We start from the raw sequence: 57,671 nt of genomic DNA on the forward strand, positions 1-57,671 counted from the left end.
CCTTCGAGGACACGATACCGCATCTGGTCACGGTCCGCATTGCCGGCAAGCTGCTCGACATCGTCGCTGACCGGGGTCATGTCGGGGAGGCCGACTTCAAGGTCTGGGTCAAGCTGGAGCGATGGTACGATTATCTCAACATGCTGTGCGAGCTTGATGAGCTTTTCGAGGAAGGCTCCATCCGCCTGGAGGGAGAGCGGAGCCAGCTCGACGCCTATCTCGCCTGCTTCCCCTTCTAGGGTCGATCGAGATTCAGCTTAAAAATATAAGCGACGTCATGCTGAACTTGTTTAACTTCGCTGGCCTTCGGCTCAGCATCCATTGTGCCTCTATCCACCTACGGCTCATGGGGAGAAATGGATGCTGAGCCATAGGCCAGCGAAGCTAATCAAGTTCAGCATGACGATTTGGAATGAAAGGGGCGCCAATCGTACGAAATAGCTGAATGTCGATCTAGCCTAACAAGCATTGCGATGCTGCCTTAAACAGCGGTAGGGGAACGATCGCGCTTCGATGGCGGCAATGGGAGGTTCAATGGCGGAAACCAAGCGCGACAAGGCCCTGGACGAAAGCGCCGTCGGAAAACAGCCCGGCCAGCGGCGGAAGACCAACAGGCGGGAACAGCAGCGGTCCGTCGAGACGCGCCAGGCCATATTGGAAGCCGCGCTCAACGAATTTGCCGAGCGCGGGTTCGACGGCAGCAGCGTGCGGCGCATCGGTGAGCGGGCGGGCCTTGAATATACGCTGATCACCTATCACTACCGCACCAAGGAGGCGCTCTGGAAGGCGGTGGCCGAATATGCCTTCGAACAGATCGAGGCGATGTGGGACGAAGCGATACCGCCCGACTCGCAAATGTCCGCGTCCGAACGGGTGCGGGCCGAGTTCCGGACCTTCCTGCGCTTCACGGTCGAGCATACCGCGTTCCACCATTTCATGCTGCGCGAGAATCAGGGATCGAGTCCGAGAATCGGCTGGCTCGTCGAAAAGATCCTCAGCAAGACCCGCGAGCGCATTCTGCCCCAGATCAGGGCGGCGCAGGCCGAGGGGCAGCTCCTGCAAGGGGACCCCGATCATGTCTATTATATGCTGATCGGCATGACCTCCACATTATCGTCGCTCAACCGGGAAATGACGGAAACCATTGGCTTTTCCATCAAGGATGAGGAGGCGGTCGAGCGATACTGGAACCTGGTGGAGCGGGCCATCTTCAAATAAACTCCACGAGTGTAGAGTTTTTATGGACTCCGGGTGCGGGGCGTGATAGCCCTGCTCTCCAGACGGCAATTGACCGTGATGGAGAAGATGCCCCGTGGATGTTCCAGTCATCGTAGCGGGTGGGGGGCCGGTCGGCCTTACCACCGCATTTGAGTTTCAAAGCCGCGGCGTTCGCACGCTGTTGCTCGAACGCAATCCCTCGACCACGCGCCATCCCAAGATGGACGTGACCAATGGCCGCAGCATGGAGCTGTTCCGCCGGATGGGCATTGCGGAGAAGATACGCGACGTCGCCGTGCCGCGCGGCAATCCGATGGACGTTTCCTGGGTGACGCGGTTGAACGAGTGGGAACTGGCCCGCTTCCGCTATCCCGATGTCGAAAGCTGGCGGGAAGAAATTCGCGCGAACAATGACGGGTCGCAACCGCTGGAACCCTATATGCGGTTGAGCCAGGTCGTGCTCGAACCCTTGCTTCGCGGGTTGCTGGAAGAATCCCCACTGGTCGAGATGCGGTTCGGCTGGGCGGTCGAGGGCTTCAAAGACGATGGCGAAGGCGTGACGGTCGACCTGCGCGAAGTCGCGACGGGCCGCACCGAGCGGCAGCGCTGCGCCCTGCTCGCGGGCTGCGACGGCGGCGGCAGCATCATCCGCGAGAAGCTGGGCTATGCCTGGGATGGGCAATATAATGTCGCCCGCTTCTTCATGGTGCATTTCCGCTCGCCGGCGCGTGATCTGCTCCAGCGGTTCGGCATCGCCTGGCATTATCAGTCGCCCGCCGGCAGCACGCTGATCGCGCAGGACGATGGGGAAATCTGGACGCTCCACTGCATGCTGCCCGAAGGAACGGATGCAGCGACCGTCGACCCCAGGCAACTCGCGTTCGAGGCGCTGGGCCGGGAATTCCCGATCGAGGTGATCCAGGCGAACCCCTGGTCGCCGCATCTGGTGCTGGCGAACGGATATGGGCGCGGGCGGGTCTGGATGGCGGGCGATGCCGTGCATCAGGTGATCCCGACCGGCGGTTACGGCATGAACACGGGGATAGGCGACGCCGTTGACCTCGCCTGGAAATATGCCGCCATCCTGCAAGGCTGGGGCGGCCCCGCCCTGCTCGACAGCATAGAGGCGGAGCGCCGGCCGGTGGGCCGCGCCATCGTCGACGCGTCGCGCCTGCATATGGGCGTGCGCCTGAAGATCGCGGAAGCCTATGCCCCGATCATCCATGACGACACGCCAGCGGGGGCCGCCGCGCGCGACGCCTATGGCGCGCTGATCGCGGAACTCGGCAATGCGGAGAATGAATCGCGGGGCATCGAGCTGGATCATCGCTACCGCCAGTCGCCCATCATCTGCCATGAATGCGACGAACCGGAATGGCGGCTGCGCGATTATGTGCCCAGCACCTGGCCGGGCATGCGGGCGCCGCATCTGTTCCTGGAGGATGGCAGCGCCATCTTCGACCGGCTGGGGCCCTGGTTCACCCTGGTCCGCTTCACCGACGCTCCGGCCCAGCCGCTGCTCGACGCCGCGCGCGAGCGGGGCGTGCCGGTCGCCCTGCTCGACATTCGCGATGCGCATGCCCGGCGGATCTATGAGCGCGATTTCGTGCTGATCCGCCCCGACCAGCATGTCGCCTGGCGCGGCGACGCCATGCCGGAAGACCCGATGGCGGTGATAGACCGGATCAGGGGGGCAAGGTCATGAAGCATCGGGTCGATCCCATCATCCGGGCGAACGCTGTGGTCCATGTGAGCTTCGAACGGCGCGACATCGACGCCATGGCCCGCTTCCTGGAGGATTTCGGTTTCGTGCCGGTCGTGGGCGGCAGCAGCGGATCGCGCCACTTCCGGGGCTATGGACCGCAACCCTATTGCGTCGAGCTGATCGCATCGGAGCGGGACGCCTTCGTCGGCTTCGGCCTTGCCGCCAGGGACCGCGCCGATCTCGATCGGTTGGCGACCGCCACCCAGGCATTGGTCGAAGCGACGGATGCGCCGGGCGGCGGCGAGCGGGTGCGCCTCTTCGATCCGGAGGGCGTGCGCGTCGACCTGCTCTGGGGCGCGGCATCGCTGGAACCGCTGCCGGTGCGGGAGCCGCTGACCGAGGTCAACTCGCCTGTGGCCAGCCGTCGGATCGACAAGCCGGTCCGGACGCCGACCGCGCCCGCGCCGGTGTTCCGCATCGGCCATGTCGTGCTCCAGACGCCGGACTTCGAACGGACCGCCGGCTGGTACCGGCGCCATTTCGGCTATCTTCCGACTGACGTCGCGACCGTGGGCGACGATGCGCCGGTGCTCGGCTTCTTCCGCTTCGACCGGGGCGCGGAGCCCGCCGACCATCACAGCCTCGCGCTGCTCGCCGGGCCGGAATCGCGCCTTCTGCACATCTCGACCGAGACGATCGACGTCGATGCGGTGGGACAGGGCCAGCAATATCTGCGCGGCAGGGGCTGGAACCATTATTGGGGCATCGGCCGCCATGTGCTCGGCAGCCAGGTCTTCGATTATTGGAAGGACTCCGCCGGGGACGAGTGGGAACATTATGCGGACGGCGACCTGATGACCGCCGACTATCCGACCGGCTTCCATCCGCTGTCCCGCGGCGACCTCTGGTCCTGGGGCGACGATCTTCCCGATTCCATGCGTCCGCCCGCCCCCGCCCCGGCCGACGCGCCCCCGCTTGTCCGCGAGATCGTCGACGCCTTGCTGGCGCCGCCGCGCCCCTGGCTTCGCTGACGCCCATAATTGCATGCAGGAGTAGAATGATGGCATTGATGATCGTCCGCTATGATGAAGGCGCGGGCCCGCGCTGGGCCGTGCTGACCGGCGACGCCCCGGCGGGACCGGCGGATCGGGTCGAGGGACGCGGCATCGCGAGCGACGCGAAGACGCTGGGGGAACTGATCAGTGCGATCGAAGCTTCGCCGGAGCTGACCTCTACGGGCGAGGCCGTGCATTTTGCCGCGAGCGCCCTGTTGAGCCCCGTCACCGCCGATGCGACGCTGGTCTGCCAAGGGCTCAACTATAGCGACCATGCAGCGGAAGCCGGGCATCATGCGCGGAAGGAGAATCTGCTCTTCGTCAAGGCCAGCTCATCGCTCTGCGGCGCCTATGCCGACATCGTCAGGCCCGAAGGCGTCGAGCTTCTGGATTATGAGGTGGAGGTCGGCATCGTCCTGCGCCGTCCACTGGAAGCGGGAACGACCGTGACGGCCGACAATCTGGGTTCCTATCTTGCCGGCGTGGTCCTGTGCAACGACGTGTCGGCGCGCGACACCATGTTCGGCGCGTCCTTCATGCAGTGGTTCCAGGGCAAGAGCTATCGCACCTTCTGCCCGACCGGGCCGGTCTTCTATCTGCTCGAACCGGAAGAGGTCGCGGCGACGGTCGACAATCTGGAACTGTCTCTATCCTATGAGGGCAAGGTCCGGCAGTCCGCCAATACGGCGCAGCTCATCTACAAACCCGCCGAAACCTTGAGCCAGATCGCCGCGATCATGGACCTGAAGCCCGGCGACATGGTGCTGACCGGAACGCCCGGCGGCGTCATCGCGCAGGGCACGCCGGGGCTGATCGAACTGCTGAAGACCAACCTGCTGAACGACGCGGCGCGGCGCGAGGGCATGCGTGTTGAAATGAAGACGCTCGGACGCTTCCTGCAACCGGGCGACGAGCTGAGCCTGACGCTGCGCGACGCGGCCAGCGGGACGTCGCTGGGCGGGCAGCGGAGCCGGATAACCGGCGCCTGAGGCGGAGATTGAGAAATACTCCACATACGTAGAGTTTTATGTTGACTCCGTCCGCCAGCATGGCATTCTATCGTGACGGGAACCTGAAAAAGAGAAGCTGAGCGGACAAAGCGAACCGGCGGCGCCGGGAATTTCCAGAACATCCAGGCGCCGCATCGCAAGACCGCCGCCCGCTCTGCCTTCCCCTGTCACGCGGGCGGCGCGGTTGCCGCGCGCCATGCCCGCAAAGAGATCGACCGACAGCCGCGGGCAATCTTCGGATCGGCGTCCCGCAGAGGAATGAACAAGCAACCCGGCCGTCCCAGGAAAAACAGGCGGTCAGGGATTGAACAAGGGAGAGGAAGAAATGAAAAATCCTATTTGCGCCCTGCTCGCGACAAGCGCGCTGGTCGTCCCGCTCTGCGCCCATGCGCAGTCTCCGGCCGAACGGCCAGAAGCCGCGCCGCAGCGCGACCTGGCCATGGGCGAAATCATCGTCACGGCGCAAAAGCGCGAGGAACGGCTGAACGACGTGCCGGTCTCCATCACCGCCGCTTCGGCTGGCCAGCTCGCCAATGCGGGCGTGACCCAGCCGTCGGACCTGGTGAAGATCGTCCCCGGCTTCACCTATCAGCCGAGCGCCTATGGCACGCCGGTCTTCACGATGCGCGGCATCGGCTTCTATGACGTCGCCGTCGCCGTGGCCCCGGCGGTCAGCGTCTATGTCGACCAGGTGCCCCTGCCCAATCTCGCCATGACCCAGGGGGCGTCGCTCGACGTGGAGCGCGTCGAGGCGCTGAAAGGGCCGCAGGGCACGTTGTTCGGCCAGAATTCGACCGGCGGCGCGATCAACTATATCGCGGCCAAGCCGACCGACCACCTCGCCGCCGGCATCGACCTCAGCTATGGCCGGTTCGACCAGGTGGATGCGCAGGGCTTCGTCAGCGGCCCGATCGCGAACAATCTGAAGGCGCGGCTCGCGGTGCGCCACGAATATCGCGACGGCTGGCAGATCAGCCAGACCCGCCCGTCCGACCGCCTTGGCCGCCGGGATTATTCCACCGCCCGTCTGCTGCTCGATTGGCAACCCACCGACACGCTGCGCTTCGAATTCAACGCCAATGGCTGGATCGACAGGAGTGAGACGCAGGCGGCGCAGTTCGTCAAATATGCGCCGACCGTGGCTCCGGCGGCGGGCGGCTATACCGACATCACCGCCGAGCTGGAAGCCGCCGTCCCGGCCCCCAACCGCAGCCGCATCGCGGACTGGGATCCCGGCACCGACCTTCGCCGCGACGACAGCTTCTATCAATTCTCGCTGCGCGGCGACCTGGACGTCAGCGATGCCGTGACCCTGACCTCGATCAGCGCCTATTCGCGGTTCAAGCAGCGCTCGCCCAGCGACACTGACGGCGTGCCGCAGAATAATTTCCTGCTGACGATCAACGCCGACATAGAGACGGTGTCGCAGGAATTGCGGCTCGCGGGCACGACGGGTCCGGTCCGCTGGATGCTGGGCGGCAATTACAGCCACGACACCACCGGGGACGACCAGCGCGGCGATTATGTCGCCAGCAACAGCGGCGTGGGGCCATTCCGCTACACCTCGTTCATCAACAGCAACCATCAGAAGATCACGACCAAGGCGGTGTTCGGCAGCATCGACTATGAGCTGACGGACACGGTGACGGCGCAAGTTTCGGCGCGCTACAGCGATCAGCGCAACCGGTTCAGCGGCTGCCTGCTGGACGTGGGGGATGGCCTGATCTCCAACGCGTTCAGCTTCCTGTCGAACCTGTCGCGCAATTTCGATCCGCCGACGGTGGCGCTCGCGCCGGGCGCCTGCGCGACCCTGGGCGAAGTCGGATATGGCACGCCCTTCATCCCGGTGCCGATCGTCGAAAAGTCGCTGAAGGAGGATAATCTGTCCTGGCGCGCCAGCCTCAACTGGAAGCCGAACCCCGACAGCCTCCTCTATGCCAACGTCACGCGCGGATATAAGGCGGGCAGCTTCCCGACGGTGCCCGGCCTGTTCCCCAGCCAGTTCGAACCGGTGAAGCAGGAATCGGTGCTCGCCTATGAGGCCGGCTTCAAGCTTTCGCTGCTCGACCGGCGGCTGCAACTGACGGGCGCGGGCTTCTATTACAAATATGACGACAAGCAGATCATCGGCTACATCACCACCGCCTTCGGCAATCTGCCGGGGCTGGTGCAAGTTCCCAAGTCGAGCGTCCGCGGCGCTGAGCTGAGCGTCAACTGGCGGCCGGTCGACGGGCTGACCTTCAATGGCGGCGCGACCTATGTCGACTCCCGCGTCGACCGGAGCTTCCTCGCCAACGATCCCTATGCCGCCGTTGTCGACATCAAGGGCGAACCCTTTCCGAGCACGCCCAAATGGCAGCTCAACGGCGATCTCGACTATCGTTTCGCGCTGACCGGCAAGCTCGACCTGTCCCTGGGCGGCAATGTCCGCTACCGCTCGCGCAGCGTGGCGGCGTTCGGGGGAGCGCCCGAATTCGCCCTGCCCGGCTATGCCGTGCTCGACCTGCGGGTCGGCATCGAAAGCCCGGACAGCGGATGGAAGTTCCAGCTCTGGGGGCGCAACGTCACCAATAAATTCTACGTCACCACCGTCACCCATGTGGTCGATACGGTGGCGCGCACCACCGGCATGCCCGCCACTTATGGCGCGACGCTCAGCTACAGCTATTGATGCGATGAACCAGGCCGTCATCCTTGCGCGCCGTCCGCAGGCCATTCCCCAGAGCGAGCATTTCGCGCTGGAGGAACGCCCTTTGCCCGTTCCCGCCGAAGGACAGATATTGGTGCGCAACCATTATCTGTCCGTCGAGCCCGCCATGCGGGGCTGGCTGAGCGATGCGAGCAACTATTCCGACCCCATCCACGTCGGGGACGTCATGCGCGCCTTCGCCGTCGGAGAGGTGGTGGAGTCCCGGCACGGCGATTTCGCGCCGGGCGACAGGGTGATGGGCCTGTTCGGCTGGCAGGAGCATGCGGCGGTCGACCGGTCCGCCATATTGCTGCGCATTGCCGACACGGACCTGCCGCTGTCGCTCTATCTGGGCATATTGGGGCTGAACGGCGTCACCGCCTATTTCGGGCTGCTTGACGTCTGCGCCCCTCGTCCCGGCGAGACGGTGCTCGTCTCGACGGCGGCGGGTTCGGTGGGGTCGTGCGTGGGCCAGATCGCCGCCATATCGGGCTGCCGCACCGTCGGCCTGGCGGGCGGGCCGGAAAAGCGGCGCCAGTGCCTGGACGAGTTCGGCTATGACGCCGCGATCGACTATCGCGGCGAGCCCGATCTGGATGCCGCCATCGCCCGCGCCTGTCCCGACGGGGTCGACATTTATTTCGACAATATAGCCGGGCCGATCAGCGACGCGGTGCTGCGCCATTTGCGCCTGCATGCGCGGATCGCCGTCTGCGGCACCGCCTCGATCGCGAGCTGGGACCCCTGGCCGCAGGGCGCCCGGCCCGAGCGTCACCTGCTGGTGAAGCGCGCAACGATGCGCGGATTCCTCACGTTCGATTATGCCGATCGCTTCGACGAGGCCGTCGCCCAATTGTCGGCCTGGCTGCGCGAGGGACGGCTGCATTACCGCGAGGACATATTGGAGGGGCTTGGCGAGGCCCCCGGCGCGATAGCGCGCCTCTATTCCGGGCAAAATCAGGGGAAGCTTCTGATCCGGCTTCCCGCAGCGAAGGATTGAACAGCGTGTCGAAGGTCATCATCAGTTGCGCCCTGACCGGCGCCGTCCATACCCCCACCATGTCCCCCTATCTGCCGGTGACGCCCGACGAGATCGTGCAGCAGGCGATCGAGGCGGCCGAGGCGGGCGCTTCCGTCCTCCACCTTCATGCGCGGGACCCGGAGACAGGCAAGCCGACGCCCGATCCCGATGTGTTCATGCAGTTCCTGCCGCGCATCAAGCAAGCGACCGACGCCGTGGTCAACATCACCACCGGCGGCGGCCAGGGCATGTCGCTCGACGAGCGGCTCGCGGCGCCGCTGCGCGCATCGCCGGAGCTTTGCTCGCTCAACATGGGGTCGATGAATTTCGGCATGTATCCCATGCTGGAGCGTTACAAGAGCTTCCAACATGACTGGGAAGCGGCGCATCTGGAGGCGTCCCGCGACTGGATCTTCAAGAACACCTTCAAGGATATAGAGCTTATTCTGGAGCGGCTGGGCAAGGGTCATGGCACCAAGTTCGAGTTCGAATGCTACGACACCGCCCATCTCTATACGCTCGCCCATTTCCTGGACCGCAAGCTGGTGACGCCGCCGCTGTTCGTGCAATCCATCTTCGGCCTACTTGGCGGCACCGGCGCGGACACGGAGAATCTGCTGCACGCCAAGCGCATAGCGGACAAGCTGTTCGGGGACGATTATCGCTGGTCGGTCATGGCGGCGGGCAAGCATCAGATCCCCTTCGTCGCCATGGGCGCGATCAACGGCGCGAACGTCCGCGTCGGGCTGGAGGATTCGCTCTATGCGGGCAAGGGACGGCTTGCCCGGTCCAATGCCGAACAGGTGCGCCTGATCCGGTCGATCCTGGAGCCTTTGTCGCTGGAGGTGGCGACACCGGCGGAGACGCGTGAGATATTGGCGCTGAAGGGCGGCGACAATGTCACATTTTAGAGCCGATATGGAGGGAGAGCCCATGGCCGAGCAGCAGGACCATTCGCCCCGGATCATGGCGGTGATCGACTATTTCCGGCGGGGCGACGCGGGTCGGCCCGACATGCTCGACGGGTTCACGGAGGATTTCGAATTTTTCTTTCCCAAATTCGGCATCGGCCGGGGCCGCGAGGACTTCATGGCGTTCGCCGCCGGCCTTGTGGGTTCGTTCAAGGCGTTCGGGCACGATATTGACGGGCTGCGCTTCATCGAGAGCGGCGACAGCGTGGTGGTCGAAGGCACCACGCGCGGCGAAGACAGGGAAGGCGCGACATGGGAAGGCGGCACGACGCCGGGCGGGCGCTTTTGCAGCGTCTTCGAATTTCGCGGCGCGCTGATCGCCCGCATGCACATCTATCTCGACCCCGATTACACCAGCCGGGACGAGGCGCGGTTCCTGTGGGGCAAGGACCGGCGCTGGTGATCGCCATGAAGGAGGAGAGGTTCGCATGAGCAGGCTGCAAGGCAAGGTCGCCGTGATCACGGGCGCGGCAAGCGGCCAGGGCGCGGCGGAGGCGCGGCTGTTCGCGGCGGAAGGCGCCAGGGTCGTCGTCACCGATCTGAGCGAGGCCGGAGCGGCGGTCGCCGCCGAGCTAGGGGCCAATGGTCATTTCGCGCGCCATGACGTGGCGGAGCAGGCCGATTGGGCTCGGGTCGTGCGCGAGACGGAGGAGCGCTTCGGGAAGATCGACATTCTGGTCAACAATGCGGGCGTCTACAAGCCTGCGCCCCTGCTGGAGACGGACGCCGCGCTGTGGGACCTGCATTATCGCGTCAACCAGCTCAGCGTCTTCCTGGGGATGCGCGCCGCCGCGGAAGCGATGGCGAAGACCGGCGGCGGCGCCATCGTCAACATCTCATCGGGCGCGGGCCTGGGCAATGTTCCCGGCATCTTCGCCTATGCCACCAGCAAATGGGCCGTGCGCGGCATGAGCAAGCTGGCGGCGTCGGAACTGGCGCCGCTCGGCATTCGCGTCAACTCGATCCATCCCGGCATCATCGACACGCCGATGCTGGGCGAGAACACGCCCGAACGGCTTAAATTCTACGAAGACATGATCCCCATGAAGCGCATCGGAACCACCGACGAGGTGGCCCGGCTGGTGCTGTTCCTCGCCTCCGACGAGGCGAGCTACGTCACGGGCGCGGAAATCACCGTCGACGGCGGGATCGGCTGAAGGATCGAAAGGACATATTATGGGACGGTTGCAGGGCAAGGTTGCCATCATCACCGGCGGGGGGCGCGGCATCGGCCGCGCCACCGCGGAACTCTTCGCCCGCGAGGGCGCGCATGTCCATGTCACCGACGTCAACGCGCCCGACGCGCCCTATGACGATCCGGCGATCCGCTTTTCCATCATGGACGTGGCAAGCGAAGGGCAATGGGCGGAACTGGTGGACGGCATCGTGGCGCGTCACGGCGCCGTCGACATCCTCGTCAACAATGCGGGCATCGGCGGATCGCAACTGCCGCTTGCCGACGAGAATCTGGCCGACTGGGACCGGGTGATTGCGGTCAACCAGACCGGCGTCTTCCTGGGCATGCGCGCCGTGCTGCCGGGGATGCGCGCCAAAAGGACGGGGTCGATCGTCAATTTCTCGTCGATCTGGGGGATCGCGGCGGTCCCCGGCGCGGCCGCCTATCATGCGTCCAAGGCGGCCGTCCGGCACCTGACCAAACATGCCGCCGTCACCTATGCGCCCGACAATGTGCGGGTGAACTCCATCCATCCCGGCATCATCGCCACCCCCATGGTGCTGGAGGACCAGGCGGAGGAAACCAGCGCCGGGGTGGTGGCGGCGACGCCGCTGGGACGCATGGGCCAGCCGATCGAACTGGCCAATGGCGTGCTGTTCCTCGCCAGCGACGAATCCAGCTTCATGACCGGCGCCGAGTTGGTGATCGATGGCGGCTATCTTGCGCAGTGACGCGGCTTCCGCATCCATGACGCGGGATAGCCTGGACGAACTGATTGCGCGGACGGACGCGTTCGTCCGCGATGTGGTGATCCCCTTCGAGACCGATCCCCGGATCGGCGGTCACGGTCCTTCGGACGCGCTAGTCGAGGAGTTGCGGGCGCGGGCGCGCTCTGCTGGCCTCATCGCCCCTCATCTGCCGGTGGAACTGGGGGGACAGGGGCTGGACCATGCCGCGACGGCACGGCTGTTCCGGTCGGCGGGCTATTCGCCGCTCGGCCCGCTGGCGATGAACCTGGCGGCCCCGGACGAGGGGAATATGCACCTGCTCGCCCACGTGGGCACCCCGGCGCAGATCGACCGCTTCCTCCGGCCGCTCGCCGCTGGGACGACGCGCTCCGCCTTCCTGATGACAGAGCCGGCGGACGAGGATGGGGCGGGTTCCGACCCCTCGATGCTCAAGACCATGGCGCGTCCCGATGGCGACCATTGGATCATCGACGGCCGCAAGAGCTTCGCGACGGGTGCCCAGGGCGCGGCTTTCGCGATCGTCATGGCGCGTACCGGCGAGTCGGCCACCATGTTCCTGGTCGAGATGGATAGCCCCGGCATCACCGTCGAACGGCTGCTCGACACGATCGATGCGACCATGCCGGGCGGGCATGCCGTCGTGCGGCTCGAAAGCGTGCGGGTGCCCGCCGGGCAGATACTTGGGAAGATCGACCAGGGGTTCCGCTATGCGCAGGTGCGTCTGGCGCCGGCGCGCCTGACCCATTGCATGCGCTGGTGGGGCGGCGCGAAGCGCGCCCATGACATCGCCTGCGGCTATGCGATCAAGCGGCAGGCGTTCGGCAAGGCGCTGATCGACCATGAGGGCGTCGGCTTCATGCTGGCGGACAATCTCATCGAGCTGAAGCAAGCGGAATTGATGATCGACTGGTGCGCGGACGTGCTCGACTCCGGGGCGCCCGCCATCGTCGAAAGCTCGATGACGAAGGTGGCGGTCTCCGAAGCCCTGTGGCGGATCGCGGACCGCTGCGTGCAGATCATGGGCGGAACCGGGGTGAGCAGCGACACCGTGGTCGAGCAGATATTCCGCGAAATCCGCGCTTTCCGCATCTATGACGGGCCGACCGAGGTGCATAAATGGTCGCTCGCCAAGGCCATCAAACGCGCCCATCCGGGGGAACCGGGATAAGCAGGGGTTGAGCCTTCTTTCTTGTCGCCTCCACGCAACATCCCTTAAGTGGAGCCGTTGGAAGGAGTGAAGCGCCCGTTCGACTTTTGGGGAACGCGGCACTCCATGGCGAGCGATTTGCGAAGGAAAGCTCATGGATTATGTCAAGCTGGGCACAACCGGACTGGAAATCTCCCGCCTTTGCCTGGGGTGCATGACCTTTGGCGATCCCCGGCGCGGAAGCCACGAATGGACTCTGGGCGAGGAGGAAAGTCGGCCGTTGCTGAGGCAGGCGGTCGAGGCCGGAATTAATTTCTTCGACACCGCGAACGTCTATTCCGACGGCACGTCCGAGGAAATCGTGGGGCGCGCGCTGAAGGAATTCACCAGACGCGAAGAGGTGGTGATCGCCACCAAGGTGCACGGGCGCATGCGGCCGGGCCCGAACGGCGCGGGGCTCAGCCGCAAGGCGATCCTGCAGGAGATCGACGCCAGCCTCGTCAGGCTCGGCACCGATTATGTCGATCTATATCAGATTCACCGCTTCGATGAGGGAACGCCGATCGAGGAGACGCTGGAGGCGCTGCACGATGTCGTGAAGGCAGGAAAGGCCCGCTATATCGGCGCATCCTCCATGTACGCATGGCAGTTTGCGACGATGCTGCATACCGCCGATGCGAACGGCTGGACCCGCTTCGTCACGATGCAGAATCATGTGAATCTTCTCTACCGGGAGGAGGAGCGGGAGATGCTGCCGCTGTGCAAGGCGGAGGGAATCGGCGTCATCCCCTGGAGCCCGCTCGCGCGCGGGCGGCTGACCAGGGACTGGGAGGAAATCACGAACAGGTCGCAGTCCGATGTTTTCGGGCAAGCGCTTTATCGGCAGACCATGGAGGCGGACCGCAAAGTGGTTGAAGCGGTCGCCGCCGTGGCCGCCGAACGGGGGGTTCCGCGAGCGCAGATCGCTCTGGCCTGGGTGCTTGCCAAGCCAGCCATCTCCGCGCCCATCATCGGCGCCTCCAAGCCCGGCCACCTGACCGATGCGATCGCGGCCCTCGACATCGTGCTTTCGCAGGAAGAGATCCAGAGGCTGGAGGCGCCCTATATCCCCCACGCGGTCGCCGGAATCCAATGAGGCGAGCGGAACCGGCGTCCAGGACATATGGGACGAGAGCGCGATAGCCGTTCAAATTCGAACTTTCCAAATTATACATTTTGTACAATCTTGTTTCGGCCGATGCCATAATCGGAGATGGTTGCGGGTGGACGGTAGCTGTGCGACAGGGATGAAGCGCAAAAGGAGAGCCATGGATGGGACGGGGGCCGAAGCCCGGCGAGGCGTCGGAAGATGAAGATTTTCGCGTACGCTCCGCGGCGAGAAAGCGCGAGCGGATGCGGGCGAAGCTGCTCGAGGCGACCATGGCGGTGTGCGCCGAACGTGGACCGCAGGCGGCGATCATCGAGGATGTGCTCAACACGGCCGGCGTGTCGCGCGGAACCTTTTATGCGCATTTCGATTCCCTGCACCAGGCGATCGCGACGCTTGGCCATGAACTGGCCGACGAAGCGGTCCATGTGTTCAGGACCATGTACGAACATATTTCCGACCCGGTTCTGCACACGGCAGTCGGCCCGCAACTCGTACTCTCGCGCGCGATGATGGAGCCGAGCTGGGGCCGGATCATCGCGCAGAGCGAGGATTTCTCCAGGAGATCCGACTTTGTCGGCGCGATCCGGGGCCATCTGGTCGAAGGCAGGAAGCGGGGAGATTTCCGCCTGGTCGACGTGAACGCCGCGGTTGACCTCCACATCGGCGCGCTCGTGCGCGGGGCCGAACAGCTTCAGGGCAAGAAGCGCGGCCGCGCCACCTATATCCGGGAAGTGTCCCGCATGCTGCTGGTGGCGGCGGGACTGCCGGAAGAACGCGCGCTGGAGGCGGTGCGCTGGGCCGAACAGGATCTTAAGAAGCGGGCGCCAGGGCTCCTCCCCTGGTGGAAGGCCGATCAGAAAAAGGCCGCCGATCCGGCCTTTGGAAAATAAGGCCGGATCGGTCGTCGTCCTTTACGTTCATGCCCCCCGCGATACGGGATATTTGCCCATCATCAGATAGGCGATGCCGGCAAGCGTCAAACTGGCGGCGGACACCATCAAGGCGACATCATAATTGCCGAAAACGTCATAGGCATGGCCGATGAGAGAAGCCGCCGCCGCGATCCCCACCGTGACGGAAAGCGCGGCCAGACCGGCGATGGTGGCAAAGTCCTGAACGCCGAAATAGCGCGCGACCATATAGCTGAGGACATCGCTTTCCCCGCCCATGCCGATGCCGATCAATATCACCGCGAGATAGAATAGGGGCATTGAAATGCCGTTGCCGAGCAGTGCGAGCATGATGCAGCCGCCCGCCGGGACGACGCAACAGAGCAGGAAGGCGACGGCGGGCGCCCATATCCGATCGACGAACAGGCCCGCAACGACGGCGCCAATGATCGCGGCCACCCCCAGCGCCGACAAGGCGGCGGCCGCGGCTGCGGGATTGAGGCCCAGGGAAACTCCAAGCGGCTTCAACTGGGTCATGATGGCCATGACCGGCGCGGTATGGAGCATCGCGGCCGTGGCGATGATCAGGATCTTCGGCTGACGGGCCAGAAGCTGCCAGCGGGTCGGGGCTTCCTGCGTGGCCGTACCGGCGACTTGCGGAGAGGCAGCGGTCTTGCCCGGAACGCACAGCAGCACGACCGGCAAGGTCAGCAGGCCGTTGATGGCGGCGAACATCAGAAATCCGCCCGCCGAACCGAAACGGGCGATCACTGGAAAGAGCAGCAACGGCATGATCGCATGGGCAAGCGCGACGCCCACCCGCAACATGGCGAGGGATGTTCCGCGCGTCTTCGTGAAAGTGCCGACGATGATCCGGGCGTAGGTGATGCCCGTGGTCGCCATGCCGGCAATGGTCAGCAAGAAATAAGCGGCATAATAGAAGGTCAGGGAGCCGTTCAGCATCGACAAGGCGAGATAGCAGAACGTACTGATCGCCAAGCCCAGGACGACAACCGGCTTGGCGCCGACCCGGTCCACGACGCGCCCCAGCAGCGGCGCGGCGAACCCCGTGATGATGCCGGCCGAATTGGCGAATGCAATATCTCCCCGCGACCAGCCAAATTCCTTCTGCAGCGGTTCGACGAAGAAACTGGAGAGCACGATCCACAAAGTGTAGCCCAACGCGCAGCCCATGATCGCGGCAACGCCCGGCCGCCATCCTTGCCGCCACTCCTCCCAAAACAGGCGCGCCATATTTTCATTCGGCGCGCGCGAGGATGCTTCGATGGTTCCGGCGGACGACGCGCTCATGGTTGCACCAGAGCGGAATGGGGGCGACGAACCGCTGGGGCAACGGGGATTGCAGCTACCATATCGAAGGGCTCCTCACTGATGCCGGCTTGGTTCGAACGCGCTCATTGTTGATATTCGACGGCTTGCAGAAACATGCCGACAAGGGCGGGTTCCAGCGGGCGATAGGTCATGCCCAGGGACGTCTTGGACTTGCTGTTATCAAGCCGCATATGGCGGCACTGCGGGTTCCAGGGGGTCTCGGGCGGCAGGCTGTATTTCTCTTCGCCCAGTGCCTTCCTGATGATCCGCACCTTGTCGTTGAGGCTCAGAATCTCGTGGAAGACGATGTAGCGGCCTTCGGCTTCCGGCATGAAAGCGGCGCGCATATGCGCCTCCGCTACGTCGCGCACATCGACCGTGCCGGTATCGAAGCTGGGTACGCCGTCCTTGTAGGAGCCGTCGACGAATGCGCGGAAATAATCGAAGGACGCAGAGGTCTGCGAGGCCGAAACGCCGGGGCCGACGACGAAACCGGGGTTGATGACGATCAGCTTCCAGCGATCCTGCTCGCCGGCGATCTGCCACGCTTCGCGTTCGGCCAACACCTTGGAGAGCGCATAGGCGCCGGTTTCCAGCTTCGCGGATTCGTTCCAGTCCGCTTCCGTGCGCACATCCTCCCGCGTCGACAGCGGATCGGCTATCGCTATGATCGATCCGGTCACGACGATGCGTTCGACGCTTTCCACGCGATTTGCGGTCTCCAATATGTCCCGCGTGCCCTTCAGCGCGGGATCGACGACGTCGCGCTGCGGATCGGAGATTTTCGACGGAGCCAGAAAAGGCGAGGCGGTGTGCATCACGATGCGGCAATCGCGCATGGCCTCTTCATGACTGCCCGGATCGAGCAGATCGGCCTTGAAAAGCTTGAGCGTCCCTGGAGATGCGTCCGCCATTTCGAGCAGATGGCCGACCTTCACCTTGTTGTCCGGATCGCGCACGACGGCATGGACGGTGATACCGGCATCGAGCAGCATCTTCACCACCCACCCCGCCACATAACCCGTCGCGCCGGTAACGAGCACGGGGCCATTCGAAGATCCGCAACTATAATGAATGCCCATCGACGATCCTTTGCTCGATTCCCTGTTTCAGATGTGCCGCCCCTTTTTCCGGTCGTTCCTTCAGGCGTCGGCCAACTGCGATGTCGCGGTGCGCTTCTGTACGAAGCGGTTAAGGGGTTTTGGGAGACCGAGATTGTCGCGCAGGGATTTGCCGCGATAATCGGTGTGAAACAACCCCCGCCGCTGCAACTCTGGCACCACCTCTTCGACGAAGATCGGCAGGCAGTCGGCATCGTTGGCGAAGGTGAAGTTGATGCCGTCCCCCGCCCCTGCCTCCATCCATGCCTCGATCATGTCGGCTATGTCGCTCGCGGAACCCGGTACCGCCGACAGCCGCGCCACCACCTGCATCAACTGACGGATGGTCAGATTATCCCGCTTGGCGAAGTCCAGAAAATATTTCTGCGCCGTCTTCGACCCGCTCTGGTCCTCCGCCACCTCGGGCACCGGCCCGTCGAGCGGATAGCCCGACAGGTCCGCCTTGATCGCCTCCTTGAGCAGTTCCATGCCGAACACCGGATCGACCAGTTGGTCGAAGGCGGCAAGCTTCTCCTCCGCATGCGCCCGGCTGCGGCCGACCGAGAGAACCATCGCCGGAATGATCTTCACATGGTCGGGATTACGCCCGAACGCGGCCGCCTGCGCCTTTACATCGTCGTAAAAGGCCTTGGCCGTCCCGATCTCGGCATGCATGGTGTAGATGACGTCGGCCACCCGCGCGGCGAACGCCCGGCCCGTGGTCGAGGAACCCGCCTGGGCGATCACCGGGCGGCCCTGCGGCGGACGCGCGATGTTGAGCGGGCCTGCGACCGAGAAATGCTTGCCGCGATGGCCAAGCGCATGCAGCTTGGCGGGATCGAAATAGCGCCCCGACGCCTTGTCGCGGATGAATGCATCGTCTTCCCAACTGTCCCACAGTCCTTCGACGACATCGACATATTCCTCGCTGCGCGCATAGCGTTCGGCATGGCCCATCAGCGTCTCGAACCCGAAATTGCGGCCCGCCCTGGGATGGGCGGTGGTCACCACATTCCATCCCGCCCGACCGCCCGAAATATGATCGAGCGAGGCGAACATGCGGGCGATATTATAGGGTTCGGAGAAAGTGGTGCTGACCGTGCCGAGCAGGCCGATATGCGTCGTGCAGGCGGCCAGCGCCGACAGCATCGTCATCGGCTCCCAATTGGAGCCTCGCGGCGTGCGGCTCAGCGCCTCGGTGCTCACGTCAGCCGCCGCCACCCCCAGCGCCAGCCCATCCGCGAAGAAGACCCCGTGCAACTTGCCGCGCTCCGCAAGCTCCACCTGGCGACGGATCTCCGCAAAATCCATCTCCGCAGGCCGAACCCCCTCCTCCCGCCGCCACGCCATCGGGTGAAAACCCCGATAGGTCGGCATCCACAAAAGTACCGCTTCTTTCTTCCCGACCACCAGACGCCTCCTTCCAGGATATGCGCAGCGCAACAACCACCGGATTGCCTTACAGGCATTGAACCGACGGGACGCAACCGCCTTGCCCGTGGATTGTCAGCCATCATTCAATAAATGACTATATGAACAATTATATAATCCAAGAGAGAAGTTCAAGCGGTTATATGTTCTGATCCCGCAACTGGTTTCACGGAATATGTGACCAATCGTCACACATGGCCGCAAACGGATCAGTCCTTATTGGATGATGCCAGCGACGAATCGGCGGGGGTCGGTTGCCGGGCGACAGCGGGCAGATCGCCAAGAGACACCCAGGGCTGGGCGGAATCGCACCACACCTGGAGCAAGGGCTTCAACACGGAAACATCGTCGAGCGTCCCGGCCTTCACCGCGATCCTCTCAGGCCGGACCGGGTTGCGGGAGACGATCGGGGAACCGCATGTTCCGCAAAATTCCCGATAGATGTCGGTGCCCCTGTCGGATTTGTCCCTGAACCGTCGCAACGTTCCCGTCATCGTGAAATCGTCGGAGTTCACCAGCAGCGAGATCGAAAAGCTCGAACCGCTCTGCTTCTGGCAATTGCGGCAATGGCAGACCGCAGACGGCGTGGCGTCGTTGCTGATCGTATAACGTACGGCGCCGCAGAGGCACCCGCCTTCCATCGGCATAACTGCTTCCTTTCCTCAAATTTGCATTGCACACTGAATTCAGCAGCAGATCGGCTAGCGCCTTTCCGCCATCAGATGTTGCGCGCGCCACTCGCCGGGCGACATTCCTTCCCAGTCCTTGAAGGCGCGATAAAAAGATGCGGCATCCTGATAGCCGAGCATCGACGTGATTTTCTGGGTATCTAGATCGGGGTTAGCGACCAGTTGCAAGCCGAGTTCCCGCCGGGCTTCGATCAGCAGGGCGCGATAATTGGTGCCTGCATCGGTGATGCGCCTCTGCAAAGTCCGCACGCCCATGCCGAGTTCGCTGGCAACATGCCCGATCTCAGGCCGGCCGCTCATCATTTCATGCTTCATGACGGATTTGACGTGATCGCTGAAACTGCCGTGCGCCTTCTGCTCCTCGACCGACGCCGCAAGGCTGTGGGTGATGAGTTCCAGAAATTCGGGGCTATGGCCCGGGAAAGGAATATCGAGATCGGCGCTCTCGAACGTGATGGCATTGTGAGGCGCGCCGAACCGGATGGGGCATCCATAGAAGCGCTCCAGTTCCTCGCAGCGCGTAAAGTCACGCATATATTGGACCTTGACGGGCTTGATCGGCCTGCCGCTTCCCCGCCGGCCCAGTTCCACGATGAGCGTGAAGGTGAGGTCGATGGACAGAGCCGGTTCGGCTTCCGCCGTAAAGAGCCATTCTCGCCCCAATGTCCACAAACCATGATCTTCGCATGTCCACAATTTCTCCGAAGAGATCAGGCGATAGCGAAGCAGGCGGTTGAGCGCGTCGCGGAAACTGGCGGCATAGAGGCCGGCAATAAAGCCAGGCTGATGTCCGGTGCGATTTCCCTTTTCTACGATCCGCAGCGCGAAACCGCTATCGTCGACCAGGGCTTCGATCGCCTTCCAGATCGAGAAATATTGCGCGACGGACAGCGGTGTCCTGGGGTCCAGATACAGGCTGGCGGGCAGGCCCGCCTTGCGCAATACGGCCGCCGGTTCGATACCCGCAGCCTGGATCGCCCGCCACACCGTCGACGGAAAGCGCATGATATCCGTGCTCAGCCTGGTCACCACCTCTCGCTTTCGAGCCCCGCTGCTTCTATCCTGAGACAAGGGACTCCATGGTAGCATCACCCTTTTGCCTTGCCCATGCCGCGCGCGCAAAGCCACCGGCGATGGAGGCCTTGACGATGCCGGGCCATGGCTCGGAGAGTCAGGCGATCTGCTGCCAAGGACAGACATCGGCTATGACGAGGGTATCAGGGATTCGACAAGGCCCATCGTTTCGGCATTGGCGCGGTCGGCCGCTTCGCGATTGAACGTCGCGCCGCCGACGCGGGCGAATGCATGTCCCGCCCCTGGATAGACCGAGACGGACGCCCGTCCACCCGCCTTTGCCGCCGCCTGCGCGATCGCCCGCTGAGCCTGCGGCGGGCAGAGATGATCTTCCTCCGCGATGTGGAGAAGAAGCCTGCCCTTGAGCGCATCCATCTCCGGCAGAATGTCCTGCAAACCCGTGCCATAATAGGAGATGCCGGCGTCCACCACGCCCCGCGCCGCCATCAGATAAGCAACACCGCCACCGAAGCAATATCCGACCGCAGCCGATCGCGTCAGATCGGGACACTGCTCGCGCAGAACATCCAGAACCGCCGCTCCATCGGCAACAGCCTGATCGCGGTTCAAGCCTTGCATCAGGCCCATGGCCTGTTCGCGCCCCTGTTCGCTCGCCGGATCGAGCTGAATGCCGGGCGCCTGCCTCCAATAAAGGTCGGGCGCGGCGGCGGCATAGCCGGCGGCGGCATAGCCATCCACTATCCCGCGAATATTGGCGTTCACGCCGAAGATTTCCTGAAGAACGATCACCGCCACGCCATTCCGCTGCTCCGGCAGCGCGACATAGGCGAGGAAGCGGCCGTCGGCGCTCTCAATCTCCATATCACCGGATCGAACCGTCATGCCTTCCGCTCCTCATGCTGCAAACCGGCACGGCCAGCTTGGTGCGTCATGTTTAACGTTGGAAATTGGCAACCTAAAAATACAAAATTTTGCATTTGGTGATACTGTCCTGGTATAAGCGTTTGGAGGATCGTTTCGGCCTTTCCTCGGGCGGCATGGGCGAAGCTTCCCGCTGCATGTGCGGGCTATGACTAGAATTCGTTCAGATGATGCCGCAGCGTCGTGCCGCTATAATCGCGACGCATCAGTCCCCGACGCTGCGCTTCGGGCACGACCTTATCGACGAACTCGACGAAGGCGGCATAGTCGTTGATGGCATATTCAAGGAAAAAGCCATCGAGATCCCCATCCCGCGCGGTTTCCTCCATGATGTCGAGGACATGTTCAGGCGTTCCGACCGGGGTCAGAAGATATTTGCCCATGATATCCCGCGCAATTTCACCGAGCGTCGGGTTCTTGCCGTCCTGATAATAATGCCTGAAGACATGCGGCATGGCGTTGCTAACCTCGAACGTCTCGGGCGGGATCGGTTGGTTGACGTCGAAGGTGGACAGGTCGAAACCCAGCCCGTCGGACATGCTGGCGAGCACGGATTCCACTTTGATGCCCTCCAGGAAAGCCTGATAGCGCTCCTTCGCGATCGAGTCCGTTTCGCCAATAAACGGTTGGATGACGTTGAATATCTTGCACGATCGGGGGTCGCGCCCCGCAGCCTCCGCCTGCGCCCGAACCTCGCTGGTGAAGGCCTTTATCTCCGGCACGGTTCGTTTGGCGAAGATGGTCACCTCCGATTGCTTGCCGGCGAAACGGATGGCGCGCGGGGATTGTCCGGCAGAGGCGATCACGGGATGCCCCTGCGGCGACGAGGAGATGTTGAGCGGACCCCGGCTGCTGAAATGGTCGCCCTTGAAATTGACGGCATGGATTTTGGAAGGGTCGGCCATCATGCCGCTGACGCGATCCATGACCAGCGCATCGGGTTCCCAACTGTCCCACAGCCTGCGGCAGAGATCGAGATATTCCTCCGCAATGTCATAGCGCGTGTCGTGCGGCGGCAGATCGTCGAGGCCCAGATTCTGCGCCGCATTCTTCTGCACCGACGTCACGATATTCCAGCCCATCCGCCCGCGGCTCAGATGGTCGAGCGTCGCCAGAACGCGCGCGGCCATGAACGGCGGGTAGAATGACGTCGATAACGTCGAGACCATGCCGATCCGCGTGGTCGCCGCCGCGATGACGCCCATGATCGGGATGGGATCGTGGACGGGCATCATGATGCCTGCGCGGGCATAATGATCGTAGCCATTGCCATAGACCATCGGCGCGGCGATCGCGTCGGCATAGAAAATCATGTCGAACTTCGCCCGCTCCGCTGCGCGGGCGATGTCCTGGTGCAGTTCAGGATAGCGCCAGTCGTAACCGCTGGTCGTCTTCGTCCAGCTTCCCGCCCGGTTGCCGTTTCCATTCCCGGCCTGGGAAAAATAGGCCATATGCAACATCTTGGTCATGCCGACGACCTTTCAGTAGGGATTTGAGAAGGAAGCGACCTCGCTTCCACGATGGCGCGACGCATCGGCCTTATAAAGGTCGATTTGGCCCGCCCGGCTGGACAAGCTCCCAGAATTCGATCGCGGAATGCAGCTTGTGGCCGTCGACAAGCTCCTGCGGCGTCTTCGGCGGAAAGATGCAGCAGAGCCGCATGGCGACGCCGTTTTCCAGCGGCTTATATTGATGGGCGACGAAGAGGTCGATGCGGGTTTCGTCGCTCGCAAGGGTCGTGTAGCCGGTCACGAGCGTCGGAAATTCCGGATCGGGATCGAAGGGAATCGCGATGGTGGGATCGATGGTGAGGTAAACCTCCGCCGGTCCACCATACATGCCGAAGATCTCCATGCTGTGAATGCCATTATCCCGAAGATTGAGAAAGCAATGGTCGGGATTGATCTCAGGATACCGCCGCTGAAAATTTTCGAGCGCGATGATGTCCTGAAATTGTTCGAAGGACATTCCCGTGACCGTCATGTCGGTGAAGCCATATTTCGGCGGAGCGCCATCGGGAGAAGAATTAATCTCCTTCCACATTCGATCGGATGCGCGAAGTTGCGCCTCGAAAAGCTTTCTGAGGCCGTCTGCGCCCAACGATCTTCGGGTGGCGATCGACAGGGCGCGCGCCCCGTCCCTGCCGAGCAGATTGATGGCATCGTGCGAAAGAGGGCTGCCCTCATGGGCGATATTCGCGCCCAAGCGCTTCATTTCGTGAAGCCAGTGCAGGTCGCGGCGATATTGGACGTCCGCGATCTGCTCATAGGAATAGCTTTGTCCATCGATCAAACATTGGACTTCGGTTCCTGACATGATGCCGCTTCTCCCCTAACATTCTGTGGTGCATTGATTGGCCTTCGCCCGCGATTGGCGGTGGGCGTCGCAGCGCGATGGAAACGCATCTCCTGCTAAACCGACGCGCCGCGGGGCAGGTAATGCAGTCCTATTAAAAGACTGGCCCCGGCAAGCAGGCTGCTGGGCAATGAAATAAGCGCCAGCGCTTGCCCGATCATCGCCGGCCCGCCCAAGGCCGCCGACAGCAAACTGATGAGGACCGGCGCCAAGGCGACTCCCACGATGGCGGCGGAGGCAGACAGCAGCGAGAGGCACAATCCGCGCAATTCATTGGGAATGACGATGGTGAAGGCCGTGATGGTCATGCTCAGCCCGCCGCTGAGACCGGTCATGAAAAACCCCAGAATGACGGCGGCCGAAAAGGCGGTCGGCGCCAGGCCGAAAAGGCAGCCGGGGGCGCTCAGGCCCATGAGGAGCGCGATGGCAAGGATCGCCCTGCGCGGTCCGCCGGCCCGCTGGCTGGCATCGCTGAGAAAACCGCACAGCACTGGACCCGCAATCCCACTGACGAGCAGCACGCTGCCCATGATGGACCCGACTTCGCCCGGACCCAGCGAGAAGCTGCGCGTCAATATGGGCGCCGCCCAAATCGCTGTCGCGACGATTGGGATTTCGATCAGCACCGCGCCCAGCACGAGAGGCAGAATCAAGGCCCGATAGTCGCGCAGTTCGATGAACATCCGCCTGAGCGGGGGGCTGGCCTTGCCTTCCCCTGCCCTTGCCGGCTCGCGCAAGGTCAGCAGCAGGATCATTCCCAGCAGCAGCGGAGTCGACATCCAGGTCAGGGCCCAGCTCCAGCCGTGCCGCGCATCATGCGCCGTCGCGAGCAGCATGCCTCCAGCCAGGAAAGCGACCGAACCGCCAATCTGGCCGGCCACATCGGCGGCGGATTTCGCGCGGCCCCGCTGAGCCGGAGGGAAGAGATCAGCGATCATGGAAAATACGATCACGGTAGTGGCGCTGCTCGAAAGTCCGACGAACGCTCGCCCCAGGAGCAATGCTGGCAATCGGCTTCCCCAGGCGGTGAGCAGACTTCCGACAATGCCGCACAGAATGGCGGCGACAAGAAGCCGGACCCGCACAAGCCGGTCGACCGCCATGCCCAGAGGCACGGAAAGAATGACGAACGGCATGATGAAGGCGGGGCCTTGGAGGAGAGCGACATAGTTATCGCTCAACCCCTCCGCCGCCGCCATCGCCTTCTGCAGCGGATACAAGGCCGTCTGATTGAAGCGGGCGAGGAAGAAGGCCATGATCAGCAAAGCGAGCGAATAGAATCGCGACAAATGGAGCTGTCCATCGAACTGGTCCGATATGGCCGCCTGCGGCTTGTCCGGACCCATTGCCACCTTTTTGGAAGAGTTCACTATTCCCGCCACCTTCCCGCCAGGCGCCCAGCCATGAGTCCGTCGTCTCCTGGGCCGTCGTTTATGTACGTTAAGTCACTTATGTCGAGATGACAATCCTGCGCTTTCAAATCTTCTTTGAATTTGCTGTTTTTACGGGCTTTCCAAGCATGGTTGATGCTTGTTGATTCCTCAAAAGATATTCGAACGGTCATATCTCACCCATCAAATCGATGATTCGCAGCCTCCGTTGAAGACTTTGACGACGGAGATGCCGCCTTGCGCGAAACGGCATGCGCCAAAACATCGATGTTGACGTGACCATCTCATTAAACTATATACCATGTTCATTCTGTTTCTCCATCCGATCATCGGGACGGCAGGCCGGGCGCAAGGTCTTCGATATGAACATCGAATTTCGACATGATGGGCAAGCTGGCGGCCAAGGGCCGGGGCATGACTGCGAATGGCGCCGACACGGATCGGAGCGCCCATCGCGAAGGCTCGGGAAGGGTCTGCGCTCCGCAAATATTTTTGGATGGGCAAGATTGCAGGACATTCGGCGGGTAAAATAACGATACCCCGGCCCGATGAGCCGGACATGCGATATAAATAAATGATTATAAACGGATGAGGATAATGCCAGTCACAGCACCCCTTTATAGGAGACCTTCATTGGGGCCGCCTGCCCCATCAACGGAGGGAAACGCGTCCAGCGGATGTAATCCGATCGCCAGACCCGGCATTTTCAGCTTCAGAAAGATGCGGAGCAATTCAAATTATACGCGATATATATTTTGTTTGCGTGAAATAACCGTGTGCACGGGCTCAACCGTCGCTCCAGACAAGTTCAAAAGCAAAATTTGAGGAGGGGATTTCAAATGTCCATGAAGGCAATTCTGTATACGGGATGTTGCGCATTATCGATCGCTCATATGAGCAGCGCCGCGCTGGCCCAAAGTGCCAGTGAGGGCGCAAACAACAGCGGTCAGCTCCAGGACATCATCGTCACGGCGCAGAAATATCAGCAGAGCGTCAATTCGGTACCGATGACGATCACCGTCGCTACCGGGGAACAGTTGCAGTTGGCAGGCATAAAGGCGGTGGAGGATCTGCCCAGGATCACGCCGGGACTCAACGTCGTCCAGACGCCGACCGGCGTGAGCGTCTACACGTTGCGCGGTGTCGGTTTCAATGACTCCTCCCTCAGCACTCGTCCGGCGGTTACGGTTTACGTGGACGAAGCGCCGATACCGTTCGCGGCCATGACGCGGGGCGCGGGTCTGGACGCCGACCATGTCGAAGTCCTCAAGGGCCCCCAGGGCACGCTCTTCGGCGCGAACTCGACCGGCGGCGCGATCAACTATGTCGCAGCCAAGCCGACCGACAGGTTCGAGGCTGGCGCGACGGCGACTTATGGTCGTTTCGACCAGTTCGACGCCAGCGGCTATATCAGTGGGCCGATCACCGATACGCTGAGCGTGCGATTAGCGCTGGAACATCAGGGAAGCGGCGACTGGCAGAAAAGCATCTCCCGCCCGAACGACACGGCGGGCCAGCAGAATTTCAACAATGGCCGCCTCAGCCTGCTCTGGAAACCCACCGACCGGCTGCGCGTGTTGCTGACCGCTCAACGCTGGATCGATCGTTCCGACGCCGCGGTGGCGCAAGCCTATATGTTCAAGCCGCAGGAGGCTTCGCTCGCCGCGCTTACGGGAATTGCCGACTATCCCTATGCCCATCGCGGCAATCGGTGGGCGGACTGGGATCCGGGTCGGGATCTCGCCAAGAATAATCGCATGACCATGCTGACGAGCCGCATCGACTTCGACGTGACCGACGCGGTCACGCTGACGTCGGTCACCAGCTACAGCGATTTCAAGACCCACGTCGCCAGCGAGGCGGACGGCGTTCCCACCGAGAATACGGCCTTCATCACCAATTCGAAGGACAGAACCTTCACGCAGGAATTGCGGGCGGTGGCGCAACTTGAAAGGCTGCGGCTGACCGTCGGCGCCAATTACCAGCATGACAAGCCATCCGAATCCACGATCGAGGAGCTTCCAACCGCCTCACCGATCATCGGCCTTTCCCTCGGCTTTGGCGACGGCACGGACTTGCGCGAGCTGGAGGTCAAGGCCCTGTCGAAGGCGAAGAGCTATGCCGCATTCGGCAATGTGGAATTTGAACTGACGCCGCAATTCACGGTGCAGGGCGGCTTGCGCTACACGCGGTCCAAGATCGCCTATAGAGGTTGCCTGGCCGTGTCAGCGGACGGCAGCGCCGGTCCGGCCTATACGAATTTGGACAATTATCTCCGGTCGCTGTTCGGCTATGATCCGCTGACACAGCCTCTTGGCGCCGGCGATTGCACGACATTGGACGCCAGCACGAGCCCGCCGACGCTGCTGCCGGGCTATGTCACGACGCCCTATGACGAAGACAATCTGTCCTGGCGGGCTGGCGTGCAGTTCAAGCCGAGCGACGACGCCATGCTCTATGCCAGCATTTCGAAGGGATATAAGATGGGGGGGCATCCCTTCGTCAACGCGGCATTTAGCGGCGCCCTTACCCCGGCGCGCCAGGAATCGGTGCTCGCTTATGAGGCGGGCTTCAAGGCCGGTTTGCTGGATCGCAAGGTCCAGTTGAACGGCGCGGTCTTCTATGGTGACTATAAGGACAAGCAGGAAGTCGGCACGATCATCGATCCCGTGCTCGGACCGCTTGGGGGGTTGACCAACATACCGAAGGCGCGGGTCTACGGTGCGGAGCTGCAGATTCAAGCCGCCCCGTTCCGTGGTCTGACGATCGACGCCGCCGCCGGCTATACGCGGACCGACGTGCTCGGCCATTATACCGATACCAACGACCTTGGTAACGTCGTCGATTTCCACAAGACCGACCTTGCCAACGCGCCTCGCTGGCAGTTGAACGGCACCGCGCGCTATCAGTGGGCGCTGAACGAGCGAATCGACATGTTCGTGAGCGGAAGCCTTACCTACCGGAGCAGTTCGCAAACCGTGCTCGGTGAAATTTCCGCAACGGAAGTGCAGGCGGCCTATCCGGGTTTCCTTGGCGAAATCTCGGGCGAGAAGGTCGATGGATATACGCTGGTCGATCTTTCGGCGGGCGTGGAATCTCCAAATGGGAAATGGCGCGCCTATATTTGGGGACGGAATGTCTTCAACACAACCTATCAGCTCACCAATCGGTTCGGTATCGACACCGCCATGGATTATATGGGCAAGCCGGCGACCTACGGCGTGACGGTTGGTTTCAAATATTAAATCCTTGATCATGAACTCCCACGCGTGGCCCGATCACGCGTGGGAGTATTTTTATTGCATGGCGCCAATATTGCGTGTGCGGGATTCATATTCTATCGCATCGGCGGTTCTCCATCCGTGCAAGGGGAGGCGAATGGCGATGCGTCGACCGGAAATCGGCTGCCGTCATTCATCATGGCCGCCGCGATGCCAAGGCCAGCGATGAAAAAGGATATGATCCTCCTGTGGATGCCGGAATATCTGGGCTCACACTCAGGGGCCTGGCGGCGCGAAGGACCGCCCCACCGCCAGGAGATGGATTTCGATCTGGTTCGCCAGCAATTGCAGACCGCCGAACGGGGCAAGTTGCATGGCGCATTCTTCACCGACACGTTGGCGGTCGGATATTACAATATTCCCGTCACGATGGAGGCGCTCAGCGTGACGGCCAAAGGTTCGCGCTGGGAACCGGTCACGCTTATGGCTGCCCTGGCCGCCTGCACGCGGCATATCGGGCTGCTCGGCACGGTGAGCAGCGTTTATTCCGAACCCTATAATGTTGCGCGCATGTTCGCCTCGCTCGATCATATTTCGGGCGGCCGGGCGGGCTGGCACGCGGATAGCGCCTCTCATGCGAGAGCCAGCCTGAACTTTGGGGATTCGACGAACGGCTGGGGCCGCGACGCCGACGAGCGCGGCCTGGAATTTCTAGATGTCGTGACGGATCTTTGGGATAGCTGGGAAGATGATGCCTTCGTCCGTGATCGGGTGGCTGGGCGTTATTTCGACCCCGGCAAGCTGCACGGCCTGAACCATCGCGGGAAGCATCTGTCGGTCGCAGGGCCGCTCAACATCGCGCGGCCGCCGCAGGGACATCCGGTGATCGTGCGGACAGGTGCGTCGATGGACGACGGCACCGTACGAAAGGCGGACCTGATTTGCCCCTGGCATGCGGGAATAGCGCCCGCAAAGGCATTTTATGACGAGATCAAAGGGAAAGCCGTAGACAATGGACGCGATCCCGAGCATCTCAAGATCTTGCCCGCCATGGTCCTTTCCCTCGGCCGGAGCCGTGCGCATGCGGAGGAGAAGCTGGCCCGCCTGGACGATTTGATCAATCCGGTTTTGGGAATGGAGCTTCTTCAAGGCGCCCTGCAAGCAGACCTGTCCTGCTATCCGATCGATGGCCCCGTCCCGGAAATCGAGGACCAAAGCCCGCCAACGGCCGCGCAGCGCTATTATCTCGACATTGCCAGGCGGGACAAGCTGACCATCCGTCAGTTGATGCAGAACGTCGCGCGCGTGTCCGTCACCCCCGGATCGGCGGACGACATCGCAGACATGTTGCAGGAGTGGATGGAGGCGGGGGCCGCCGACGGCTTCGGCATCACATTTGCCGACGATGCGGATTCCCTCAATATATTCGTCGATGAAGTGGTTCCGGAATTGCAGCGACGGGGCCTTTTCCAGACCGATTATCGCGGCGGAAACTTGCGGGAGAATTTAGGTCTCCCACGCCCATCTAACCGGTATTTGACCGGAACATAGCCCGGACCTGCCACCAAGCGCTGACTTATCAGCCTTTCGTGGATTTCACGCTCTCCTGGAAATGCTGTCTCAGAACGGCATCCGCCTCCTGCGCCGCAATCATATCGGCTTCCTGTATGGGCAAGCCCAGCCCACGAAGCAGGAGCGCAGCCAGTTGTTGCCCGCGAGCAATCGTACCGAAGGCGTCAGGCTCATCGACCGAATAAGCATAGGCCGCGCCACTCAATCCATGGACGAGCAGAACGCCAGCCTCGGTCGTTGCGAGCTGGAATCGGCCGGACGCGATCCCCTCCGCAATATAGCTGACGATTCCAGTGTCGGCGGGATCATGGAGAGGCCGAACGGAAAAGCGGCTGTGCATCAGGAACAGCACCTGCTCCACATGGTCGAGCTGATAACGCAAGCCGACGCAGAAGCTTCTCGCCACTTTCCGGGCGGGATCGGGAAGCGCCTTGGTTTCCGCCACGATCCGCGAGTGCACCTGATCGCGCACGGAATCGACGATGGCGTTGAACAGTTCGTCCTTATCGACGAAATGATTGTAGAAGGTACCCTTCGCGACGTTCGCTTCCGCAACGATTTCGTCGATCGACACGGCGCTGAGCGACGTCTTGGCGATCAGGTGCTGGCCCGCGTCGATCAAGGCCTGACGCGTGCGATCGCGCCGGCCGCCACGGGCCTTCGTTTCCTGATCGGATACTGGACTGATGTTCGATACGATTTGAGAGACTGCCATGTTCGCCTGTCTATCCGTCTGTCGCGGCGCTGGCAACCTCACCGGCAATGGAAGCGACCCAGGAAATGAGCGCCGGCAATAGTCATCGCCATTCAGCCGACCAACTTGCCCTGTGCGGCGACAGAGACATCGGCCCAGCTTTTCCAGTTTTCGATCCGCTCTTCATAAGCATTTTTGATGATGGGGAGCAGCGCGCCCAGCAACAGCCGAAGCGGCGGCTCCTCGGCATCCACCACTCGCAGGATTGCATCGACGGTCGCCGCCGGATCGCCAACCGGAACGCTTTTCCGCAAGGCCATGATCGCCGCCCGCACCTCATCATATTCCGCCATCGCCGGCGCGACCTTTATCGAGGAAGAGAATTGCGTGGCATAGGGTCCGGGCTCGATGATCGTCACCTTGATCCCGAAGCCCGCCACCTCTCGGGACAGGGTTTCCGACAAGGCTTCCACCGCGAACTTGGTGGCTCCGTAAATTCCGCCCATACCGGCGCTGATGATGCCGCCGATGCTCGACAAGGTCAGGATATGACCACCGCCCTGCGCCCGGAGCAGAGGCAGCGCCGCCTGAATGACGGCGATCGTCCCGAAGACGTTGGTTTCGAAATTCGTCCGGACGTCATCGGCGGCGACTTCCTCGATCGCGCCGATATATCCATAACCGGCATTGGACAGCATCACGTCGAGACGGCCGAAATGCTCATGCCCTGCATTGACCGCCCGAAACACCGCCTGCCGATCGGTCACGTCGAGCGCCAGCGGCAAAACCGCGTCGCCATAATCCCGCACAAGATTGCCGAGGGTTTCGGGATCACGCGCCGTTGCGACGACCTTGTCGCCGCGCTTCAGCGCCGCTTCGGTCCAGAGGCGGCCGAAACCGCGGGAAGCGCCTGTCACGAACCAGACCTTATGTTGGGACATGTTCTGCAATCCGATCCTAATAGACGTTCGCACCGGAGGGTTCGATAATGGGCGGTTCCGGCTTGAAAGCGCGGGCCAGCGCTTCGGCGCCCCGCGCAAGCACGGTGATGTCCGTACCAACCGCGATGAAGGTCACCCCCATTGCGATGTAGCGGCGGGCCAGTTGCTGATCCGCCATCAATATGCCCGCCGCCTTGCCCGCAGCGCGGATCACCGCAATGGCAGCCTCGATCGCGGATTGCACATCCGGGTGTCCGGGGTTGCCGAGATGGCCAAGCGACGCCGCCAGATCGGACGGGCCGAGGAACACCCCGTCCACGCCCGGCGTAGCGGCAATATCCGCGAGCGCATCCAATCCTTGACGGGATTCCACCTGAAGAAGCAAACATAACTCATCCGCCGCTTTTTCGAGATAGGATGGCGTGCGGTTCCAATGGCTCGCCCGTCCGATGGCGGACCCCACGCCGCGAATGCCGTGCGGAGGGTATCGCGTCGCCCGAACCAGCGCTTCAGCCTGCCCGCCGCTCTCGACCATGGGAACGAGCAGCGTGCGCGCGCCAATGTCGAGCAACTGTTTGATGACAACGGCATCCCCCACGGCAGGACGGACGACCGGCTCGACCGGATAGGCTGCGACCGCCTGCAATTGCGAGAGAATGAGCGGCACATCATTGGGCGCATGCTCGCCGTCGATCAATAGCCAGTCGAATCCGGCGCCTGCGCTGATCTCCGCCGAATAGGGGGACGCGAGCGCCTGCCAGAAGCCGATTTGCGTTTGGCCTGACGCGATAGCCGCTTTGAACCTGTTCATGTCGTTCACCCGCCAAAGACGCATTCGACCCTGCCGAATGCACCGAAATCTCCCACGATCCTGCTTCCGGGGACCGCCTCCACCGGCCTGATGAAAGAGCCGGAAAGCACGATCTGTCCGGCTTCGATCCGCCCTCCATAAGCGGCGAGACGTGCCGCGAGCCAAGAGACCGAGAGAAGCGGATCGTCAAGGACACCGGCGCCGAGCCCGGTTTCCTCAACCTCTCCGTTGCGCGACACGATCGCGCCAATCCAGCGCAGGTCCAGATCACGGAATCCCCGAACGGGATCGCCCAACACTATGCCGCCATTGGCGGCATTGTCCGACACCGTATCGAAGATGCGGCGCGACTGCTCCGTCCTGGGGTCCTTCCGCGTGATCCGGGTGTCGAGTATCTCCAGCGCGGGCACGATATAGTCGGTCGCGGCGAGGATATCTTCGGCCGAAACCTCGCCGCCGATCAAAGGCGCCTTCATCACGAACGCAATCTCCGCCTCGATCCGCGGCTGAATGAAACGCGCCCTGGGAATGATTGCGCCATTTTCGAAGACCATGGATTGCAGGAGAACGCCCGAATCCGGAATGTCGATGGAAAGCGCGGACTGCATCGCCTTGGACGTAAGCCCGATCTTCCAGCCGACAATCCCGTCGCCAGCCGCCTGCTTGTGGCGGACCCATTCGGCCTGGATCGCATAGGCATCATCCAGCGTCATGCCCGGATGGTCCTCACTGAGCAGCGGGATCTGGACATGGCTCCGTTCAGCGCCCTCCAGCGCGAGCGCGGCGCGGCGCACGGCATCGCTATCGAGCGTGATGCCGCGCGCGAGGCCCGTGGCCAGGATAGAAGGCTTGTTCATCTTTTCAGGACGCGGCCAAGGCACGGTTGGTTTCGAAGCCCTCTTCCGCGCCGAGCAGCGCGGGCGGCTCCTTCAAGCTCTCCTGCCAAAGCAGGGATTCCATGGCGATGTTGAGCGGCTGGTCCTGAATCGTCAGCTCATAGACCGGCTCGTCGAAGGAGGCATGGTTGTGCACCGACCAGCCGGGGGCGGACAGCATCAGATCGCCCGCCTTCCACTCATAGACCTTGCCTTCGACGGTGGAACGGCCCGAACCCGAGAAATAATAGTTCACGGCAGCCGACGAGTGCCGATGGGGCCGGTCGACAATTTTCGGCGGCCGCACCGTCATCGTCGCGAAGAAGTTGGGCGTGGTGCCATTAGTTCTTCCTGTCATCGGATTGTAAAGCAAATAGAGCCGACGGCCGATATACTCCTTGCCCAGGGCTTCGAGCTTGTCGAGATGCTCCTTGACCTGCTCCCACGGCCAGTAAAGAGCCGGGCTCTGCACCGAGGGCGGATTGATCAGCCGCTCATAGGGCATCATCCATGCGCCTTCGTCGTTCAGCGGGAATGTGCCATAGGGGCTGTTCCTGCGGCTGTCTTCCTCCCCGGCTGCCTTGTCGTCGTGCACCGGGCGCAGGATCGGCTGAGGATTTTCCTCAACGACATGGATGTTCATCATCTCGAGCAGCGCGCCGTTCGAATAGGTCAACCGCGCATAGATTTCCTCGCCGCTGTTGCGATGACGATAGACCCGCATCGAGGGCGTATTCCAGACATCGTGCAGCGCGGTGGGCCGCCGCTTGCCGCCGATCTCGGTCTCGCCCGCGCCCCGGATGACAAAGTTCACCTGGGTCGAGTTCTGCCGGAAGGTCGCGGTTTCCTCGCCCGGCAACAACACGTCGAGGGCAACCTCGATACCCGGCGCCAGGCCCAGCGACTTCTTGTTTCGCGGATGAACGAAATAGGACCGGCGACGGCCGTTTTCTGGGCGCGGCATGGCGGCCAGCCGGGCGATCTCGCGATCGATCTCCTCCTTGGGGATCACGATGGGTTCCCAGGGCGTATCGCGTTCAGGCAGCGCGCCGCTTCCTTCGACGAACACAGTGTCGCTCATGCTTATTTCTCCTAAATCCTTGCATTCGTCAGGCGCGGTGCGATGCGCTTCGGTTTCGGAATTTCGGTCCCCAGACCCTGAGCCCGCGCCCCTTCGAAAATGGCGAGCCCCAACGAAAGGTCGGCAATACCCATGCCCATCGCCTTGAAGACTGTGAGATCCGCATGGGCGGGGCGCTTCACCTCACCCGCCGCCAACGCGGAGAGAGGATGGACCGCCGACCATTTATCGTCGTCTTCGCCAAATGCATCCCCGAATTCGCGCGACAGTTTCCGCACCTGCGGCACGCTGTCCGCAGCGATCAAACCAGCCCGGCCCAATAAGCCGAACTCGAATTCGGCCCGCTCGGGCGTGATCGCTCCCACCGCATTGAGGTGTACGCCGCGCGGCAGCATGGCCGATGTCAAGAATGGCGCGGTCGCCCGCGTCGCGAGCGTTACGATTTCCGCGCCGTCAATCGCTTCCTCGAGCGTCGATGCGGCGATCGCCTCTATGCCAAGAAGCTTTTCGGCATTGCCGGCAAGTTGCTCGCGTTTCGAGGCGGTCGGGCTCCAGACGGCGATGCGATCCAGGGGACGAACGGCGGCGACAGCCGCGATCTGGGCCAGGCTTTGCTTGCCCGCGCCGATCATCGCCATTCTCCTGGCCTCCGGCCTTGCCATCAGGTCGGTCGCCACGCCGCTGATGCCGCCGGTACGCATTTGTCCCAGGGCAAAGGCTTCGATGATCGCGCGCACCGAGCCATCCTGGGCATCGATCAGGATCAGAAGAGGCATTGCCCCGCCCTCGGTATGCGCCCAGGTCTTGGTGCCGACATAGCCTCGCCCCTCGAACACCGCGCCGATCGCATGCAATGTCGAATGTCCGCCCCAGATCGCATGGGTCTTGACCATGTTGCTCGCGCGGCCGGCGGCTTCTTCCTTCAGCCCATCGTGCAACGCCGTGATCGCTTCGGGCAGCGAAAGAAGCTGCACGACATGCTGTTCGGTAATCCAAATCGGATCGCTCACGCGCTCGTCTCCTTGGAGAATATCGAAGGCACGGGAGGTGCCAGTTGCAGCGCGTTCACGACGATGGCGTGCGTGATGTAACGGCCGATCAGAAAGAGGATCGCCATCGCTTGTTCAGGCCCGATATGGTCGATAACCGCCTCCAATTGCGGCGATACGCCCTTGCCGCCATTTTTCGCCGCTGCGATCACGAGCCTTTGAACCGCACGCTCCACATCGGACAGAGAGCTGTCGTTGTCCGGCTCCAGCCGCTGGACATCCGCGACCCATTCCGCGCCGAAACCGAGCTTGACGGAAAGCCGTTCATGCTGGTGCCGCTCATAGCCATTGTCCATCAGGCAGGCGATCGTAAGCGCACCGATTTCGGTAAGCCGGTCCGGAAGCGCCTTTTTGAGCGCCTCCGTCATTGCCATGAACGGCGCGAGCACGTCCGGCTGATGGCCGGAACACCGGAAAAATTCGCCCAGATAGCCAAGGCGCTCCACGCGCGCCCTCAGCACATTTTGAACATTAGGGGCCAATTCTTCGAATGTCAGCCGTGCGATCCGCTCCGACATGTGCACCTCCCATTTGCCAGCCTTTATGGAAATGACGCCCTTCATCCGGAAATATATTGTTTGCACCCCGGTGATACCCTATGCGTATAGCCATGGACGTCCGGCAACTTCGCTATTTCGTCGCTTTGGCGGAGGAGCTGAATTTCACGCGTGCGGCCGCCCGTTGCCATGTGTCGCAGCCTCCGCTCAGCCGCGCGATCAAGCAGCTTGAGGAGGAACTGGGCGCCGAGCTTTTCCTGCGCGACACGCATCAGGTGCGCCTGACCCCGGCCGGGGTCACTCTGGCGAACGACGCGCAAAGGATTTTGGCGCTGGTAAACGAGTCGGGCGAGCGCGTGAAGAAGGTCGCGCGCGGCCTGCGCGGCACGCTGACCCTGGGTTTCGGCGGTTCGACCGTCTATTCCTTCTGGCCCAAGCTGGTGCGGGGCTTCACCGAAGCGATGCCGGACGTCGACCTGGTTTTTCGCGCCATGTCCGTACTCGAACAGATCGAAGCGCTCCGCAACGATCAAATCGACATCGGCCTCATCCGTCTTCCCGTATTGGATGAACTGGTCGAGACCGAACCTGTCTATCAGGAACCGTTGGCCGTGGCCCTGCCCTCTGGCCATCCGCAGTTGGACAGTTCGGGTCCTGTCGCCATCCACGACCTCTCCACATCGCCCTTCGTCACCTATGAGGCGCGGCGGGGCTTCAACTTTCAGGCTGACCTGCATGCCCTGTGCCGGTTCGCGCGTTTCGAGCCGCGCATCGTCCATCAGGCGCCGTCGACCGAAGCCGTTGTCGGCATCGTCGCATGCGGCCAGGGCGTCGCCATCATCCCCGCTTCGGCGGAGCGATTACGGATGCGGGGAGTTTTGTTCAGACCGCTCGACGGGACGGGCGTTCCTCCCCAACTTACGGCGGTAAGCTTTGGACTTGCCTGGCGCCGCGACACCCAGTCCGCCGTCACGAGAGAATTCATCGACTATGTGCGAACGCAGAAAGACGAGACTGCGGAATAGGATTTATCGGGACGGCTGACGGCCATCGTCGCCCCCATGTGACCATCCTTCATCTTAAACCAGGCGGCCGTGCCAACGCTGATGGGGGAATTGCGCGATATTACCGTATCTTGAGTCATGCACCCGGTTCGATGATTCCACATATGACTAGTAGATCATTTTTATGCGGAAAAATTGGCCATTGACATCCAGATTTACATAGTTTCCTAATTAGCGCGCCAGCATAATCATACTAATGGTCAGTAACAGGAAGCTATAAATGGGGGCATCCATGTCGAGAAACATTGTCCGTCTCATGAGCCGTTGCAGCATCACACCGCTCATGGTCATGTTGATAAACACGACAGCCTATGGTCAGGCACCGGCAGGAGGGCCTGCTGCGTCAGCGTCCGCGGACAGTGAAAGCGGGGGATCGGACATCGTCGTGACGGCCCAGCGCCGCGAACAGAAGCTGCAGGATGTTCCAATCGCGATCACCGCGGTGACCGCCGAAGACCTGACCGCGCGCAACGTATTTGACCTTCAGTCCATTTCCTCAGTGGTGCCCTCGGTTCAAATTACCGGCGCAGGCGGGGTCACGGGCAATCATCAGGTCTCCATCCGCGGCATATCAGGACAAGGCAGCCCGATCGGCACGGCTCAGCCGGTCGCTACCTATATTGACGGCGAATATCTGCCGTCCACCGATGCCGCCTTTTTCACGCTGGACGACGTGGAGCGGGTCGAAGTTTTGCGTGGCCCGCAGGGTACGCTCTATGGCCGCAATTCGACCGCGGGCGCCATCAACATCATCACGCGAATGCCCGGTGACAGGGTTAGGGCGGGCTTTGACGTCAGCTATGGCAATTACAGCCATGTCCTGACGCGCGGTTCGGTGAGCGGGCCGCTGATCGGCGGGCTGAGTGCCGGCCTGTCGGCAAGCTATGAGTCGCGCGACGGCTTCATCAAGAACAGCACCACCGGAAACAGTATCGATGACCTGACATCCTATGTCGTCCGCGGGAAATTGCGTTACCAGTCACCGGACGAGAATTTCTCGATATTGCTAGCCGCCGACACATGGGGCCGCGACAATCCATCCACCGTCTGGAGTTCCCTCTACGACTCCACCAATACAGTCTTCGTTGGCCTGCCGAATCCCGGTACCGTAACCTACTCGGCAGCGGCTGAAGCAACCTACCGGAATGACAACAGGTCGGAGGGTCAAGCCATCACGCTGAATTACAAGGCATCCCCGGGCCTTGAATTCACCTCGATCACGTCCCATCGCACCTATCGGGTCGATATCGCCTACTACACGCCGATCTTCAATCTGGCGGGCGGTTCGATCATGCGTTACAAGACGTTCAATTCCGAGTTCCGTGGCAATTATACGGGGGAAATCCTCACGATAACCGCTGGCATCAACTATTATCGCAACGATCAGCTCTATGCCACGCAATCGCCGCACGCCCTTGGCATAACCCTCCCCATGACGAGCCCGCGAGATACGTCCAATCTCGAAGCGGTAGGACTGTTCGGTCAGGCGGAAGTTGCCTTAACGCCTAAGCTGACGTTGGTCGGCGGCGCCCGCTATATTCACGAAACGCAGGATTTCGTGATCGATTACAGCAAGGCCGTCGTCCCCGGACCGCTGATCAATGGAACGGTGAAGGCCAACAAGCCGATCTTCAATGGCGGCGTGAACTATAAGGCCACGCCCGACATCCTGCTTTACGCCAAGGTCAGCCAGGGTTATCAGGCACCAGGCTTCAACAGTTCGATCCGGTCGACATCGGCCTTCACCTTCAAGCCGGAAAAGCTTTTGGCCTATGAAGTCGGCGTGAAGTCGGAACTGTTCGATCGCCTGCTAACCTTGAACCTGGCAGGCTTCTATTACGACTATAGCGATCTTCAGGTGAAGAATATCGTGACGGTCGGCGTGCAGGTCATCGACAATGCCGCCAGTGCGCGGATCAAGGGCTTCGAGGGAAGCCTTGCCCTGCGGCCGGTCAAAGGCCTGACCCTGAGCGGCGACCTTTCCTGGACCGACGCCACGTACAAGTCCTTCTGCGAAGGCAATGGCGGAAGCGCGCCGTCAGCCGGAGATGCTGCTTGCATCAACAATAACGGCATCGCCGGTTGGGATCGTTCCGGAAACTATCTAAGCAACTCACCGAAATGGTCGGGCAGCGCATCGGCCAACTATAACTTCCCCCTGGGGCCTGGTGAGGTCCGCGCCAATGCGAGCTATAATTTCTCATCGAAGGCCTATTTCTCGCCGGCGAACGAACTGCCGGTGAGCCGGGGCAGTATCGACAAGCTCGATGCCCGCCTTGGCTATCGGCTCGATGGGTTTGAGATTTATGCCTATGGCCAGAACCTGACCAATAGACGCTATGCGTCCTTCCCGATCCGGGCGCTTTCCACGCCGTATAATTTCGTCGTGAGCCCCCCGAACGATCCCAGGACTTACGGCGTCGGCATCCGTTACAGCTACTGACGGATCAACGCCCCCTTCCATCTTCTGGAAGGGGGCGTTTGTTCGTCGGCATTCGACGGACTTTTTGACTTCATTCGATTTCGATGATGGCAGGCGGTCGCTTGCCAAGGCGCTGTGCGCCATCGGGCGTGCAAATGACAGTGTCGCCCCAATAGACCCATTTGCTGCGGTCCTTCGTCCAGACGATCGGCTTGACGACGAAGGCGCTGTTTTCTTCGATTATCCAGTTCGCCATCGTCGCGTCCCGCACGCCGAAGACGGCAAGGGGCGAGTCATCCCCCATTCCCCGGCCATGCATCAGAACCCGCACGTCGAAGCGGTCGTCGGTCATGTCGTTGAGATCCGCCGCAATGGCGCCCAACGTCTGGCCGGGACGCAGCCTGTCATGACAGATGCGCACGGCCTGCTGCTGACGTTCGAACATCTCGTGATATTCGTCGGGCGCGCGGCCAAGGAACAGCGCCTGGGCGCCGGCTGCATCGCAGCCGCCATAGCGTCCCTGCAGTTCGGTCATGATGGCGTCGCCAGCACGAAGGCGGCGCCTGCTGGGCAGGTAGGCGTTCGACGGAGGTTGAGGTTGACCCGCCGACCAGAGGATGAAGGTCGGCACTTCGCCGCCGCCTTCCACCAGCGATGCGATCATATGCGCGTAGATTTCATTTTCCGGAACGCCGGGACGCGCTTCGTTCGCGACGACATCGATTGCGCGCTCCAGCAGTTCGGTGCCTTTGCGGAGAAAGGCGATTTCCTCTTCCGATTTCACGAAGCGGGCTTCCGCCATCAGGGGCGTGGCGTTGACGAGCTCGATATGGGGCAACTGCTCGCGCAGCATCTGTATCGTGCCGTAGGACGTCGTGCCTTCGGGAAAGCGCGTATTGCCCGACAGGCCGGAAACGCCGAGGCGCCGGATGTTCGGAGCCTCCTTCAGCCGCTCGATCACCGATCCGGTGAAACCCCAGGCGCCGGTCATCACCCGCACGTCATCGACCCAGTCCTGACGCCGCCGGCAAACCTCAGGATGCACGTCGCCGCTGGTGAATATGGTCACTTCGCCGTCGACCGGAAACACGGTCGCCAATGTCCAATGGTTGCCGCCCAGCCCCGTCAGATAACGGGTGTTGGCCTGCTGCGTGTCGAAGAGGCCCGTGTGCGGCGGCACGAAGATGGTGTCGATCTTATCCCGTTCCATCAGATTGCGAACGCGCGACCAGCGGCGCTCGCGTTCTGCCAGGGAGAATTTGGGGATGCCCACCTCATCTTCATATTCGTGCTCGCTCATGAGACACCTCTCTATGCTTTTGGATATTTTCAGTTTAGCCGAATGGCGCTGGCCCCCTTGGCAAAAGCGGCCGGCTGACCAAATGCACAGCGCAAACCAAGCCCCAAGTCCTGGACTGCACCTCCATGAAGGAAGGGCAGTCCAAGCTATGAAGACTTATGCCGGGAGCATCAGCTCGCCGTTAGTGACGAAGAACTTCTCCATCACGCGATGGCCGAGCGGTTCCAGCGACGCGGCGAACTTGTCGATCGGTTTCTTGCCGCCCTCGACATGCGGATAGTCGCTGGCGAAGCAGTAGACATCCTCAAGACCGAACTTCTCGATATATTCGCCCACAGGTTCGAAATCGAACGGCGACACGCGGACATTGCGGGAAATATATTCGGACGGTTTCATCGGCAGGCGACGCCCTTCCGATCCATCGGCAAAAGTCTTCGGCAGGATCGCCTGATTATTGTCGCGCCAAAGATCGAGCATGCGGGCGAGCGGACCGACCCAATGCGCCGTATATTCCATCACGCCGACACGAAGCGTCGGGTGCCGGTCGAACACGGCTCCGGTGACGAGTGTGGCGATGAAGTTTTGCGGCGCGAGATGGAAGATCGACAGCGTCCAGGGATCGAGGCTGCCTTCCTCCGTCATCTTATACCCGTCAAACTCCTCGGCCACGCCCCAGTCGTTCGTGCGGAAAAGCAGCGATTCCAGACCGGTGGTGTGCAGGGTGAGCGGCACGTTGGCCTCCGCCAGCATCGCGTAAAAGGGATCGAGCTTCTTCGACGCGGGCGAAACGCCGCCGGGCAGACGCGGCGCCTGTATCTGCACGGCACGAATGCCGCGATCGATCAGCGACTTGGTCATTGCCATCAATTCTTCCGGCGTATCCCCGAAGATCGGCGTTACCGGGCGGAAACGATCCGAAATGCTCGCCACCCGCACGGCCCAGTCGTTATTGGCATTGATGAGATCAAGCGCCATGGAATAGGTTTTCTCACCGAACAACTTGTAGCGAGGGGTTCCTTCCGCCGAACCGTAAAGGATCGAGCCGCCAAGCCCCACGCCCGATGGGAACATCAACTGCCGGCTGATCGCCATGCTATCCATAAGGTCGTTACGCCGGTGCATGTCAGTCGACGCGGGAGCGGCCGCCCCTTTCGCCGTCCACGCCGTTTCTGCGTCAATCTCCCGCACGTCGCCGGCATAGTCGGGAATGTTCATATTATTGCCATTGGGCCGGATAGGAGCGGCCAGGGACGCTTCCGCCCAGGGACGCACGGCCTCGCCAAATTCTTCCACCCAGAGCTGGGCCGGGATCATCTCATGGCTGTCGACGTCCGTGATGCGGCCCGCGAAGGGAAGGACGCTCTTTGGAAGTTCATACATCAACAATCTCCTGCGTATTCATATCTTTGTCGGCGCCTTGCGGCAGCATCGTCAGGCCAACAGCAGTCCGCCGTTGGTGACGAAGAACTTCTCCATGACTCGATGACCCAGCGGCTCAAGGGAGGCGGCGAACTTGTCGACGGGCTTCCTGCCGCCCTCGATATGCGGATAGTCGCTGGCGAAGCAGTAGACGTCCTCCAGTCCGTACATTTCGATATATTTGCCGACCGGCTCGAAATCGAACGGCGCCACGCGGACGTTGCGGGATATATATTCCGACGGGCGCATCGGCAGGCGGCGGCCCTTCGATCCGTCCGCAAAGGAAACGGGGTGGATCGACTGGTTATTGTCGTGCCAAAGGTCCAGCATCTGGGCCAGCGGACCGATCCAGTGCGCGCAATATTCCAGCACGCCCACGCGGAGAGCCGGGTGGCGGTCGAACACGCCGCCCGTCACCATCGTGGCGATGAAGTTCTGCGACGCCAGATGCAGCGCCGACAGCGTCCAGGGGTCCATGCCGACTTCCGGCGTGTCCTTGAAGCCCTCAAAGGCCTTGGCCTTGTTCCAGTCGTTCGTGCGGAAAAGCAGCGAGTCCCCGCCGATGTGCAGGGTAAGCGCGACATTCGCTTCGGCCAGCATGGCGTAGAAGGGATCCAGATCGTTGGAGGCGGGCGAAACGCCGGCCGGCAGCCTGGGCGCGCATAGCTGCACGGCGCGAATGCCGCGGTCCACCAATGATTTCGTCATCGCGAGCAGATCGTTCGGCGTATCTCCGAACACAGGGGTGACGGGCCGGAAACGGTCCGAAAGAGCGGCGACGCCCACCGCCCATTCGTTGTTCGCATGCATCAGGTCGCGGGCGAAGGCATAACCCTGGCCGTTGGCAACGCCAAAACGTTCCATGTTGAAGTGCCTGTCTTCCGCCGATGCATAGAGGATCGAACCGCCCAATCCCGGCCCTGTCGGGAACATGAGCTGCCGGCTGACTCCCATGGTGTCCATGAGTTCGTGGCGACGGCGCATGTCCGTTGCAGCCGGAGCCGTGGCGCCTTTCGCCGTCCATACCGTTTCCGGATTGATTTCACCGACATCGCCGGGATAATCCACTATGCTCATATTATTGGCGTTGTTGCGGCCATCGCTCTTTTCGGAAGCGGCGACGACGATATCCACCCAGGGGCGCACGACTTCACCGAACTCCTCGATCCACATCTGGGCCGGCATCATCTCATGGCTGTCGACATCAGTCATGCGGCCCACAAAAGGGACGACGCTCTGTGGCAATTCATACATTTCTGGTCTCCTGGAAACGCTCGCCTGCATTCAAATCGCGGAGGTCAGGCCTGACCGGGCGGACAGCCCTGCCCTGTCAGCCGCAAAACGGTTCACGGGACGGGGCAGCCCCAGATTTTCCCGCAGCGTCCTGCCTCGATAGTCCATCTGAAACAGGCCGCGCCGCTGAAGCTCCGGAATGACCTCGTCGACGAAGATCTCCAGCGAATCCTCGTCGCTGGCGAAGGTGATGTTGAAGCCGTCGGCTGCTCCGGCTTCCATCCATTCCTGGACCATGTCGGCAATGTCCATGGCCGATCCGGGCGCCGTCCCCAGTCGCGCGACGACCTGCATCAACTGACGGATGGTCAGCTTGTCGCGCTTCGCCAGGTCGAGAAAATATTTCTGACTGGTTTTCGAGCCCTTCTGGTCCTCCGGAATCTCCGGGACAGGGCCGTCGAGAGGATAGCCGGACAGATCGGCCTTTATATAGCTGGAGAGCACTTCCATGCCGAAGACCGGATCGACAAGCTCATCCAGCGCGGCGATCTTCTCTTCCGCATGCGCCCTGCTCCGGCCGACCATCAGCCCGATGGCGGGCAGGATCTTGACATGATCGGGATTGCGCCCGCTCTCTGCCGCCTGCGCCTTGACGTCGTCGTAAAAGGCCTTGGCATGTTTGACCTCGGCCTGCATGGTATAGATGAGATCGGCGTGGCGCGCGGCGAACGCCCGGCCCTCCGTCGATGAACCCGCCTGAGCGATGACCGGATGTCCTTGCGGCGGCCGCGCTATGTTAAGCGGCCCGGCGACGGAGAGATGCTTGCCCTGGTGGTTGAGGGCGTGCAGCTTTTCCGGGTCGAAATAGCGCCCTGAGGCCTTGTCGCGGATGAAGGCGTCGTCTTCCCAACTGTCCCAGAGGCCCGCGACGCTATCGTAGAACTCCTCGCAGCGTTCATAACGTTCCGCATGGCCATAATGGGCTTCGCGACTGAAATTCATCGCGGATTTGGGATGGGATGTCGTCACGACGTTCCACCCGGCACGGCCCCCGGAAATATGATCGAGCGCGGCGAACATCCGCGCAACATTATAGGGCTCGGCATAGCTGGTGGTCACAGTGCCGAGCAGTCCGATATTGTTCGTGCACGCCGCCAGCGCCGACAGAAGCGTGACCGGTTCCCACGCCGACGCCTTGGCCGTGCGGCTCAACGCTTCCATGGTGACATCGGCGGAATAAACCCCGACCGCCACCGTGTCGGCAAAAAAGGCCCCGTGGAACTTGCCGCGTTCGGCGGTCTGGATCTGCCGGCGCATCATGTCGAAATCCATCTCGACGGCGCGCGCCTGCGCCTCCTGGCGCCAAGCCATTGAATGGAACCCGAGATAGGCGGGCATCCACAGGAGTATGGTGTCCTTCTTGCTGATCATGGGATGCCTTTGATCGAAAGGGTTGAGGGGTGGTTGGCGCGGTGAAATTGTCGGGAGCGAACCGCGAGTTGTCGTGGTCGCGACGGTGCAAGCCAGGAACCTCGCGCACCACGCGAATGAAGCTCGCCACCGCATCGGCTTGCGGCCGACAGATGGCGCGGGGATGCCCGCATCCGTGCCAAGGCTGGATCGTGGGTGACGGCAAATCTCATCGCTATAAAATGACTATATGGACAAATAGCGCATAAATCGGCAAACCCCAAGGAAATTTTCGCTCCGGCGGCGGCAGTTTTTTGCGCTTCATCTGACCAACGGTCATGGAATACATCGTCGGACCGACGGTTCAGCGATATGCGGGGAGCGACCGGCCCTGCTCGGTGGAATAGCGACGATGAGGATCGATCGGCAATGAATTTACTCATAAGCAAAGCGGAATGGGAAAGACGCAGGCAATTAGCGGCCTGCTATCGGCTTGCGGCGCGGTTCGGCATGACTGACCTCGTTTCCACGCACATCTCCGCGGCCCTGCCGGGGACGGAAGACATATTGATCAACCGATATGGCCTGCTTTTCCATGAGGTCACGGCCAGCAATCTGCTGCGGATCGCCATCGACGGCGGCGCCCCGGCTGACGCCAATCCAGCAGGCTATCTGATCCACACCGCCATCCATGGCGCGCGGTCCGATGTCGGCTGCGTCATGCACAGCCATACGGCCGCCGGCGTTGCGGTTTCGTGCCAGGCGGATGGTCTGCTGCCGATCAGCCAGCATGCCCTGCAATTTTACGGGAACGTTGGATATCATGACTATGAGGGCATCGCGCTGCTGGAAGAGGAAAAAGACCGGCTGATCGCGGACGTTGGCAGGCATTCCGTGCTGATCCTGCGCAACCATGGCCTGTTGGTGGCCGGCCGCACTATAGCGGAGACGTTCACGCTCATGCTCAACCTCGAACATGCATGCCGGATCCAGTTGCGCGCGCAGGCTTCGGGCGCACGGCTCACCTTCCCCCAACCGGACATTTGCAGGCTGACCGCCCGGCAGCATGAGGACTTTGCAGGCCAGCCAGTAGGGGACGCCGAATGGACCGCGCTGATCCGCGACCTGCGCCGCACCGAACCCAACTTTGAGGATTGACGATGACCGACAGTCTACCTTCGGTGGTTTTCCCCGATGCCTCTCCCCTGCTCCTGAACGCGTTGGAATATCTCGGTAATCCTATCGAGGAACTGGTCGTCCATCACGGCCCAACGGACGAACCGACGCTGGTCGAACGCCTTCAGGGACATGTCATCGCGATCAACAATGAAAGCTATTTCACTCGTTCCGTGGTCGAGCAATGTCCGGATTTGCGTATGATCCTGTTCCTCGGCAGCGGCGCATCGAGCTTCGTGGACATGGCCGCCTGCGCAGAGCATGGCATAGCCGTGCACAGCATCCCCGGCTATGGCGACAGAACCGTGGCAGAGCATACGATCGGGCTGCTGTTCGCTGTCTATCGCGACATTGCCCGGCAACATCGCGTGATGGCCGATGGCGGATGGGGCGGCGCGCCGATCGGAGAATTGCGCGGCAAGACGATCGGTCTTGTCGGATTTGGCGGCATCGGCCGGGAAACCGCTCATATCGCGCTGGCCCTGGGCATGAACGTGCTGGTTTCCAGCCGCCGCGCGGTGGAGGATGACCGTATCCGGCTCGTCGATCTGGACGGGCTGTTGGCAGACGCGGACATCGTGTCGCTGCATCTGGCGCTGACTCCGGAGACGGCAGGCATTCTCGACGCATCGCGTCTCCGCCGGATGAAGCGGGGCGCGGTTCTGATCAACAGCGCGCGCGCAGCGTTGCTGGATGAAGAGGAACTGACCGCGATGCTGACCGATGGTCATTTGGCGGGCGCCGCCCTCGATGTCTATTCGATGGAACCGCTGCCGGCCAGCCATATCTTCCGGACCGTTCCGAACCTGGTGCTGACGGCCCATACCGGTTGGCAAAGTCCCGAAGCCATTCATCGCCTCGTCTCGCGCGCGGTGGACATTGTGCAGGCCGAACGCCGCAGGTGACACGTCACATCTCCGGCGATTGAGCATTGCCGCATCAAGAATGCGCCCGCTTTCCCGTTCAAGAACGGGAAAGCGGGCGATCAGCTTCACTCGGCGGCGATCTCATAAGCCAGCATTTCCGGCTTGTCGGCGGGCTTTTCAATCGCCTCATGCACCTGGCAGGCCCGTACCTGAGCACGGGTGAAAAGCCGCACGGCGCGCGCAATCGCCGCCCAGCGCGCATCCCCGGCAAGGGCCGGCGCATTCGCCTCCACCTCGCTTCCGTCCTGAAGCGCTTTCGCCGCCTCCGACAGATAGGACTCGAGTTGCGCATAGCCGGCAAAGCCCTGCGCATCCACGGTTGCGAGCGTCTTGCGCGCCGCGGCGATTTTCCGATCGGCCAGTTCCCGCGCCTGTGAGCAGACCGCCTCCGGGTCTTTCGCCAGGGTCACCTCCCAAAAGGCGGCGGTCTCGTCATGATAATAATAGCCGTGGCCCGGGTCCTTGGCATGGACCGCCCGATTGGCCGGGCCGATGCAGCCCCGATAGACGCCGCGATCGCCATGGTCGGGCTTGGCGACCACGGTAAAGGCGTTCATCCGATGTCCGGTCGACACATTCCATTCCTCGCCGGCCCGGTAGCGGGCCGCGATCTCTTCGAAAGAGCCGGACGGCAGTTCGCCGCTCTGCCGGTACATCATCGTCATATAATCGAGATCGACCCGGCCATAACCCGCCAGAATCATGCGGTGCTGGTAACGGTTGCGCGCGGCGCTGCACCGCGCCGCACGGCGCCACATCGACTTCGCGAACCCGTCCGCATCGATCAGCTTGGGGTCGGCCGTGTACCAGCCGGCTTCCAGTTCATATTGATAGCCGCCCAGGGCCTGGCTCGGCGCGCCATTGGCGCTCCCGGAAAGCGGACTGATCGAATTGTTGTTCGCATAGAGGAAGTTATAGGTCTTGCCGTCCCGACCATAGGTCACTTCGCGAATGATTGGGCTGGGCGGATTGGGCGCTCCGGGGCGACCTTCCAGCGAAAAGCCGTAACTGGCGTCCGCCCAGAAGCCGCCGACACTGCCCAGGACGACGCCCAGATCGCCCACCGGATAAGTCAGAATCTTGCCCAGCGCCTCCTTGGCCGAATTGGCATATTGCAGGATGTGGAAGGTCATGGGCCCGCGACGAATGCCGTAGCCCCACTCGGTCGGCGCCTCGGTGCCGCCCGCGCCGCCATGATGGATATAGGCAAGCCCCTTGTTGTTCATGCCCGGATGGCCCGCCATGAAATGCGGCCCCATGACCGGCAACGAACCATTGGCGGCGAACGGCGTGTAGATGAAGCTGTTGCCTTCGTCCGGGAAAGCGATGATCGTCGCCTCGAACGTGCAATCCTGGTCCTGCGTCGCCGCAAAGACGAGTTCGCCGTCCGTCGTCGCATCGCCCCATGCGCCGACGCCGCTGCACATGTCGTTCCGGTCGGCGGGACGCAGGGCTTCCAGGCTCTTTTCGGCATTGAAAAGACCTGCATCCTCCATCAGCTCGGTGGCCTTTGCCGGCGGGTTGACGCCGGTCCAGATGGCGAGCGCCTGCATATGATCCATCGCCACGCCGCGCCCGGTCGCGCCTTCGGCCCAGCCGCGCGCGAAGTCCAGAATTTCCGGCATATGTTGGCGCAGTTCGGCTTCCCATTTGCCGATCTCAGCGAGATTCTCGGCGGAGAACTGCCGGCGGCCATGCCATTGGAAGATGAACGGGCCATAGATGTCGAGCACCTGCTCGGCATATTGCCGACCCATTTCATGATTGGAACCCTTGAGAACCACGATCGGGTTGATCGACGGCACGATCGGAACGCCGTCGTAAAAGAGCGTCTCCGTACCCTGGCTGTCGAGCGTGCCGGGGAGCGCGAACAGCGGCAGAGATGCGCCCGTCTCAAGACATTGCTGAATTTCCTTGGCGCGATCGCTCGCCTGATTGAAGAGGGCGGAGGCTTCTTTCAGCGCATAGGCCTCCTCTTCCAGCGATTCGAACGGGTCCTCATAGCCTGCAAGCGTGCCAGTGACCCGGCCCAACAGCCATTTGGCCTTAGAGAGAAGGAGCATGACATCGTCCAACGCCTTGCGCGCCGGCACATAGCTCGGCTCGCTCCAGTCACCCTTCACTAGCGCCCGGTTGGCGAAATGAACCGCATAATGCGCCTGATCGAGCTGCTCCTGTACCGATGCCTTGGACAAGTTTTCAGATGTCATATTTCTTATCTCCCAATGTCATCGCATTCATCATCGATGCTGTGGAAATCATATTTCCAGTTCCCAATCATCTTCATAGCTACGATAAGCCATGGGCGTTCCAGAAATGGCAATCACCGCTTTCCAGCCGCAGGCACCCGCACTGGCTTATGAGAGGCAAAATCGCCCCTTTTCTGTAGGACGTCATTCATCGAATTCGAAAGCGTATCCGAAGCAATCCCCACGGTTCCGACGGATGACCTTTTTGCGATTTTCCAAGATTGTCAGAAAGCAGCGGCGTTCGTTCAAGAGCGGAACATGACAAATGAATCGCGCAACACGCCAAAAAAAGGCCAGGCTGGCGTATTGCGCGTGATGGATGGCGGTGATCCTGGCCATGGCGCGCCACGGCAAAAGGCGATGCATGCGCTTGGACACGCATTGACAGCGCATAGCGCAAGGAATAAATGACCAAAAGTTCACTTATTAACATCGTCTGGTGCACGCGTCGGGCAAAGCCGGGACATTGAGCGATCCCATCGGCTCCAGGCGACAATGACCGGCGATGCTGTCGAACCTGGAGACCTATACTGGCGCGCTATTTTGCCGACATCGCCGGAACCCGCTACGGCTTTCCGGATTTACGCTGCCTGCTTGCGGCCGCCAGTCCGCTGCGGTCAGGCGATGTGCTGGCCGGCATAGCGGCGGACAATGCCGAACAGCGCGTCGCTGCCCGGTTCGCGCTTGCCGATCTGCCGTTGCGGACCCTGCTCGACGACATGGTCGTTCCCTATGAGGAGGACGAGGTCACAAGGCTGATCGTCGATACGCACGACAGCCACGCCTTTTCGACGATTTCGCATCTGACTGTGGGCGCGTTTCGCGAATGGTTACTGTCGGAGGAAGTGGACGGCCAACAAATCGCGTGCGTTTCGCCCGGAATCACGCCCGAAATGGCCGCCGCCGTCAGCAAGCTGATGCGCAATCAGGATTTGATCGCGGTTGCTCGCAAGGTGCAGGTGATCAGCCGCTTTCGAAACACCATCGGCCTGTCCGGCCGCTTGTCGGTGCGGCTTCAGCCCAATCATCCGACGGACGATCCAGCGGGCATAGCGGCGTCGATACTGGACGGGCTGCTGATGGGGGCCGGCGATGCCGTGATCGGCATCAACCCCGCCACCGATAATGCCGAAAGCGCCGCGACGCTGCTCCACCTGATCGACGACATCCGGCAAGGCTATGCCATTCCCACCCAATCCTGCGTCCTGGCCCATGTCACCACAACGCTGGACCTTGTTCGCCGCGGCGCGCCGGTGGATCTATGTTTTCAGTCGATCGCTGGAACCCAGGCCGCCAATCAGGGATTCGGCATCGACCTGGCGCTGCTTCGCGAAGCGCATGATGTCACCCTGGGCCTCGGCCGCGGCACGGTGGGGCAGAATGTCATGTATTTCGAAACAGGCCAGGGATCGTGTCTGTCGGCCAACGCCCATCACGGCGTCGACCAGCAGACGCTGGAGGCTCGTGCCTATGCAGTAGCGCGGGCTTTTGATCCGCTGCTGGTCAATTCTGTCGTCGGCTTCATCGGCCCGGAATATCTGTTCGACGGCAAGCAGATCGCGCGCGCCGCGTTGGAGGACCATTTCTGCGGCAAGTTGCTCGGCCTGCCGATGGGCGTCGATATCTGTTATACGAACCATGCCGAGGCCGATGGCGACGATAGCGACACGATCCTGACCCTTTTGGGCGTAGCAGGCGTGACCTTCATCATCGGCGTGCCGGGAGCCGACGACATCATGCTCAATTATCAGTCCACCAGCTTCCATGACGCCCTCTATCTGCGGGAAGTGCTTGGCAGGCGTCCCGCGCCGGAGTTCGAACAGTGGCTCGACGATATCGGTTTGCTGGAGGGCGGGCGCATCGTCGATCGCATCCCCCCGGCGCTGGCCATCGATCGCATTCCAGCGCTCAGAGACGCGCGTGGCTGAGCTGCCCGCGCTCCGCGACCGGCTCCGCGCGCTGACCCAGGCGAGGCTCCTCCTTGGCCGCGCCGGTCAGGGATTGCCCACCCGTGCCCTGCTGGAGTTCCAGATCGATCATGCCCGAGCCCGCGATGCGGTGCATAGCGCGCTGACGACCGACGGGTTTGCGGATCTGATCGGTCGTCCTGTGGTCGAAGTCCGCAGCCGCGCCAAGGACCGGAGCGAATATCTGAGGCGTCCGGATCTCGGCCGCTCGCTTGAACCGGATGACATCGGCCGCCTGTCCGCCACCGACGCGGAACTTGCAATCATCGTGGCTGATGGACTGTCCGCCACCGCGGTTCATGCCCATGCCGCCTCCCTCGTCTCCGCCCTGCTCGCGCGCCTGCCCGAATGGCGCATCGCACCGGTCGTGCTGGCCAGGCAGGCGCGAGTGGCGTTGGGCGACGACATCGGGGCGGCGCTGAACGCCGACATGGTGGTGATGCTCATCGGTGAGCGCCCCGGCTTGAGCGCGCCGGACAGCCTGGGCGCCTATCTGACTTGGAACCCCAGGCCCGGACGGCGCGACAGCGAACGAAATTGCGTATCCAACATCCGCCCGCCCCACGGCCTTGGCTATGAGGCGGCCGCCGATCTCATCGCGGGGCTGCTGAATCTGGCGCGGCAAAGACAGCTTACCGGCGTCGCTCTCAACGAGGCGGAGCGGCAATTGCTGCCTTAGAGCATCGTGCGCAAAAGTGGGAACCGGTTTTGCGCTCAAAACGATGCGACAACAAAAGCTTAGAGCGCGCGGCCTGTGTCCGATTTAACGCAGCGCGCTCTAGAACCGATCGGCATTCAGCCCTGACCGCTCCGCCTTCTAAGCCTGCGCATCGGGTTCGCGCCTCTCAGGACGCGGCGTCGAGCTGCGTTTCGCCCAGAAGGCTGCGGCCATGCAGTTCAAGGGCGCTGTCGCTGATATAGAAATGCGTCTGCGCCATCTGGACGTCGCGCATCGTCCGTTCGATCAGATGGCCCGCGCGCGCTCCCTCGCCGCCTGCATAGCGCAGGATGCCGCTCATGATGTCGACCGCCGTCTGCGTCGCCAGGGAAGCAGCCGCGCGGCTCTCAATCTCGGTCGCGAGCGGATTGCCGCCGATATGTTCGGCGTCCAAGACGATGCGCTCCCCCACCTCCAGCATCATGGCGCGCATCGCCATCAGGCTGAGGCGCGAACGGCCCAGGAAGGTCTGGAAGACGCCACGGCGGGCCAGAGGCGTCTTGTTCGTATAACCGCGAGCCTTGGTTTCCGCCATGCGCGCAATCTCATCAAGGGCGCGCAGCGTTCCGCCGACCGCCACCGACGCGATCGTATGCGCCGAATAGCCCATCAGCCCCAATTGGAAGATCGCGCCGCCGCGCAAGGGCACGGGCGGGAAGGGAACGGCCATCGCGGCCGGAATGAACGCATCCTTGGCCTGATAGTCGGAACTGCCCGTTCCCCGCATGCCCACCACATGCCAATTGTCTTCGACGGTCATTTCGTCGGAGCGCACGACGCACAGCATCATTCTCGGGTCGCCCGGCCCGGTCTTGTCGGCGCCAAGCACCATGAAAAAGTCGGAGCCTGTATTGCCGCTGCCGTAGATCCAGCGGCCGCTGATCCTATATCCACCTTCTACCGGAACGAGCGATCCCGGAATGAGACCGCCGCCGCCGCACGTAAGCGGCAAGCCGTCACCCCTCAAAAGTTCGGCCAATCCATCATCCGAAAGCGAAGAGGCAACCTTGCCGAGAATGTCGGTATAGATGAACATGCACCATGCAGCGGCGGTGCTGTGATAGGCGATACGCTCTATGACCTCATATTGAAGCGCGTTGTCCGCCTCGAAACCGCCCAGTTCGGCCGGCAGCTTGAGCGCCAACAGCCCCGAGTCCCGCAAGGCCGCGATGGCGGCAGGCGTCAGGTGCCGCTCGCTTTCCGCACCATCGGCTTCAGCCGCGAGAATGGGCGCGATTTGCTCGATCGCAGCCAACAGGGTAGCCCGCTTCTCCGCACGTGTCGCGCAGCCCGCGTCGGAACGCTTGACCATCATCGGCTCCGCCACCTTCATTCGCCTCTCCATCACGCAAATATTCATAATATACAAAACGTATAATCTTATTCGATCGTCGCGTCAATCGGCGGCACTCGCCGGTTGTGCATCGGCAAAGCTCGAAAGAAAGCGAATATTCCGCACGGAAGTGCGGCGAATGGCAGGAAAGCGACCAAAGCCGCTGGATGCCGGAATAGCGACATCTCTCGGAAATTCGGGTTATCCAGCAAGCATGCTGAACGGGGAATCGCCCCTAACCGGCTTGGGTGATGAACTCCGCAGGCATCGGCGGTCCCCAAGGTCCTTGTGATGCTTCCGCTGATTCCACGCCTGGTGTCCAGGCCGCATTCAGAAGATCCGTGTCCGTCCAATGCTCATACATGATGCCGGACGGATCGATCCAATAATCGAATATCTGGCTTCCCTGCTTATGCCGGCCAACACCCCACATGTGGCGATAGCCTTTTCCGGAAAGATATTGATGGCCGATATAAAGGTCGTCGATGTCGAGCACTTCGAAGGAGATATGATGAATGCCTCCGGTCGGACCGATCATCGTCTGGAAAACATGATGGTCGACATATTCGTCGCCGCGGTCCAGCCGGTTGAACGAGAGCAGCACATTATCCTTGCTCCCGTCATAGATCACGTCGGACACGAGGAAGCCGAACATGTTCCGATACCATTGCGCGAGCGGTTCGGGCTGCTGCGTGGTCAGAACGACATGCCCCAGCCGCAAGATGTGGGAGGGGCCTGACGGCGGGCGGCGAACGTCGCCTCGACGGCGATGGCGGTCACCGCTTTCATTGGTGTTGGGACGGTCAATCGAAATGGCTTCGACGGGCGTGATGCCCCACACAAGCTCCACCTGATTTCCGTCGGGATCATGGGCAATCGCCTGCCAGCCGCCGCCGGGGCGGTTTCTTCGGGAAACGACCCCGCCTGCCGCCTCCGCAAAGCGGTCGAGATCATGTTGCTGGCCCGCGGCAAAGCCGATCGCGGCGAGACCGCGCGATCCCGGCTCCACGATCAGAATTTCGGGTTCCGGCCCCAGCCCTCTCAGGCTGAGCGCATCGCCATCGCTCGGATTCTCTATAAACCCGAAGTCCTTGAAGAATATGCGGGCCTGTTCAAGATCGGGCGCGCGCACGCGCACATAAGCCAGATCGATTGCTTTCACGACGGACATGGCAAGCCCTCCTAACGACCCAGCATCACGATAGTTGCGACAGCTTCCTCGACGACGAACGAGCCACCGCCATTTTCCGCCACCGCGATCCTTGCATTCTCGACCTGTCGCGACCCCGCCTCGCCCCTGAGCTGCGTCACCAGCTCATAGATCTGGCCCAGGCCGGTGGCGCCGATCGGATGCCCCTTGGACTGCAAGCCTCCTGACGGATTGACCGGCACGCGCCCGCCAAGCGCAGTCTCCCCCCGCTCCGCCAGGAACCCACCTTCGCCAAAGGCGCAAAGACCCAGATTCTCGACCTGGATGATCTCTCCGACCGCCGTGGCGTCGTGCACCTCCGCGACAGAGACATCCTTCGGCCCGATACCGGCGCGCTCATAGGCTTTTTTCGCCGCAAGGACCGTGCAGTGCTGGTCGACCGCCTCCGGCGCCCGATCGCTGCCCGTCTGCATGACGGCCGCGAGAACGGGAATGGCGCGCCGCCGGTCGAGGCCATACCGCTTGATGCCCGCCTCCGTGGCCAGCACGGCCGCCGCTGCGCCGTCCGAGATTGGCGAGCACATCGGCAGGGTGAAAGGATAGGTTATCGGCGGCGCGGCCAGGACTTCATCGATCGTGAACGGCCGCTGGAACTGCGAAAGCGGGTTATGACGCGAATGATTGTGGTTCTTGGACGACACCGCCGCAATCTGCCGCTGCGTTGTTCCGAACATCTCCATATGCTGCCTCGCCAGGCCGGCATAAACGTCCATGAAGATGCTATAGGGCTTTTCCGATCTACTGCCGGGAGGGGCGAAAATGCCGTTCCCCAATTGCTTCAGCCGCTCGCTATTATTTTCGACATCATAGACATCCCATGCACTGTCGAAGGCCGAGAACATGCGGCTCTTGTCGGTCGAGACCATTTTTTCGGCCCCAAGCGCCAAAGCGATGTCCCCCTCGCCCGCCTTCAGATGATTGACGGCAAGGATGAATGCCGTACTCGCGGTGGCGCAGGCATTTTCGACGTTGACGACAGGGATGCCCTGAATGCCCATGGAACGCAGCGCGATCTCACCGCGGATCATATGCTGGCCTTCCATATGCCCCTGGGTCGCATTGCCGAAAAAGGCCGCCTCCAGGGCGCTGGCAGACAGGCAGGCATCGGCCAGAGCGGCCTGCGTCGCGTGCGCGGCAAGCTGCTTGATGCTAAGGTTGGGGAGCCGGCCGAACGGCGTCATTCCCACCCCGACGATAAATATCTGTTCCATCACCCTGTCTTCCTCAGATGCGGCGGTTTTGCCCGGCCCACAGCTTGTCCCGTATGTCGCGCTTGAGAACCTTGCCCACCGGACTGCGGGGAAGTTCCGCCCAGAAGAGCACGGCCTTCGGCGCTTTCAGCGAACCGATCCGGTTGCGGCAGAGGGCGATCAATTCGTCGGCGTCGACGGACTGGCCCGGCTTCAATTCCACGACCGCCGTGACCGCCTCTCCCCATTTGGGATCGGGCGCGCCTACGACAGCGCAGTCCTGCACGGCTGGATGTCCCCAGATGACCTGCTCCACCTCGGAAGGGAAAATATTATACCCGCCCGAGATGATCAGGTCGCGGGCGCGGTCGACCAGATGATAGAAACCCTCATCGTCGCGAAAGCCTAGGTCGCCGGTATGATGCCAGCCGAAACGGGATGCCTCGGTTGTACTGTCGGGGTCCTTGTAATAGCCCAGCATGACGTTGCCGGACCGCACGACGATCTCTCCGATCGATCCGTTCGGGAGGAGCGCGCCATCCTCGCCCATGACCGCTATCATCACGAAGGGCGCGGGCCGCCCGCAACTGGACAGGCGTTCAGGCCCCGCGATCTCGCCATGGATGAAATGGTCTTCGGGACGCAACACCGTGCAGATCATCAGCGCCTCAACCTGGGCGAAACCCTGGTGGAGAACCGGTCCGAGCCATAGCAGCGCCTCCCGCAGCTTTTCGACCGACATGGGCGCGGCGCCATAGAGCAGGCATTTCAGCGCGGGAAAGCGCATCGCCCGTATCGCCTCATCCGCCAACATCGTGTAGATGAGCGTCGGCGGCACGAAGAGATCGGTGATGGCATGATCCTGCATCGCATTCGCCACCGTCCGCGGATCGGTGGCCTGCGTTATGAAGATCGTTCCCCCGCGCGCCAGCATGGGGAAGCACATGAAGCCAGCGGCATGGGTCAACGGCGCGACGACGAGATAGTTCGGGCGTTCGCCATGCCCCATGGTCGCGATATGGTTCGCGATATAGGTTTCGAAACCGCGATTGGTTTGCAGCACGCCCTTCGGCCGGCCCGTCGTTCCCCCGGTCGTCATGATCGCCACGACGTCATCGGCGCTCGATCCGGCGCTTTCATGGCGCGAGCCGAGCGGCGCAATCCAGTTGTCGAGCGCTCCGGCCGCGCCGCTTTCCTCACCAAGCGTCAGGATCAGCCGGATGCCGGGCGCGGCGGACCGAATCTGGTCAAGGACAGATTCAAAGGTCGGATGCACGATCAGCAGCTCGCAATCGAACCGGCCCAGAAGCTCGATAATATCGTCAAGCGTGTAGCGTGGGTTGATCGGCAACCACACCATATCGGCGCGCAACAGGCCCAATATGGCGATCAGCGCATCCGGATCGTTCGGACTGAGAACCGCCGCCTTGCTGCCTTTCACAAAGCCGCTTGCGGCGCATGCGCAGGCGATCCGATGGGTGTGTTCGATGACCTGCGAATAGGACCAGGATCGCTCGCCCTGGACGATGCACAGCGCGTCGCCCCCAAGCTCCGCCCCTTTGTCGAGATAGTCTATCAACCTCATGCCAGCCCCGCTCAGCGATCGAGCCGGCGGGCGAATTCCAGCGGGCCGGTCGGCTCGCCCCGTACCATCCGAAGCACTATGGCGGCCAGGCGGCTATCAACGCCTCTTTCCCACTGGCGGGAAAGGCGGTCCTTCACCTTGACCTCGAACCCGCCGATCGGCTCAATCTCTATACGCACGGTATCGCCGTCCTGGATCGGACCGATGCCCTGATGATTGACGCCCAGCGGAAGCACGTCGCCCGGCTCGAGCGCCGCGATCGACGAAGCATAGGCGATGAGTTCCGGTATCGGATTGCCGATATCGGACATCGGATAATCCTGCCGCAATTCGTCGTCCACCCAGAGCCGGACCTGAAGGTCATGGGGGTCCGACACGGCGTCCGCGGTAAGTATCCACGGCCCCATGGGTCCGAACGTGTCGTAGGATTTGTCCTGGAAACTGGTGCCGTGACCAACCCCCCGCGCCGACATGTCGAGAAAACAGGTATAGCCAAAGACATGATCCATGGCCTCAGCTACGGAGACCGACTTCGCTCGCTTGCCGATGACCACCGCCAGTTCCGCCTCATGGTGAAAAACAGGCGCATCGACCGGCGGCAACTCCACGGTTTCGCCGGGGCCGATGACGCTCGTCGAGGATTTGAGGAAGAATGCGGGCTTGATCGCCGCGTTCTCGACGCCTTCCTTGAA

48 protein-coding genes (2 of these 48 cut by a window edge) are annotated in these 57,671 nt (G+C 62.1%); 22 read left to right on the top strand and 26 right to left on the bottom strand.

The window, feature by feature from the left end; all coding sequences use genetic code 11:
- The 14 genes from HUK72_RS19855 to HUK72_RS19920 all read left to right on the top strand — a co-directional run.
- Positions 1 to 239, top strand: partial view of a 4Fe-4S binding protein gene (locus HUK72_RS19855; protein WP_176598330.1) — the 3' end only. It extends 1,090 nt beyond the left edge of the window; only the last 239 of its 1,329 coding nucleotides appear in the window; its start codon lies beyond the left edge, outside the window; it ends in the stop codon at positions 237 to 239.
- Positions 240 to 534: 295 nt separating this feature from the next.
- Entirely contained in the window at positions 535 to 1,218 is a 684-nt protein-coding gene (locus HUK72_RS19860; RefSeq protein WP_176598331.1) for a TetR/AcrR family transcriptional regulator, read from the top strand.
- Between the two features lie 94 nt (positions 1,219 to 1,312).
- Positions 1,313 to 2,923 carry an FAD-dependent monooxygenase gene (locus tag HUK72_RS19865; RefSeq protein ID WP_176598332.1) on the top strand — a complete coding sequence of 537 codons (1,611 nt, stop codon included), beginning with the start codon at positions 1,313 to 1,315 and terminating at the stop codon, positions 2,921 to 2,923.
- Positions 2,920 to 3,954, top strand: a complete 1,035-nt coding sequence (locus HUK72_RS19870; protein WP_176598333.1) for a VOC family protein — start codon at positions 2,920 to 2,922, stop codon at positions 3,952 to 3,954. Before HUK72_RS19865 ends, HUK72_RS19870 begins: the two co-directional genes overlap by 4 nt.
- Positions 3,955 to 3,980: 26 nt before the next feature.
- Positions 3,981 to 4,967 carry a fumarylacetoacetate hydrolase family protein gene (locus HUK72_RS19875; protein WP_218036183.1) on the top strand — a complete coding sequence of 329 codons (987 nt, stop codon included), beginning with the start codon at positions 3,981 to 3,983 and terminating at the stop codon, positions 4,965 to 4,967.
- A 346-nt stretch (positions 4,968 to 5,313) separates the two neighbouring features.
- Entirely contained in the window at positions 5,314 to 7,659 is a 2,346-nt protein-coding gene (locus HUK72_RS19880) for a TonB-dependent receptor (RefSeq protein ID WP_255325881.1), read from the top strand.
- Between the two features lie 4 nt (positions 7,660 to 7,663).
- Positions 7,664 to 8,677: an NADP-dependent oxidoreductase gene (locus HUK72_RS19885; RefSeq protein WP_176598335.1), complete on the top strand. Its 1,014-nt coding sequence runs from the start codon at positions 7,664 to 7,666 to the stop codon at positions 8,675 to 8,677.
- Positions 8,678 to 8,682: 5 nt separating this feature from the next.
- Positions 8,683 to 9,609, top strand: coding sequence for a 3-keto-5-aminohexanoate cleavage protein (locus HUK72_RS19890; protein ID WP_176598336.1), 927 nt, complete (start codon positions 8,683 to 8,685; stop codon positions 9,607 to 9,609).
- Between the two features lie 22 nt (positions 9,610 to 9,631).
- Positions 9,632 to 10,072, top strand: a complete 441-nt coding sequence (locus HUK72_RS19895; protein WP_176598337.1) for a nuclear transport factor 2 family protein — start codon at positions 9,632 to 9,634, stop codon at positions 10,070 to 10,072.
- A 25-nt stretch (positions 10,073 to 10,097) separates the two neighbouring features.
- Complete coding sequence (locus HUK72_RS19900) at positions 10,098 to 10,826, top strand: SDR family NAD(P)-dependent oxidoreductase (RefSeq protein ID WP_176598338.1); 729 nt, start codon at positions 10,098 to 10,100, stop codon at positions 10,824 to 10,826.
- Positions 10,827 to 10,845: 19 nt separating this feature from the next.
- Complete coding sequence (locus HUK72_RS19905) at positions 10,846 to 11,577, top strand: glucose 1-dehydrogenase (protein ID WP_176598339.1); 732 nt, start codon at positions 10,846 to 10,848, stop codon at positions 11,575 to 11,577.
- Positions 11,578 to 11,593: 16 nt separating this feature from the next.
- Positions 11,594 to 12,763, top strand: a complete 1,170-nt coding sequence (locus tag HUK72_RS19910) for an acyl-CoA dehydrogenase family protein (RefSeq protein WP_176598340.1) — start codon at positions 11,594 to 11,596, stop codon at positions 12,761 to 12,763.
- A gap of 133 nt (positions 12,764 to 12,896) precedes the next feature.
- On the top strand, positions 12,897 to 13,877 hold the full coding sequence (locus HUK72_RS19915) for an aldo/keto reductase (RefSeq protein WP_176598341.1): 981 nt from the start codon (positions 12,897 to 12,899) through the stop codon (positions 13,875 to 13,877).
- A 176-nt stretch (positions 13,878 to 14,053) separates the two neighbouring features.
- Positions 14,054 to 14,782, top strand: coding sequence for a TetR family transcriptional regulator (locus HUK72_RS19920; protein WP_176598342.1), 729 nt, complete (start codon positions 14,054 to 14,056; stop codon positions 14,780 to 14,782).
- Between the two features lie 27 nt (positions 14,783 to 14,809).
- On the opposite strand, the gene HUK72_RS19925 is transcribed toward HUK72_RS19920, so the two are convergent.
- From HUK72_RS19925 to HUK72_RS19965, 9 genes are all read right to left on the bottom strand, one after another.
- A complete protein-coding gene (locus HUK72_RS19925) occupies positions 14,810 to 16,036 on the bottom strand; it encodes an MFS transporter (RefSeq protein WP_176598343.1) in 1,227 nt (408 codons plus the stop codon).
- Between the two features lie 161 nt (positions 16,037 to 16,197).
- On the bottom strand, positions 16,198 to 17,196 hold the full coding sequence (locus HUK72_RS19930; RefSeq protein ID WP_176598344.1) for an NAD-dependent epimerase/dehydratase family protein: 999 nt from the start codon (positions 17,194 to 17,196) through the stop codon (positions 16,198 to 16,200).
- Between the two features lie 60 nt (positions 17,197 to 17,256).
- On the bottom strand, positions 17,257 to 18,624 hold the full coding sequence (locus tag HUK72_RS19935; RefSeq protein WP_176598345.1) for an LLM class flavin-dependent oxidoreductase: 1,368 nt from the start codon (positions 18,622 to 18,624) through the stop codon (positions 17,257 to 17,259).
- A 230-nt stretch (positions 18,625 to 18,854) separates the two neighbouring features.
- A complete protein-coding gene (locus HUK72_RS19940; RefSeq protein ID WP_176598346.1) occupies positions 18,855 to 19,292 on the bottom strand; it encodes a GFA family protein in 438 nt (145 codons plus the stop codon).
- A 54-nt stretch (positions 19,293 to 19,346) separates the two neighbouring features.
- Positions 19,347 to 20,363, bottom strand: coding sequence for an AraC family transcriptional regulator (locus HUK72_RS19945; RefSeq protein WP_176598347.1), 1,017 nt, complete (start codon positions 20,361 to 20,363; stop codon positions 19,347 to 19,349).
- Positions 20,364 to 20,537: 174 nt separating this feature from the next.
- A complete protein-coding gene (locus HUK72_RS19950; protein WP_176598348.1) occupies positions 20,538 to 21,251 on the bottom strand; it encodes a dienelactone hydrolase family protein in 714 nt (237 codons plus the stop codon).
- 191 nt (positions 21,252 to 21,442) lie between these two features.
- A complete protein-coding gene (locus tag HUK72_RS19955) occupies positions 21,443 to 22,759 on the bottom strand; it encodes an NtaA/DmoA family FMN-dependent monooxygenase (RefSeq protein ID WP_176598349.1) in 1,317 nt (438 codons plus the stop codon).
- A 70-nt stretch (positions 22,760 to 22,829) separates the two neighbouring features.
- Entirely contained in the window at positions 22,830 to 23,606 is a 777-nt protein-coding gene (locus HUK72_RS19960; RefSeq protein WP_176598350.1) for a hypothetical protein, read from the bottom strand.
- Between the two features lie 95 nt (positions 23,607 to 23,701).
- Positions 23,702 to 25,015 (bottom strand): MFS transporter, encoded by a 1,314-nt coding sequence (locus tag HUK72_RS19965; protein WP_176598351.1) that lies wholly within the window; start codon positions 25,013 to 25,015, stop codon positions 23,702 to 23,704.
- 914 nt (positions 25,016 to 25,929) lie between these two features.
- On the opposite strand from HUK72_RS19965, the gene HUK72_RS19970 reads away from it, so the two are divergent.
- Entirely contained in the window at positions 25,930 to 28,281 is a 2,352-nt protein-coding gene (locus HUK72_RS19970; RefSeq protein WP_176598352.1) for a TonB-dependent receptor, read from the top strand.
- 213 nt (positions 28,282 to 28,494) lie between these two features.
- The gene (locus HUK72_RS19975; RefSeq protein WP_176598353.1) at positions 28,495 to 29,808 is read left to right on the top strand and encodes an NtaA/DmoA family FMN-dependent monooxygenase; all 1,314 of its coding nucleotides are present in this window, start codon (positions 28,495 to 28,497) and stop codon (positions 29,806 to 29,808) included.
- A gap of 28 nt (positions 29,809 to 29,836) precedes the next feature.
- On the opposite strand, the gene HUK72_RS19980 is transcribed toward HUK72_RS19975, so the two are convergent.
- The 7 genes from HUK72_RS19980 to HUK72_RS20010 all read right to left on the bottom strand — a co-directional run bounded on the left by HUK72_RS19980 (position 29,837) and on the right by HUK72_RS20010 (position 35,798).
- Positions 29,837 to 30,544: a TetR/AcrR family transcriptional regulator gene (locus tag HUK72_RS19980; RefSeq protein WP_176598354.1), complete on the bottom strand. Its 708-nt coding sequence runs from the start codon at positions 30,542 to 30,544 to the stop codon at positions 29,837 to 29,839.
- 92 nt (positions 30,545 to 30,636) lie between these two features.
- Positions 30,637 to 31,464 (bottom strand): SDR family NAD(P)-dependent oxidoreductase, encoded by an 828-nt coding sequence (locus tag HUK72_RS19985; protein WP_176598355.1) that lies wholly within the window; start codon positions 31,462 to 31,464, stop codon positions 30,637 to 30,639.
- A 16-nt stretch (positions 31,465 to 31,480) separates the two neighbouring features.
- The gene (gene hpaI, locus HUK72_RS19990; protein WP_176598356.1) at positions 31,481 to 32,275 is read right to left on the bottom strand and encodes a 4-hydroxy-2-oxoheptanedioate aldolase; all 795 of its coding nucleotides are present in this window, start codon (positions 32,273 to 32,275) and stop codon (positions 31,481 to 31,483) included.
- A gap of 5 nt (positions 32,276 to 32,280) precedes the next feature.
- Positions 32,281 to 33,132 carry a 2-oxo-hept-4-ene-1,7-dioate hydratase gene (gene hpaH, locus HUK72_RS19995; protein ID WP_176598357.1) on the bottom strand — a complete coding sequence of 284 codons (852 nt, stop codon included), beginning with the start codon at positions 33,130 to 33,132 and terminating at the stop codon, positions 32,281 to 32,283.
- 4 nt (positions 33,133 to 33,136) lie between these two features.
- Positions 33,137 to 34,231 carry a cupin domain-containing protein gene (locus HUK72_RS20000; protein ID WP_176598358.1) on the bottom strand — a complete coding sequence of 365 codons (1,095 nt, stop codon included), beginning with the start codon at positions 34,229 to 34,231 and terminating at the stop codon, positions 33,137 to 33,139.
- 11 nt (positions 34,232 to 34,242) lie between these two features.
- Positions 34,243 to 35,241, bottom strand: coding sequence for an ornithine cyclodeaminase family protein (locus HUK72_RS20005; protein ID WP_176598359.1), 999 nt, complete (start codon positions 35,239 to 35,241; stop codon positions 34,243 to 34,245).
- On the bottom strand, positions 35,238 to 35,798 hold the full coding sequence (locus tag HUK72_RS20010) for a hypothetical protein (protein WP_176598360.1): 561 nt from the start codon (positions 35,796 to 35,798) through the stop codon (positions 35,238 to 35,240). Before HUK72_RS20010 ends, HUK72_RS20005 begins: the two co-directional genes overlap by 4 nt.
- Positions 35,799 to 35,878: 80 nt before the next feature.
- Here HUK72_RS20010 and HUK72_RS20015 point away from each other — a divergent pair, with 80 nt between their 5' ends.
- Together HUK72_RS20015 and HUK72_RS20020 are read left to right on the top strand one after the other, a co-directional pair.
- Positions 35,879 to 36,802, top strand: a complete 924-nt coding sequence (locus HUK72_RS20015) for a LysR substrate-binding domain-containing protein (protein ID WP_176598361.1) — start codon at positions 35,879 to 35,881, stop codon at positions 36,800 to 36,802.
- 322 nt (positions 36,803 to 37,124) lie between these two features.
- Positions 37,125 to 39,284, top strand: a complete 2,160-nt coding sequence (locus HUK72_RS20020) for a TonB-dependent receptor (RefSeq protein ID WP_176598362.1) — start codon at positions 37,125 to 37,127, stop codon at positions 39,282 to 39,284.
- 70 nt (positions 39,285 to 39,354) lie between these two features.
- On the opposite strand, the gene HUK72_RS20025 is transcribed toward HUK72_RS20020, so the two are convergent.
- From HUK72_RS20025 to HUK72_RS20040, 4 genes are all read right to left on the bottom strand, one after another.
- A complete protein-coding gene (locus HUK72_RS20025; RefSeq protein ID WP_176598363.1) occupies positions 39,355 to 40,563 on the bottom strand; it encodes a Xaa-Pro peptidase family protein in 1,209 nt (402 codons plus the stop codon).
- Positions 40,564 to 40,719: 156 nt separating this feature from the next.
- Positions 40,720 to 41,943 carry an amidohydrolase family protein gene (locus tag HUK72_RS20030; RefSeq protein ID WP_176598364.1) on the bottom strand — a complete coding sequence of 408 codons (1,224 nt, stop codon included), beginning with the start codon at positions 41,941 to 41,943 and terminating at the stop codon, positions 40,720 to 40,722.
- A gap of 51 nt (positions 41,944 to 41,994) precedes the next feature.
- Complete coding sequence (locus HUK72_RS20035) at positions 41,995 to 43,236, bottom strand: amidohydrolase family protein (protein WP_176598365.1); 1,242 nt, start codon at positions 43,234 to 43,236, stop codon at positions 41,995 to 41,997.
- 30 nt (positions 43,237 to 43,266) lie between these two features.
- Complete coding sequence (locus HUK72_RS20040) at positions 43,267 to 44,646, bottom strand: LLM class flavin-dependent oxidoreductase (RefSeq protein ID WP_176598366.1); 1,380 nt, start codon at positions 44,644 to 44,646, stop codon at positions 43,267 to 43,269.
- A 408-nt stretch (positions 44,647 to 45,054) separates the two neighbouring features.
- On the opposite strand from HUK72_RS20040, the gene HUK72_RS20045 reads away from it, so the two are divergent.
- The gene (locus tag HUK72_RS20045; protein WP_176598367.1) at positions 45,055 to 45,783 is read left to right on the top strand and encodes a class II aldolase/adducin family protein; all 729 of its coding nucleotides are present in this window, start codon (positions 45,055 to 45,057) and stop codon (positions 45,781 to 45,783) included.
- 2 nt (positions 45,784 to 45,785) lie between these two features.
- Positions 45,786 to 46,706 carry a 2-hydroxyacid dehydrogenase gene (locus HUK72_RS20050; protein ID WP_176598368.1) on the top strand — a complete coding sequence of 307 codons (921 nt, stop codon included), beginning with the start codon at positions 45,786 to 45,788 and terminating at the stop codon, positions 46,704 to 46,706.
- An 86-nt stretch (positions 46,707 to 46,792) separates the two neighbouring features.
- Here HUK72_RS20050 and HUK72_RS20055 read toward each other — a convergent pair whose 3' ends face one another.
- Entirely contained in the window at positions 46,793 to 48,937 is a 2,145-nt protein-coding gene (locus tag HUK72_RS20055) for a hypothetical protein (protein WP_176598369.1), read from the bottom strand.
- A gap of 590 nt (positions 48,938 to 49,527) precedes the next feature.
- Here HUK72_RS20055 and HUK72_RS20065 point away from each other — a divergent pair.
- Together HUK72_RS20065 and eutC are read left to right on the top strand one after the other, a co-directional pair.
- Positions 49,528 to 50,904 (top strand): ethanolamine ammonia-lyase subunit EutB, encoded by a 1,377-nt coding sequence (locus tag HUK72_RS20065; protein WP_336951055.1) that lies wholly within the window; start codon positions 49,528 to 49,530, stop codon positions 50,902 to 50,904.
- Complete coding sequence (eutC, locus tag HUK72_RS20070; protein ID WP_176598371.1) at positions 50,897 to 51,622, top strand: ethanolamine ammonia-lyase subunit EutC; 726 nt, start codon at positions 50,897 to 50,899, stop codon at positions 51,620 to 51,622. Before HUK72_RS20065 ends, eutC begins: the two co-directional genes overlap by 8 nt.
- Positions 51,623 to 51,788: 166 nt before the next feature.
- Here eutC and HUK72_RS20075 read toward each other — a convergent pair whose 3' ends face one another.
- From HUK72_RS20075 to HUK72_RS20095, 5 genes are all read right to left on the bottom strand, one after another.
- Positions 51,789 to 52,994 carry an acyl-CoA dehydrogenase family protein gene (locus tag HUK72_RS20075; RefSeq protein WP_176598372.1) on the bottom strand — a complete coding sequence of 402 codons (1,206 nt, stop codon included), beginning with the start codon at positions 52,992 to 52,994 and terminating at the stop codon, positions 51,789 to 51,791.
- A 235-nt stretch (positions 52,995 to 53,229) separates the two neighbouring features.
- Positions 53,230 to 54,165, bottom strand: a complete 936-nt coding sequence (locus tag HUK72_RS20080) for a VOC family protein (protein WP_176598373.1) — start codon at positions 54,163 to 54,165, stop codon at positions 53,230 to 53,232.
- Between the two features lie 11 nt (positions 54,166 to 54,176).
- Positions 54,177 to 55,415: a thiolase family protein gene (locus tag HUK72_RS20085; protein WP_176598374.1), complete on the bottom strand. Its 1,239-nt coding sequence runs from the start codon at positions 55,413 to 55,415 to the stop codon at positions 54,177 to 54,179.
- 13 nt (positions 55,416 to 55,428) lie between these two features.
- Positions 55,429 to 56,979 carry a class I adenylate-forming enzyme family protein gene (locus HUK72_RS20090; protein ID WP_176598375.1) on the bottom strand — a complete coding sequence of 517 codons (1,551 nt, stop codon included), beginning with the start codon at positions 56,977 to 56,979 and terminating at the stop codon, positions 55,429 to 55,431.
- A gap of 11 nt (positions 56,980 to 56,990) precedes the next feature.
- On the bottom strand, positions 56,991 to 57,671 hold the 3' portion of the coding sequence (locus HUK72_RS20095) for a fumarylacetoacetate hydrolase family protein (protein WP_176598376.1). 249 nt of this gene lie beyond the right edge of the window; the window shows 681 of its 930 coding nt (coding positions 250-930); its start codon lies beyond the right edge, outside the window; the stop codon is at positions 56,991 to 56,993.

Origin of the sequence: Sphingobium sp. 15-1, from assembly GCF_013375535.1 — a bacterium.
Lineage (GTDB): Bacteria > Pseudomonadota > Alphaproteobacteria > Sphingomonadales > Sphingomonadaceae > Sphingobium > Sphingobium aromaticivastans.

What these genes read in the sequence shown, in the direction of transcription:
- HUK72_RS19860 (WP_176598331.1), top strand. Translation starts at nt 535, where the DNA reads ATGGCGGAAACCAAGCGCGACAAGGCCCTGGACGAAAGCGCCGTCGGA.
- HUK72_RS19870 (WP_176598333.1), top strand. Translation starts at nt 2,920, where the DNA reads ATGAAGCATCGGGTCGATCCCATCATCCGGGCGAACGCTGTGGTCCAT.
- HUK72_RS19875 (WP_218036183.1), top strand. Translation starts at nt 3,981, where the DNA reads ATGATGGCATTGATGATCGTCCGCTATGATGAAGGCGCGGGCCCGCGC.
- HUK72_RS19880 (WP_255325881.1), top strand. Translation starts at nt 5,314, where the DNA reads ATGAAAAATCCTATTTGCGCCCTGCTCGCGACAAGCGCGCTGGTCGTC.
- HUK72_RS19885 (WP_176598335.1), top strand. Translation starts at nt 7,664, where the DNA reads ATGAACCAGGCCGTCATCCTTGCGCGCCGTCCGCAGGCCATTCCCCAG.
- HUK72_RS19895 (WP_176598337.1), top strand. Translation starts at nt 9,632, where the DNA reads ATGGCCGAGCAGCAGGACCATTCGCCCCGGATCATGGCGGTGATCGAC.
- HUK72_RS19900 (WP_176598338.1), top strand. Translation starts at nt 10,098, where the DNA reads ATGAGCAGGCTGCAAGGCAAGGTCGCCGTGATCACGGGCGCGGCAAGC.
- HUK72_RS19905 (WP_176598339.1), top strand. Translation starts at nt 10,846, where the DNA reads ATGGGACGGTTGCAGGGCAAGGTTGCCATCATCACCGGCGGGGGGCGC.
- HUK72_RS19910 (WP_176598340.1), top strand. Translation starts at nt 11,594, where the DNA reads ATGACGCGGGATAGCCTGGACGAACTGATTGCGCGGACGGACGCGTTC.
- HUK72_RS19915 (WP_176598341.1), top strand. Translation starts at nt 12,897, where the DNA reads ATGGATTATGTCAAGCTGGGCACAACCGGACTGGAAATCTCCCGCCTT.
- HUK72_RS19920 (WP_176598342.1), top strand. Translation starts at nt 14,054, where the DNA reads ATGGGACGGGGGCCGAAGCCCGGCGAGGCGTCGGAAGATGAAGATTTT.
- HUK72_RS19925 (WP_176598343.1), bottom strand. Translation starts at nt 16,036, where the DNA reads ATGGCGCGCCTGTTTTGGGAGGAGTGGCGGCAAGGATGGCGGCCGGGC.
- HUK72_RS19930 (WP_176598344.1), bottom strand. Translation starts at nt 17,196, where the DNA reads ATGGGCATTCATTATAGTTGCGGATCTTCGAATGGCCCCGTGCTCGTT.
- HUK72_RS19940 (WP_176598346.1), bottom strand. Translation starts at nt 19,292, where the DNA reads ATGCCGATGGAAGGCGGGTGCCTCTGCGGCGCCGTACGTTATACGATC.
- HUK72_RS19950 (WP_176598348.1), bottom strand. Translation starts at nt 21,251, where the DNA reads ATGACGGTTCGATCCGGTGATATGGAGATTGAGAGCGCCGACGGCCGC.
- HUK72_RS19955 (WP_176598349.1), bottom strand. Translation starts at nt 22,759, where the DNA reads ATGACCAAGATGTTGCATATGGCCTATTTTTCCCAGGCCGGGAATGGA.
- HUK72_RS19960 (WP_176598350.1), bottom strand. Translation starts at nt 23,606, where the DNA reads ATGTCAGGAACCGAAGTCCAATGTTTGATCGATGGACAAAGCTATTCC.
- HUK72_RS19970 (WP_176598352.1), top strand. Translation starts at nt 25,930, where the DNA reads ATGAGCAGCGCCGCGCTGGCCCAAAGTGCCAGTGAGGGCGCAAACAAC.
- HUK72_RS19975 (WP_176598353.1), top strand. Translation starts at nt 28,495, where the DNA reads ATGATCCTCCTGTGGATGCCGGAATATCTGGGCTCACACTCAGGGGCC.
- HUK72_RS19980 (WP_176598354.1), bottom strand. Translation starts at nt 30,544, where the DNA reads ATGGCAGTCTCTCAAATCGTATCGAACATCAGTCCAGTATCCGATCAG.
- HUK72_RS19985 (WP_176598355.1), bottom strand. Translation starts at nt 31,464, where the DNA reads ATGTCCCAACATAAGGTCTGGTTCGTGACAGGCGCTTCCCGCGGTTTC.
- hpaI (WP_176598356.1), bottom strand. Translation starts at nt 32,275, where the DNA reads ATGAACAGGTTCAAAGCGGCTATCGCGTCAGGCCAAACGCAAATCGGC.
- hpaH (WP_176598357.1), bottom strand. Translation starts at nt 33,132, where the DNA reads ATGAACAAGCCTTCTATCCTGGCCACGGGCCTCGCGCGCGGCATCACG.
- HUK72_RS20000 (WP_176598358.1), bottom strand. Translation starts at nt 34,231, where the DNA reads ATGAGCGACACTGTGTTCGTCGAAGGAAGCGGCGCGCTGCCTGAACGC.
- HUK72_RS20010 (WP_176598360.1), bottom strand. Translation starts at nt 35,798, where the DNA reads ATGTCGGAGCGGATCGCACGGCTGACATTCGAAGAATTGGCCCCTAAT.
- HUK72_RS20015 (WP_176598361.1), top strand. Translation starts at nt 35,879, where the DNA reads ATGCGTATAGCCATGGACGTCCGGCAACTTCGCTATTTCGTCGCTTTG.
- HUK72_RS20020 (WP_176598362.1), top strand. Translation starts at nt 37,125, where the DNA reads ATGGTCATGTTGATAAACACGACAGCCTATGGTCAGGCACCGGCAGGA.
- HUK72_RS20025 (WP_176598363.1), bottom strand. Translation starts at nt 40,563, where the DNA reads ATGAGCGAGCACGAATATGAAGATGAGGTGGGCATCCCCAAATTCTCC.
- HUK72_RS20030 (WP_176598364.1), bottom strand. Translation starts at nt 41,943, where the DNA reads ATGTATGAACTTCCAAAGAGCGTCCTTCCCTTCGCGGGCCGCATCACG.
- HUK72_RS20035 (WP_176598365.1), bottom strand. Translation starts at nt 43,236, where the DNA reads ATGTATGAATTGCCACAGAGCGTCGTCCCTTTTGTGGGCCGCATGACT.
- HUK72_RS20040 (WP_176598366.1), bottom strand. Translation starts at nt 44,646, where the DNA reads ATGATCAGCAAGAAGGACACCATACTCCTGTGGATGCCCGCCTATCTC.
- HUK72_RS20045 (WP_176598367.1), top strand. Translation starts at nt 45,055, where the DNA reads ATGAATTTACTCATAAGCAAAGCGGAATGGGAAAGACGCAGGCAATTA.
- HUK72_RS20050 (WP_176598368.1), top strand. Translation starts at nt 45,786, where the DNA reads ATGACCGACAGTCTACCTTCGGTGGTTTTCCCCGATGCCTCTCCCCTG.
- HUK72_RS20055 (WP_176598369.1), bottom strand. Translation starts at nt 48,937, where the DNA reads ATGACATCTGAAAACTTGTCCAAGGCATCGGTACAGGAGCAGCTCGAT.
- HUK72_RS20075 (WP_176598372.1), bottom strand. Translation starts at nt 52,994, where the DNA reads ATGAAGGTGGCGGAGCCGATGATGGTCAAGCGTTCCGACGCGGGCTGC.
- HUK72_RS20080 (WP_176598373.1), bottom strand. Translation starts at nt 54,165, where the DNA reads ATGTCCGTCGTGAAAGCAATCGATCTGGCTTATGTGCGCGTGCGCGCG.
- HUK72_RS20085 (WP_176598374.1), bottom strand. Translation starts at nt 55,415, where the DNA reads ATGGAACAGATATTTATCGTCGGGGTGGGAATGACGCCGTTCGGCCGG.
- HUK72_RS20090 (WP_176598375.1), bottom strand. Translation starts at nt 56,979, where the DNA reads ATGAGGTTGATAGACTATCTCGACAAAGGGGCGGAGCTTGGGGGCGAC.